Origin of the sequence: Escherichia sp. KTE96 (genome assembly GCF_000408525.1) — a bacterium.
In the GTDB taxonomy this organism is placed as follows: Bacteria; Pseudomonadota; Gammaproteobacteria; order Enterobacterales; family Enterobacteriaceae; genus Escherichia; species Escherichia marmotae.
Window position 1 is genome coordinate 647092 of sequence record NZ_KE137147.1, and the last position, 42879, is coordinate 689970.

Annotated in this window: 38 protein-coding genes and 1 rRNA gene (1 of these 39 only partly in view); 24 read left to right on the forward strand and 15 right to left on the reverse strand. The window is 50.5% G+C overall.

The genetic code is table 11. The annotated features are described in order from the left end of the window. A protein-coding gene (degQ, locus tag A1WG_RS15170; RefSeq protein ID WP_000745037.1) for a serine endoprotease DegQ crosses the window boundary here: on the forward strand, positions 1-704 show its 3' portion. 664 nt of this gene lie to the left of the window's left edge; the window shows 704 of its 1368 coding nt (coding positions 665-1368); the start codon falls outside the window, past its left edge; it ends in the stop codon at positions 702-704. A gap of 89 nt (positions 705-793) precedes the next feature. Then, on the forward strand, positions 794-1861 hold the full coding sequence (gene degS, locus A1WG_RS15165) for an outer membrane-stress sensor serine endopeptidase DegS (protein WP_000497718.1): 1068 nt from the start codon (positions 794-796) through the stop codon (positions 1859-1861). A gap of 62 nt (positions 1862-1923) precedes the next feature. Here the strand turns inward: degS and mdh are convergent, their stop codons facing one another. Next, a complete protein-coding gene (gene mdh, locus A1WG_RS15160; RefSeq protein WP_001517183.1) occupies positions 1924-2862 on the reverse strand; it encodes a malate dehydrogenase in 939 nt (312 codons plus the stop codon). 434 nt (positions 2863-3296) lie between these two features. On the opposite strand from mdh, the gene argR reads away from it, so the two are divergent. Both argR and yhcN read left to right on the forward strand, forming a co-directional pair. After that, the gene (gene argR / locus A1WG_RS15155; RefSeq protein ID WP_001257843.1) at positions 3297-3767 is read left to right on the forward strand and encodes a transcriptional regulator ArgR; all 471 of its coding nucleotides are present in this window, start codon (positions 3297-3299) and stop codon (positions 3765-3767) included. A gap of 362 nt (positions 3768-4129) precedes the next feature. Next, the gene (yhcN, locus tag A1WG_RS15150; RefSeq protein ID WP_000695690.1) at positions 4130-4393 is read left to right on the forward strand and encodes a peroxide/acid stress response protein YhcN; all 264 of its coding nucleotides are present in this window, start codon (positions 4130-4132) and stop codon (positions 4391-4393) included. A 55-nt stretch (positions 4394-4448) separates the two neighbouring features. On the opposite strand, the gene A1WG_RS15145 is transcribed toward yhcN, so the two are convergent. The 4 genes from A1WG_RS15145 to aaeX form a co-directional block, all read right to left on the reverse strand. Beyond that, the gene (locus A1WG_RS15145; protein WP_001028998.1) at positions 4449-4721 is read right to left on the reverse strand and encodes a barstar family protein; all 273 of its coding nucleotides are present in this window, start codon (positions 4719-4721) and stop codon (positions 4449-4451) included. A 264-nt stretch (positions 4722-4985) separates the two neighbouring features. Continuing rightward, entirely contained in the window at positions 4986-6953 is a 1968-nt protein-coding gene (gene aaeB, locus A1WG_RS15140; RefSeq protein ID WP_001517184.1) for a p-hydroxybenzoic acid efflux pump subunit AaeB, read from the reverse strand. A gap of 5 nt (positions 6954-6958) precedes the next feature. Next, positions 6959-7891 carry a p-hydroxybenzoic acid efflux pump subunit AaeA gene (gene aaeA / locus A1WG_RS15135; protein WP_000854025.1) on the reverse strand — a complete coding sequence of 311 codons (933 nt, stop codon included), beginning with the start codon at positions 7889-7891 and terminating at the stop codon, positions 6959-6961. A gap of 7 nt (positions 7892-7898) precedes the next feature. After that, the gene (gene aaeX, locus A1WG_RS15130; RefSeq protein ID WP_000051841.1) at positions 7899-8102 is read right to left on the reverse strand and encodes a p-hydroxybenzoic acid efflux pump operon protein AaeX; all 204 of its coding nucleotides are present in this window, start codon (positions 8100-8102) and stop codon (positions 7899-7901) included. A 182-nt stretch (positions 8103-8284) separates the two neighbouring features. Here aaeX and aaeR point away from each other — a divergent pair, with 182 nt between their 5' ends. Continuing rightward, the gene (aaeR, locus tag A1WG_RS15125) at positions 8285-9214 is read left to right on the forward strand and encodes an HTH-type transcriptional activator AaeR (protein ID WP_000440306.1); all 930 of its coding nucleotides are present in this window, start codon (positions 8285-8287) and stop codon (positions 9212-9214) included. A gap of 81 nt (positions 9215-9295) precedes the next feature. On the opposite strand, the gene tldD is transcribed toward aaeR, so the two are convergent. From tldD to csrD, 8 genes are all read right to left on the reverse strand, one after another. Then, complete coding sequence (gene tldD / locus A1WG_RS15120) at positions 9296-10741, reverse strand: metalloprotease TldD (protein ID WP_001517185.1); 1446 nt, start codon at positions 10739-10741, stop codon at positions 9296-9298. 155 nt (positions 10742-10896) lie between these two features. Next, the gene (yhdP, locus tag A1WG_RS15115) at positions 10897-14697 is read right to left on the reverse strand and encodes an AsmA2 domain-containing protein YhdP (protein ID WP_016242549.1); all 3801 of its coding nucleotides are present in this window, start codon (positions 14695-14697) and stop codon (positions 10897-10899) included. 67 nt (positions 14698-14764) lie between these two features. Beyond that, positions 14765-16234: a ribonuclease G gene (gene rng / locus A1WG_RS15110; RefSeq protein WP_000123205.1), complete on the reverse strand. Its 1470-nt coding sequence runs from the start codon at positions 16232-16234 to the stop codon at positions 14765-14767. Next, positions 16224-16817 carry a nucleoside triphosphate pyrophosphatase YhdE gene (gene yhdE, locus A1WG_RS15105; RefSeq protein ID WP_001517187.1) on the reverse strand — a complete coding sequence of 198 codons (594 nt, stop codon included), beginning with the start codon at positions 16815-16817 and terminating at the stop codon, positions 16224-16226. Before yhdE ends, rng begins: the two co-directional genes overlap by 11 nt. Before the next feature lie 8 nt (positions 16818-16825). Beyond that, positions 16826-17314 carry a rod shape-determining protein MreD gene (gene mreD, locus A1WG_RS15100; RefSeq protein ID WP_000135266.1) on the reverse strand — a complete coding sequence of 163 codons (489 nt, stop codon included), beginning with the start codon at positions 17312-17314 and terminating at the stop codon, positions 16826-16828. Then, a complete protein-coding gene (gene mreC, locus A1WG_RS15095; RefSeq protein ID WP_000802529.1) occupies positions 17314-18384 on the reverse strand; it encodes a rod shape-determining protein MreC in 1071 nt (356 codons plus the stop codon). The genes mreD and mreC overlap by 1 nt, the downstream gene beginning before the upstream one ends. Before the next feature lie 65 nt (positions 18385-18449). Further along, positions 18450-19493, reverse strand: coding sequence for a rod shape-determining protein MreB (gene mreB, locus A1WG_RS15090; RefSeq protein WP_000913396.1), 1044 nt, complete (start codon positions 19491-19493; stop codon positions 18450-18452). 304 nt (positions 19494-19797) lie between these two features. Further along, on the reverse strand, positions 19798-21738 hold the full coding sequence (gene csrD / locus A1WG_RS15085) for an RNase E specificity factor CsrD (RefSeq protein ID WP_001517189.1): 1941 nt from the start codon (positions 21736-21738) through the stop codon (positions 19798-19800). Between the two features lie 151 nt (positions 21739-21889). Here csrD and A1WG_RS15080 point away from each other — a divergent pair, with 151 nt between their 5' ends. From A1WG_RS15080 to A1WG_RS15025, 12 genes are all read left to right on the forward strand, one after another. After that, positions 21890-22864, forward strand: a complete 975-nt coding sequence (locus A1WG_RS15080; protein ID WP_001148445.1) for an acrylyl-CoA reductase (NADPH) — start codon at positions 21890-21892, stop codon at positions 22862-22864. Between the two features lie 97 nt (positions 22865-22961). Then, positions 22962-23966 carry a protein-methionine-sulfoxide reductase catalytic subunit MsrP gene (gene msrP / locus A1WG_RS15075; protein WP_000723884.1) on the forward strand — a complete coding sequence of 335 codons (1005 nt, stop codon included), beginning with the start codon at positions 22962-22964 and terminating at the stop codon, positions 23964-23966. Next, positions 23967-24566, forward strand: coding sequence for a protein-methionine-sulfoxide reductase heme-binding subunit MsrQ (gene msrQ / locus A1WG_RS15070; RefSeq protein WP_001240070.1), 600 nt, complete (start codon positions 23967-23969; stop codon positions 24564-24566). It abuts the gene before it with no gap. Between the two features lie 398 nt (positions 24567-24964). Then, positions 24965-25435 carry an acetyl-CoA carboxylase biotin carboxyl carrier protein gene (gene accB, locus A1WG_RS15065; protein ID WP_000354618.1) on the forward strand — a complete coding sequence of 157 codons (471 nt, stop codon included), beginning with the start codon at positions 24965-24967 and terminating at the stop codon, positions 25433-25435. Between the two features lie 10 nt (positions 25436-25445). Further along, positions 25446-26795, forward strand: coding sequence for an acetyl-CoA carboxylase biotin carboxylase subunit (gene accC / locus A1WG_RS15060; protein ID WP_000884623.1), 1350 nt, complete (start codon positions 25446-25448; stop codon positions 26793-26795). A gap of 108 nt (positions 26796-26903) precedes the next feature. Beyond that, entirely contained in the window at positions 26904-27146 is a 243-nt protein-coding gene (locus tag A1WG_RS15055) for a YhdT family protein (RefSeq protein WP_000381177.1), read from the forward strand. Next, positions 27136-28587: a sodium/pantothenate symporter gene (gene panF / locus A1WG_RS15050; RefSeq protein ID WP_001175693.1), complete on the forward strand. Its 1452-nt coding sequence runs from the start codon at positions 27136-27138 to the stop codon at positions 28585-28587. Before A1WG_RS15055 ends, panF begins: the two co-directional genes overlap by 11 nt. An 11-nt stretch (positions 28588-28598) precedes the next feature. Further along, positions 28599-29480 carry a 50S ribosomal protein L11 methyltransferase gene (gene prmA / locus A1WG_RS15045; protein ID WP_001517191.1) on the forward strand — a complete coding sequence of 294 codons (882 nt, stop codon included), beginning with the start codon at positions 28599-28601 and terminating at the stop codon, positions 29478-29480. Positions 29481-29808: 328 nt separating this feature from the next. Then, positions 29809-30774, forward strand: a complete 966-nt coding sequence (gene dusB / locus A1WG_RS15040) for a tRNA dihydrouridine synthase DusB (protein WP_024191912.1) — start codon at positions 29809-29811, stop codon at positions 30772-30774. A 25-nt stretch (positions 30775-30799) separates the two neighbouring features. Beyond that, positions 30800-31096: a DNA-binding transcriptional regulator Fis gene (gene fis, locus A1WG_RS15035; protein WP_000462905.1), complete on the forward strand. Its 297-nt coding sequence runs from the start codon at positions 30800-30802 to the stop codon at positions 31094-31096. An 85-nt stretch (positions 31097-31181) separates the two neighbouring features. Then, a complete protein-coding gene (gene yhdJ / locus A1WG_RS15030; RefSeq protein WP_001258882.1) occupies positions 31182-32066 on the forward strand; it encodes an adenine-specific DNA-methyltransferase in 885 nt (294 codons plus the stop codon). An 83-nt stretch (positions 32067-32149) separates the two neighbouring features. Continuing rightward, positions 32150-32329, forward strand: a complete 180-nt coding sequence (locus A1WG_RS15025) for a DUF2556 family protein (RefSeq protein WP_001517193.1) — start codon at positions 32150-32152, stop codon at positions 32327-32329. Positions 32330-32331: 2 nt separating this feature from the next. Here A1WG_RS15025 and envR read toward each other — a convergent pair whose 3' ends face one another. Then, positions 32332-32994 carry an acrEF/envCD operon transcriptional regulator gene (gene envR, locus A1WG_RS15020; protein WP_001129527.1) on the reverse strand — a complete coding sequence of 221 codons (663 nt, stop codon included), beginning with the start codon at positions 32992-32994 and terminating at the stop codon, positions 32332-32334. A 395-nt stretch (positions 32995-33389) separates the two neighbouring features. Here envR and acrE point away from each other — a divergent pair, with 395 nt between their 5' ends. The 7 genes from acrE to A1WG_RS14985 all read left to right on the forward strand — a co-directional run bounded on the left by acrE (position 33390) and on the right by A1WG_RS14985 (position 42719). Then, positions 33390-34547 carry a multidrug efflux RND transporter periplasmic adaptor subunit AcrE gene (gene acrE / locus A1WG_RS15015; protein WP_001517194.1) on the forward strand — a complete coding sequence of 386 codons (1158 nt, stop codon included), beginning with the start codon at positions 33390-33392 and terminating at the stop codon, positions 34545-34547. An 11-nt stretch (positions 34548-34558) separates the two neighbouring features. Then, positions 34559-37663: a multidrug efflux RND transporter permease subunit AcrF gene (gene acrF / locus A1WG_RS15010; RefSeq protein WP_001273298.1), complete on the forward strand. Its 3105-nt coding sequence runs from the start codon at positions 34559-34561 to the stop codon at positions 37661-37663. 251 nt (positions 37664-37914) lie between these two features. Then, entirely contained in the window at positions 37915-38136 is a 222-nt protein-coding gene (locus A1WG_RS15005) for a lipoprotein (RefSeq protein ID WP_000825670.1), read from the forward strand. Between the two features lie 429 nt (positions 38137-38565). Then, complete coding sequence (locus tag A1WG_RS15000; RefSeq protein ID WP_000738562.1) at positions 38566-39591, forward strand: amino acid ABC transporter substrate-binding protein; 1026 nt, start codon at positions 38566-38568, stop codon at positions 39589-39591. A gap of 67 nt (positions 39592-39658) precedes the next feature. Then, positions 39659-40840 (forward strand): amino acid ABC transporter permease, encoded by a 1182-nt coding sequence (locus tag A1WG_RS14995; RefSeq protein ID WP_000019641.1) that lies wholly within the window; start codon positions 39659-39661, stop codon positions 40838-40840. A 9-nt stretch (positions 40841-40849) separates the two neighbouring features. Next, a complete protein-coding gene (locus A1WG_RS14990) occupies positions 40850-41953 on the forward strand; it encodes an amino acid ABC transporter permease (protein ID WP_001517195.1) in 1104 nt (367 codons plus the stop codon). A gap of 7 nt (positions 41954-41960) precedes the next feature. Beyond that, positions 41961-42719, forward strand: coding sequence for an amino acid ABC transporter ATP-binding protein (locus A1WG_RS14985; protein WP_001517196.1), 759 nt, complete (start codon positions 41961-41963; stop codon positions 42717-42719). Between the two features lie 63 nt (positions 42720-42782). Here the strand turns inward: A1WG_RS14985 and rrf are convergent. Next, positions 42783-42879: ribosomal RNA gene (rrf, locus tag A1WG_RS22645) — 5S ribosomal RNA — on the reverse strand; the annotation flags it as partial.

Consider the following 42879-nt stretch of genomic DNA (forward strand, 5'->3'; position numbering starts at 1 on the left):
ACGGTGAATTAATTGGTATCAACACAGCAATCCTTGCTCCTGGCGGTGGTAGCGTCGGGATTGGTTTTGCCATTCCGAGTAATATGGCCCGCACCCTGGCACAGCAACTTATCGACTTCGGTGAAATCAAACGCGGCCTGCTAGGTATCAAAGGTACAGAGATGAGTGCCGATATCGCTAAAGCCTTCAACCTTGACGTACAACGCGGAGCATTTGTCAGCGAAGTGCTACCAGGTTCTGGCTCAGCAAAAGCGGGCGTGAAAGCGGGTGATATTATTACCAGCCTCAATGGCAAACCACTTAATAGCTTTGCCGAGTTGCGTTCGCGCATCGCGACCACCGAGCCGGGCACGAAAGTGAAGCTCGGTCTGCTGCGTAACGGCAAGCCGCTGGAAGTGGAAGTGACCCTCGATACCAGCACGTCATCATCCGCCAGTGCTGAGATGATCACACCAGCGCTGGAAGGCGCAACATTGAGCGATGGTCAGCTAAAAGATGGCAGCAAAGGCATTAAGATCGATGAAGTAGTTAAGGGTAGCCCTGCCGCCCAGGCTGGTTTGCAAAAAGACGATGTGATCATTGGCGTAAACCGCGATCGGGTGAACTCAATTGCTGAAATGCGCAAAGTGCTGGCAACCAAACCGGCCATCATCGCCCTGCAGATTGTACGCGGCAATGAAAGCATCTACTTACTAATGCGTTAATGTCGCAAACCGGGCATCAGGCTGACGTGTGATGTCCGGTTAACTCGTGGTATGCTGCTGCCGTTCCCTTTATTAACGACGCCTCCATCATGTTTGTGAAGCTCTTACGTTCCGTTGCGATTGGATTAATTGTCGGCGCTATTCTGCTGGTTGCCATGCCTTCGCTGCGCAGCATTAACCCGCTTTCCACGCCGCAATTCGACAGTACCGATGAGACGCCTGCCAGCTATAATCTGGCGGTTCGCCGCGCTGCGCCAGCAGTAGTCAACGTCTATAACCGTGGTTTAAATACGACCTCACACAATCAGCTTGAGATCCGCACGCTGGGATCTGGTGTGATCATGGATCAACGCGGTTATATCATCACCAACAAACACGTGATCAACGACGCCGATCAGATCATCGTCGCCTTACAGGATGGTCGTGTTTTTGAAGCGTTACTGGTGGGATCTGACTCTCTGACCGATCTGGCAGTGCTTAAAATTAATGCCACTGGCGGTTTACCCACTATCCCAATTAATGCTCGTCGCGTACCGCACATTGGCGATGTGGTGCTGGCGATCGGTAACCCGTACAACCTCGGACAAACCATTACTCAGGGGATTATCAGCGCCACGGGTCGAATCGGCCTGAACCCAACCGGACGGCAAAACTTCCTGCAAACCGATGCCTCCATTAACCACGGTAACTCCGGCGGCGCGCTGGTTAACTCGCTGGGCGAATTGATGGGCATCAACACGCTGTCGTTTGATAAGAGTAACGATGGCGAAACGCCGGAAGGTATCGGCTTTGCAATTCCCTTCCAGTTAGCGACCAAAATTATGGATAAGTTGATCCGCGATGGTCGCGTGATCCGTGGCTACATTGGTATCGGTGGACGCGAGATTGCTCCTCTGCACGCCCAGGGTGGCGGCATCGATCAACTGCAAGGGATCGTGGTTAATGAAGTGTCACCTGATGGCCCGGCAGCTAACGCGGGTATCCAGGTCAACGATCTGATTATCTCTGTGGATAACAAACCGGCTATCTCTGCTCTGGAGACGATGGATCAGGTAGCAGAAATTCGCCCTGGTTCGGTGATCCCGGTTGTAGTGATGCGTGACGATAAGCAGTTAACGTTGCAGGTTACGATTCAGGAATATCCGGCGACCAATTAAGGCCGGAGTTAAGCACAAAAAACCGGAGACATTGCTCCGGTTTTTTATTATCTACTAATCAATTATTTATTAACGAACTCTTCGCCCAGAGCGATATCTTTCTTCAGCGTATCGAGCATACCTTCCAGCGCGTTCTGTTCAAATGCACTCAGAGTGCCGATAGATTTACGCTCTTCCACGCCGTTTTTACCCAGCAGCAGCGGTTGAGAGAAGAAACGTGCGTACTGACCGTCACCTTCAACATAGGCACACTCTACTACGCCTTTTTCGCCCTGCAGCGCACGAACCAGAGACAGACCAAAACGTGCAGCCGCCTGGCCCATAGACAGAGTTGCAGACCCGCCACCGGCTTTCGCTTCAACCACTTCAGTACCCGCGTTCTGGATACGTTTGGTCAGATCAGCCACTTCTTGCTCGGTAAAGCTGACGCCAGGAACCTGCGACAGCAACGGCAGAATGGTAACGCCAGAGTGACCGCCAATAACCGGCACTTCTACATCACCCGGTTGTTTGCCTTTCAGTTCCGCAACAAAGGTGTTGGAACGAATGATATCCAGCGTAGTGACGCCAAACAGCTTGTTTTTGTCATAAACACCGGCTTTTTTCAGCACTTCTGCAGCGATAGCCACAGTGGTATTAACCGGGTTAGTGATAATACCAATGCACGCTTTCGGGCAGGTTTTCGCGACTTGCTGTACCAGGTTTTTCACGATCCCAGCGTTAACGTTAAACAGGTCGGAACGATCCATACCCGGTTTACGCGCTACGCCAGCGGAAATAAGAACAACATCCGCACCTTCCAGCGCCGGAGTCGCATCTTCACCAGAAAAACCTTTGATTTTCACAGCAGTAGGGATATGGCTCAGATCGACGGCCACACCGGGAGTGACTGGAGCGATATCATACAGGGAGAGTTCTGAACCTGAAGGCAGTTGGGTTTTTAACAGTAATGCAAGCGCCTGGCCGATACCACCAGCAGCGCCGAGGACTGCGACTTTCATCCTAAACTCCTTATTATATTGATAAACTAAGATATGTTGCTCCGCTGCCGCGACCTTAATCCACAAATTCACAGTTTACAATGACCACTTCTCAAGAATGTGTAGTCACGCAAATTTGGCGTTTATGCATTTAATTGACGTAATCAGGGAGCTAACTTACGTAATTAACAGCCGCTTATGCATCAGAGCTACATTCCAACAGGTGGTGACAATATACCCTACCGTTCAGCCAAAACAATATCAATTTGATAACAATTAATTTACTTTTAAGCGAAATTTACGCGCCGTGACACAGGCATGTTTCTCAATAACGAAATTTGATAAAATCCCGCTCTTTCATAACATTATTTCAGCCTTCTCCAGGGCAGACTGTTTGCATAAAAATTCATCTGTATGCACAATAATGTTGTATCAACCACCATATCGGGTGACTTATGCGAAGCTCGGCTAAGCAAGAAGAATTAGTTAAAGCGTTTAAAGCGTTACTTAAAGAAGAGAAATTTAGCTCCCAAGGCGAAATCGTCGCCGCATTGCAGGAGCAAGGCTTTGACAATATTAATCAGTCTAAAGTCTCGCGGATGTTGACCAAGTTTGGTGCTGTACGTACCCGCAATGCCAAAATGGAAATGGTTTACTGCCTACCTGCTGAACTGGGCGTACCAACCACGTCCAGCCCGCTGAAAAATCTGGTGCTGGATATCGACTACAACGACGCTGTTGTGGTGATTCATACCAGCCCCGGCGCGGCACAGTTAATTGCGCGTCTGCTGGACTCGTTGGGCAAAGCAGAAGGTATTCTTGGCACCATTGCTGGTGATGACACCATCTTTACCACCCCTGCCAAAGGTTTCACCGTCAAAGACCTGTATGAAGCGATCTTAGAGCTGTTCGATCAGGAGCTTTAATCTCTTGCCCCGTCGCTTCTGGCGGCGGGGAAAATGTTGCAATCCCCTGTCCCCCTTGTTTTCCCTGCCATTTATTTAACGAATAGTGCGTTTCTTGAGACAAAAAATTCACACATCGAATACATAAAGTAAAAAACGCACATTATGCAAAAAAGCATATCTTATTGAAATTAATGCCATTTACTATAAATCACCCTATTTTTAATTCCAATTTGTTATAAAGGTTAAAATTTTTAACAATTTACATTCAATAGAAACAGTTAGCGTGGTATTAATTAGCTCAATAATTAGTGTATACTTGATTTTGTGATATGGGTCACGAAACAAAGACCCAACTAAAAGATTATGTCGAGGTAAAAATCATGAAAATCAAAACCACTGTTGCTGCATTAAGCGTACTTTCTGTTCTCTCTTTCGGTGCATTCGCTGCCGATTCCATTGATGCTGCACAAGCACAAAATCGTGAAGCTATCGGTACTGTATCCGTAAGTGGCGTTGCCTCTTCACCGATGGATATGCGTGAAATGCTGAACAAAAAAGCGGAAGAGAAGGGCGCAACGGCCTACCAGATTACTGAAGCTCGTAGCGGTGATACCTGGCATGCCACGGCTGAACTGTACAAATAAACCCTCATCGTCTTGTCCGACGAGATTGCCTCCGGTTCGGAGGCTTTTTTTTGCGCTAATGGCGAACATTAAAACGCAAATGTCCTTCCAGCTCTTCTTCTGCCTCATCAAACAACAGTATTAACGCGCCAAAACGGCGACGCGTTTTCTCTCCCAGATGAACAAACTCAATCTCCAGCGGTAGTGGCAGGACATCGTTCATTAACACATCCCACAGAGAGTCGAGATCGCGTACCTTATCTTTCGCCAGACCAAAGGTTTGGCGAAAGTCGCGATAAAAGTCCTCCTGACTCTCAATCTCATCAAAATCAAAGCTATAGATATTCATCTGTTGCCACCATCACGTTTCGCGGCGAGTTCTGCCGATCATCGCTAAGTATAGCCATGAAAAAACCGACGCTTTTGGCGTCGGCTCAGATGATTGACAAAGTGCGCGTTGTTGATGTCGGATGCGGCGTGAACGCTTTATCCGGCCTACCAGGGTGTGCAAATTCAATATAATGCAATTTTGTAGGCCTGATAAGCGTAGCGCATCAGGCAATTTGGAGTATATCAGCAATATCAACTGACACCTTTTGCCGTCGGTTTTGACTTAACTATCGGTCAGCGCATGTTGATACTTATGGAGCATACTGGTAAGCCGATACACCGGTTCTGTAACCTGCGGCGGTGCTTGCCAGATGCGTAACTTTTCCTGGTAAATCTCCAGTTCTTCCAGCAACTGCCCGAAGTAACGACGGCGTTTGTCATCGCTACGAGCAGAAATAACGTGGTCCGCGGTACGTCGCATTTGTCGGTGGAATGCCGATAAATCATCGTTAACCGGGATCGGCGCATCGCGCAGGCGCTGGTGTGCGATAATCATCGTCAACGCCAGGCGAAATTTCGGTAAATCGCCGGGAAATTTATTCATCAGCAAAAACAACTGCTGATAAAGCGCTGGCAGATGGTTCTCTTTACGACGCGCAACATTGGTGGTCATTGCGGAAACAGCAGCAGAAACAAACTGATTAAGCAGTACGCGTCCGGTTCGATCACGCGATTTATCCCGCACTAAAAGAATGACAATAAACGCCAGCACACAGCCGACAATTTGCCCCAACGCGCTGTCGAGAAACTGGCTGAACTGAAAGGTCATCGGGTTATCCAGCACAATAATGTTAATGGTACTGGCTAACGCCCCCATCGATCCCAGCCGCCGTTTCTGCACTTCGATACCGAGGAAGAATCCCAGCACCGCCAGACTAAGGCAAAGCAGCAACATACTCTGTTGGGTATTGGGGATAATCACCAAAAAGTAGAGTAGCCCTAACGGCAGCGCCGCCAGCGTCCCGTAGATAAAGTCGATCGCTACCATGCGTGGATTAGGCAAACGCATTGCCAGCGAGGTCACTACTGCGATCATTACCATTGCACCACTGCCAGAGGTCCATCCGGTCCACAGCCAGAACAGCGTCCCCAGAATGCAGGAAAGTGTTGTGCGCCAGAAATTGACCATCGCATGATGACGCTCGGCTGACTCTACTTTTACTTCCGGCTCGCCTTGCAGGATCTCTTCTTCGGTCGCGTTGATTTTGGTGTTGCTGATGACGCCTCGCTTGAGCAACTGATAGCGCGTTGCCGCCGCGACCCAGCTATAAATGGTGATGGGCGTTTCGCGCTCCCCGGTCCAGGCAATAACTCTCCGCAGGCGCTTTAGCTGCTTACGGACGTCCTGCGCAGTTTCTACCGGCGTGTCAAAAAATTCGCGGAAAGTATCTGTGATCAATTCCGGGCGCGAATTCTGAATCAGCCAGGTTTCGCAAGACTGAGTGATCAGCGTCAGCGACAGCGTATTGATCGCTTTTAAACGTCGATTGGCGCGTGCCCAGCGGGAAGATTCCATATTCAGGTTGCTGCGCATTCCTTGCAGCGCCGTGGTGCGTCGAACCAGGTCACCCCAGGCTTTATCGACGACTTCACCATCGCCATGTTTGATACACAGTTGCATTAACTGATATTGCGCCACCAGCAAACTTTCCAGTTCACGATCCACCTCTTGCTTAATCGATCGCGGAGAAAAGAGCAGATCCGCCACAATAGCGCACACAATACCCATGACGATTTCGCTGCAACGTTCAACAGCAAACTGCGGCGTAAGTAGCGGTTCCGGCTGAATGGTGATCACAATGATCAGCGCGGTGTAACCCGCCAGCCCCCACGCATAGGAGTTTTCTACTCGTACCAGCGAAGAAATCCAGGTACAAAAACCGGCCCAGATACAGCACACCAGAATCATCAACAATGGCGCGCGGATCATCGCAATAATGATCACCAACCCGGCAATACAGCCTATAAATGTGCCGATGATGCGCAAAAAGCCGCGATAGCGAATAGCGCCCGAGTACGGTTCTCCACCGGCTGCAAAGGCCGGACCTGCGGCAACAATCGCCGCTGTCAGTACCGCCCAGCGTGGCGTTTCAAGCTGAAAATGAAAACCAACAAACAGCGCCAGCACAATGGCGGTCGCCAGTTTTACCGCGAAGCGAATATGTTGGTTAGCAATGGAGAAAATACCCATCGTGATTAACCAAACTCGCGCAGGCGATGAGCCATTTTTCGGAAGAACGAATCCTGACTTTCGTCGCGATCTTGTTTACCCGTAACCACCACAGTGGCGGTAGTCCCGGCAGGCCAGATGTTATCTTGCTGGTTGTCGAGACGAATACGTACCGGAACACGCTGCGCCAGACGCACCCACTCCAGGTTAGAGTCGATTGTCGCCATACCTTTGTCATCACGCGTGCTGCTGGCGTTAGTGACTCCGGCAGCAACGCTATCGACCGTACCTTTCAGCACTTTATTGCTACCAAGCGGCGTGATCTCTGCGCGATATCCTGGATGTACACCTTCCAGTTTGGTTTCTTCCATATAGGCCAACACATAGAAGGAGTTCTGTTTCACCAGTGCAACGGCCGTTGATCCCCGCGTAATAAATTCACCGGTATAGACGTTGAGGTTGGTCACCCAGCCATCTGCTGGCGCGCGGATCACCGTGCGTTCAAGATCCAGTTTTGCCAGATCGCGGGTCGCCTGCGCTTTCGCTAACTGATGCAGGACCGTTTGCAGCACGTTGTTGGCCTGGTCGATCTCTTCGCGAGACATCGCCTGTATGCCGAGACGGTTACGACGTCCGGCCTCCTGGCGCTTTTCCTGTGCCAGCACCTGATAATAAGCAACGTCGGCTTGTGCTTCCTCGAGCGCCTTTTGATAGCGCGGCTGGTCGATGGTGAACAGTACCTGCCCTTTTTTCACCAACTGGTTATCATGAACATTCACTTGGGTAATGAGACCGGATACATCCGGCGCAATTGCCACCACGTCGGCGCTAAAGCGCGCGTCACGCGTCCACGGAGATTCGGTGTAATAGACCCAGGCATTAAAAATTGCGATGAAGGCCAGAATGACTAATACGACCGTAATGGCCGTACGGGAGAATTTTCTTATTAGTGTTTTCACTTCAACCTCAAACGAACAGTCGCGATATCAAATAAAACAAACAGCAATAGAGCGCGGTGTTGAACAACGCCGGATGCCAGACAAAGTCGTAGATACCTGTTGGCACAAGTACCCGGCGCACTAGCCAAAAAATCGCCAGTGATAAAAGCAATTCGAAAAATATCGGTGGGAAGGACAGCCCAAACACCACGATAACGGGAAACAGACTCATGTTGACCTTGGTTGTATAGAGAGAGCAGGCGTCATTATTTTCAGCATCTGTCGCCGCAGAGAAGGGCATGGAAAGCCGGGCGAGAGCAACATTGCTGTAGATTAATATTTAATATATTAGCGTAACTGTTATGCTGTTATCTATATTATGTGATCTAAATCACTTTTAAGTCAGAGTGAATAATGGAACGACTAAAACGCATGTCGGTTTTTGCCAAAGTAGTTGAATTTGGCTCTTTTACCGCCGCCGCCAGGCAGTTACAGATGAGCGTATCATCCATCAGTCAGACGGTATCTAAACTGGAAGATGAGTTGCAGGTTAAGCTACTAAACCGCAGCACGCGTAGCATTGGCCTGACCGAAGCGGGTAAAATTTACTATCAAGGCTGTCGCCGGATGCTCCATGAAGTGCAGGATGTTCATGAGCAACTGTATGCTTTCAATAACACGCCCATCGGCACGCTACGTATTGGCTGTTCTTCAACTATGGCACAAAATGTTCTCGCGGGGCTGACGGCAAAAATGCTGAAAGAGTACCCGGGCTTAAGCGTAAATCTGGTCACGGGCATTCCGGCACCTGACCTGATTGCCGATGGCCTTGACGTGGTGATCCGCGTTGGCGCATTACAAGATTCCAGCCTGTTTTCCCGCCGCCTGGGCGCGATGCCAATGGTGGTGTGCGCCGCCAAAAGCTATCTCACACAGTATGGCGTACCGGAAAAACCAGCCGATTTAAGTAGTCATTCATGGCTTGAATACAGTGTGCGCCCGGACAATGAATTTGAACTGATCGCTCCGGAAGGGATCTCAACGCGCCTCATCCCACAAGGGCGATTTGTCACTAACGATCCGATGACGCTGGTTCGCTGGCTAACTGCTGGGGCGGGGATCGCCTACGTGCCGCTGATGTGGGTGATCAATGAGATCAATCGCGGGGACCTGGAGATCCTGCTGCCGCGTTACCAGTCAGATCCTCGCCCGGTTTATGCGCTATATACCGAAAAAGATAAGTTGCCGTTAAAGGTGCAGGTAGTGATCAACTCATTAACGGATTATTTTGTCGAGGTAGGAAAACTTTTTCAGGAGATGCACGGGCGTGGGAAAGAGAAGTAATTCCTTAGCGCAGGTCGAATAAGGCATTCACGCCGCATCCGGCAACCGATGCCTGATGCGACGCTTACCGTCCTGGACAGATTACGCTGTACCACCAACAGTCAGGTTATCGACTTTCAGCGTCGGCTGACCTACGCCAACCGGCAGGCTCTGCCCTTCTTTACCGCAGACACCCACGCCGTTATCCAGTTTCAGGTCGTTGCCCACCATCGAAATCTGCTGCATGGTTTCGATACCGGAACCAATCAACGTTGCGCCTTTCACCGGCTTCGTCACTTTACCGTTTTCAATCAGATACGCTTCTGAGGTGGAGAAGACAAATTTACCAGAGGTGATATCTACCTGACCGCCGCCAAAGTTCGGCGCATAGATACCATACTCAACGGATTCAATGATTTCCTGCGGTGTCGATTTACCCGGCAGCATGTAGGTGTTGGTCATACGCGGCATTGGCAGGTGAGCGTAAGATTCACGGCGACCATTGCCGGTCGGCGTCATACCCATTAAACGCGCATTGAGTTTATCCTGCATGTAACCTTTCAGGATCCCGTTCTCAATCAACACGTTGTATTGACCTGGTGTGCCTTCGTCATCAATCGCCACCGAACCACGGCGATCAACCATCGTACCGTCATCAACCACGGTACACAGTTCAGAAGCCACCAGCTCACCGAGCTGGCCACTAAAGACCGATGTACCACGGCGGTTGAAGTCGCCTTCCAGGCCGTGACCGACCGCTTCATGCAACAACACGCCCGGCCAGCCAGCGCCGAGAACAACCGGCATAGTCCCCGCAGGCGCGGCAACGGCGGAAAGATTGACCAGTGCCATACGCACTGCTTCTTTCGCCCATGCATCAGCGCGAACTTCACCATCGAGGTCAGCAAGGAAGAACTCATAACCGAAACGACCGCCGCCGCCGCTGGCACCACGTTCGCGTTTACCATCTTCTTCGACCAGAACGCTCACGGAAAGACGCACCAGAGGGCGGACATCCGCCGCCAGGGTTCCGTCAGTCGCTGCGACCAAAATTAATTCATAGACGCCGCTCAGGCTGGCAGTCACTTCCTGTACGCGCTTGTCCGCTTCGCGGGCAACTTTATCGACGCGGCGCAGGATATCCAGCTTCTCTTCGCGGCTCATGCTTTGCAGCGGATCAAGCGAGGTATACAGCGGGCTATGCTCTACCGCGCCCAGTGTTTGTACTTTGCCATCGCCACTATCACGGACGATGGTGCGCGCCGCTTGCGCGCTCTGCTCCAGCGCCAGCAGGCTGATTTGGTCTGCGTAAGCAAACCCGGTTTTTTCACCGCTGATTGCACGCACGCCAACACCCTGATCGATGTTGTAAGAACCATCTTTGATAATGCGGTCTTCTAAAACCCAGGACTCGTGATAGCTCGACTGAAAATAGAGATCGCCATAATCAAGGCGACGTTCGGCCAGTTGACCGAGGATCGCGAACAAGTCCTGATGTTTCAGGCCGTTCGCCGCTAGCAATTGTTCACTTACCAGGTTCAGACTCATCGTTTTTGCTACTCGTTAGTTACTGCGGTAGAGGATTTTTTACGGCTGCCGGGTGCGGCGTAAACGCCTTATCCGGCCTGCGGTTTGTTCCGGTTCGTTGGTTTTATGACAACGATTATCTTATGAGATTGGGGCAATTACATGCCCTCGTCAAATCATTGCGCTTTTTCTTTACGCGGCTGACGCAACACTTCGTTGATTTGCGGAGCATCCAGCGGACCAGAAATGCGATAGCGCAAAATGGAGACCTTACTCCACAGCGGCCCCAGCACTTTACTGGCGGCAAACACTGCCGCGCCGACAATCGGGTTAACCGCAAAGGCCGCAGCCACGCCCACTGTCGCAGAAATCTCTGGCGCGACAACCGCTTCCATATTGAGATCGCGACGCACCAGATTTACCGATCCTTTCATGGCGATATCCGCTTCCAGGCCATCCACCAGCGTGTCGTCAGTGTGCATAACGCCGTCTTTAATCCACGCGGTGCTGCGAATGGAGTCAAAATAGAACCCTTCGCCAAAGGTATCCCTGAAATCAAAGCGCAGCTTACGCATCAGGGCATCAACACTCAATAAGCGCAGCAACTGTCCGGCATGTCCGGTGCTAATTTCGGTAATTTCACCTTTGCCCAGTTGTGTATGAATGATGCCGTTCAATGTCGCCTCGTCTGGCTGCCACGGCGATTTACGCCAGTGCAAATCGTAATCCACATTAAATGATGACTGGCGTATTGGCGTCGTAACACCAAAAAATTCTGCGGCAGCATCAATTTTCTGTCCGCGCAGTTTTCCTTTCAGCGATGTCCGTTGATTTCCGGGATTATTAACCCATTCACCATCAGCAGTGAGCCGCGAGAAACCGGTATCAATCAGCCCGTTGGTCAGGGTTAACGTATCGCCGGAAATGGTGATATCACTGTCGATGCGGCCGAATTTTTGCCCCCATAACCAACATTCTGCGCAACGTATTTGCGCATCCGGCCAGCCACGGAAGCTGATACGCTCCGTTGTCGGGAAAGGTGATGACGGCGTTGAATCACCACGAGTTTTTGCCACGCTCGGGTTGTAATAGAGATATTTGATATTCGCTAACCACGGTGCGTTATTACGCATCGCCAGCGTAGCGTTGATTTCACGCCCTTGCGCCTCGACCTGCGTACCATTTGCCATCGGTTGCGAAACAATGCTCAGGTTATTCCATTGCTGATTTCCCAGCGACAACATCGGTGTACGTAGCGTAATGTGCTGAGGGAAACTCGCTGCGCTGCCAACTTTTTCCGTTGCGCCTTTCTGGAACAAGGCCAGCCACTCGGCACCGTTCATCGGCGGCATATTGAGTTCAACACCACTTTGCTCCGGTAACGGAGGGAGCGTTTTGCTGTCTGCCGCCCAGATGGCGCGATCGAGCGTCAGCTTTTGACCGAGCAACCAGCGGCTATTGAAATGGTTATCCGCGCCTGCCTGTCCGGTTAATTCAAAGCTGTTGAGATTGCCGTTGACCTTAACGTTAATTGGCAACGGTTCGCCAGCAGGTTTGGCTAACGGTGAAGGTAAGTGACTGCTCACATTCTTCAGATCGCCGTTCAGTTCAACGTTATACGTTGCGCCAGCTTGATAAGGTAGCTCAATGCCCACTTTACCATCCCATGCCATACTGCCGCTTAACGCTTCATTCAGCGCTTCAGGCAGAACGCCAGTTTTCGCTGGTTGCCAGTTGCCGTTGAGATTCACCGCAACCTGGTAGGCTTTCGCCCCTTCTTTGGTGGAAAAATCCACGTTCAGTGGCTGGTTAAACCAGTTTGCGGTTAGTGATTCACTTTGTAGATCGCCATTGATAAAGCTGAATTTGCCGCTCAAATTTTTCAGAGTGCTATCAAGCGGTTTGATAAACAGACTGTTGTTACGCAGCGTCACTTCGCCTTTCGCTGTAACCAGCTCGCCGTCCAGCGGGATATCGAGATGTAAGCGAGCATTCACATCGCCGTCGAGCTGGAGTTCTTGCAGGGTCGCCCCCAGCGAATCCTTCAGCGGCGTCTCATCAAAATAAGGGCCAACAGCTTTGCCCGGACCTTTTATGTCAGCATCAATCAGCAACTTTTCTTTCGAGTAGTCAGGGATCACTGCGGTGAGATTGCTGGCACGCACGCCACCCAGATTAACGCCATCGGTTTTCATCCATAAACCGTCGTTAATAAAGTCCAGTTCAATATCGAGATTAGTTAATGCTGGCCAGTCCGGCTGGAAAGCAAACTTCGCATTACGCAGCGGCACCAACACCTCAAACTGACCTTCGTTGTGTTTGTATGGAAAAAGATGCGGATTGCCGCCATAAACCAGCGTCGCGTTCTCCGCCTCACCACCCTGAATCGCCCCACTTAAGTAATCAACCAGGTTTTTACCCATCAGGTTTTCCGGGAAATAGCGCCAGGCTTGCGAACCATCATCGGTACTGATGCCAGCCAGAATGCCAAGCCAGGGTTCATCATTAGCCGGTTGCAGGTAGCGGAAACCACCACGCGCATGGACGGCTTTGGCTTTGACATCAATATTGCGGCCATCGAGCTGAAAACCCTTATCGTTATTCAGCCAGCTTAAGGCCGCCTTGCCGTCGACAATTTCCAGCGGCGCACGAAATACCGTTTCGTAAGGCATTTTCGCCTGCTTCATGGAAGCGGTAAGCAAACCATTTTCTACGCTACCGGAAAGCGTCCCGGAGAAATGTTCCGCCCCCGGTAGTAATTTCCATTGCTTCCAGGCCAGATCGCTCCACGATGCCTGAAAGCGGGTCTTTTCTGCAGCCTGAAGCGGGATATCCAGCGCCAACGTGTTGATCTTGCCGCTCGATTGCGTGGAACGCCAGATATCCCCCAAAGCAGGTGAAAGTTTCGCTGCCAACGGGCGTATGCCTTCCAGCCCAGCCAGTTCCAGATTGCTGGCGCGAATACGTAGTTCGTCACTGCGTTTATTATTTTTCCCACCAACGTCCTGTTCCGGTATCCAGGCCAGCGTCAATGCCCCGCTTGGCCAGGGTTTGCCGTCCATAGTGATACGAGTATCAGGAATAGAAAACTGCCAGCCCGGATTTTCACGCGTAATATGTGCGGTCAGATTATCCACCGACAGCGAATGCGTTTTCTTCTCACCCAACCAGCTTGCGCCGCCCTGTTTCAGCCAGACGTCGCCACCGGTCACATCGCCTTTGTCGATCGTCATCCAGCCTTCCAGCGAGAACTGCGCCGTTTCCAGCGCAATGTTGTCCTGCATCCATTTACCCAGCCACGGTTTCAGGTCGATATCATCAGCCTGTAGCCATACGCGACCGTTGCTTAACAACCCCTCGTCATCACGCAGATCCATCCGCACCTGCATCACGCCGTGCTGTCCGGTAAGGCTGGAGAGACTTACCTGGCCTTCCGCACGGTGCCGACGCGGATCGTTAAGCCAGGTAAGTTGCGGGATCGCCAGTTCAGCACGCTGGCCTGATGGCGTCAGAAAGCTGACTTCGCTATCGCGGAGATCGAAGTGATCGAACTGGCGTAGAAAAAGATCGCTGATGTGGCTGGCTTCCAGGCTGTCATTACCGCTGTCGCTGGAAATTGGTGTATTGGTGCGAAAGCGCAGTTGCCAGAAAGTGAGATCGCGAAACTGCCAGCGCATATGCAGCAGGCTCTGCCAGACATCCAGCGCCAGGGTGACGCGTTTAACCGAAAACTCACCGCCATCTTTTAGCTCTGCACTAATGTCGCGTGCTTCAAGCGTCGGACCAAAATTCTGCCAACTGGCAGAGAGTTGACTGGCAGCCACCGGCATTCCGGTAGCAGATTCTATTTTGTTGAGGATTTCCGGACGCCAGGCATCGAGGTACGGTAAAGCAATACGCAGGCCGCTGACCAGCAGCGCAGCGATCACAACGAGCGCGGCTCCAGTAAGCAGTAAAATCCCCGGCAATCGCCTCACCCGTCACTCCTTGTCTGCTAAAAATGTGACTCAAAAACCCTTTGCCGGATGGCGACCCAGCATCTGTTTACATCATAACGACATCAAACTGCTCCTGGTTATAGAGCGGTTCAATTTGTACTTTAACCTGTTTGCCAACGAAAATTTCCACTTCCGCCAGTGAGTGCGACTCTTCGCCTTTCAAGGCTTCGGCTACTGCCGGAGAAGCATAGACCAGGAAACGGTCAGAGTCGTAAGCATGGTGCACACGAACGATTTCTCGCATGATTTCATAACATACGGTTTCCACCGTTTTCACCGTTCCGCGACCGTGGCAGGTTGGGCATTCATTACACAGTACGTGCTCAATACTTTCGCGGGTTCGCTTACGCGTCATCTCCACCAGTCCCAGCGCCGAGAAACCGTTAACGCTGGTTTTTACCCGGTCTTTGCTCAACGCCTGTTCCAGTGAATGAAGCACGCGACGACGGTGATCTTCATTATTCATGTCAATGAAATCAATGATGATAATCCCGCCCAGGTTACGCAACCGTAACTGGCGAGCAATAGCCTGCGTCGCTTCAATATTGGTATTGAAAATGGTGTCGTCCAGATTGCGATGACCGACAAACGCCCCGGTATTAATATCCACAGTAGTCATTGCTTCGGTCTGATCGATAATCAGATAGCCACCGGACTTCAGCTCAACTTTGCGCTCCAGCGCCCGCTGAATTTCATTTTCTACATCAAAGAGATCGAAAATCGGCTGGCGGCCCGTGTAATGCTCCAGCTTGCTGGTCATCTCAGGAATGTATTCCGAGGTAAACTCCAGCAATGCTTCGTAAGTCAGACGCGAGTCAACGCGAATACGGTCCAGTTCGGCATCAGCAAAATCACGCAGGACACGCTGTGCCAGCGCCAGTTCGCCATACAGTTGATAACGAGTCTGTGGGCGCTTTTTACGCTCCATCACTTTAGTCCACACGCGCTTCAAATAAGCGGCATCGGAAGCCAGTTCTGCTTCGCCAACACCTTCCGCTGCGGTACGGATGATAAACCCACCCTGCTCGTCACAATACTCTGCGACCACTTTTTTCAGGCGTTCACGTTCGGATTCACTTTCAATGCGTTGGGAAACCCCAACGTGGGATGCGCCAGGCATAAACACCAGATAGCGAGACGGCAGCGTGATATCCGTGGTCAGGCGCGCGCCTTTGGTGCCCAGAGGGTCTTTCACCACCTGTACCATCAGATCTTGCCCCTGGCGGACCAGTTCCGAAATGTCGCGTACCGTGAACTGCTTTTGTTCCTCGCCCGCCACACATTCGGTGTGCGGCATAATGTCAGAAGCGTGTAGAAACGCGGCTTTCTCCAGCCCAATATCTACAAAAGCCGCCTGCATACCCGGAAGTACACGACTTACACGACCCTTGTAGATATTGCCTACGATTCCGCGTCGCGCCTCACGTTCAATATGAATTTCCTGCAGAATGCCGCCATCAATATACGCCACTCGCGTTTCCGAAGGCGTTACGTTTACCAACAATTCAGCCGTCATGTTTATCCCTTTTCTCACGCAGTGCGTTAAAATTACTTAATAATTCATACGTTTCAACCAGCGGTAAGCCGACTACGGCGTGATAGCTGCCATTTATCTTCCTGACAAAACAACCACCCAGCCCCTGAATACCGTATGCACCTGCTTTATCTAACGGTTCACCGCTGGCGACATAGCCCGCGATGTCTTCACCTGTTAACATTCTGAAAGTCACATCGGTAACCACCAGGCAATCGAGAATGTGCTGGCTGTCGGCCAGCGCCACTGCTGTCATTACCTGATGGGTCTGTCCCGATAATTTGCGTAACATCTGCGCCGCATGTTCTGCGTCGCGCGGTTTCTCTAACACTTCTCCGTTCAGGATCACGATAGTATCCGCCCCCAGCACCGGCAAATCCTGCGCTGCTTGCTCTACGCCCGCTTGCGCTTTTTCGCGCGCCAGACGCACAACATACTGCTGCGCGCTCTCCTGCGGATGACGCTGCTCCTCAATGCCCGTAACAATACGTTCGAAAGTGAGGCCAAGTTGCGCAAGTAACTCCTGACGACGTGGAGAACCGGAAGCTAAATACAGAGAAGTCATAGAAACCTTTATTGCACTGCAAACTGCTGACGGATTTTGCGCATCAGCAAGAAAATCCACGGCCAGAGCACACCATTGACTACACTACTCCAGAACACTTCGGGTCTGAAAGAGACGTTGATCACCAAAAACTCTGACCAGAAAACAATAATATCCACTACCAGCGAAAGCAACATGACGACCAGCGCCTGCTGCCATAATGCCAGGTTGCGGAAAAGCTGGAATTTCAGCGCTACCAGATAAGCAATGATACTCATCGACAACGCCCGTACACCGAGCGTAGAACCGCTGATCAGATCCAGTATGGCACCCATCACAAAACCTGTGCCCACATTTACGCGATGGGGCAAGGCCAGGATCCAATACAATAAAATGAGTAATACCCAGTTTGGCCGGAAAACGATGAGGTTATCCGGCCAGGGCATAATTTGTAGTAACAACGCGATGAGGAAAGAGAGCCAGATAACCCAGCGTCCCTGGCTACGATATCTCGCCACTATTGCCCTCCCGGCGCACGTGCAGGCGGTTGAGCACCACTTTGCGGCGGCGTAACCCCTTGTGGAGAGCGGTTAGTGGCAGTACCCGTTGCTGGTTGCTGCGGATCTGGCTGGGTAATTCCCGTTGCCGGTTCCGGAAGTTTTGGTCCCATTGCATCTGGCGAAGGCAACACCTGCGGCATCATTTGCATCAGGCGTTCATTAGCAACGCGATGCACTTCTTCCGGCGTCATTGGATTAGCGCCGTTACGATCCGCGCCCCACAGCAGCAACAGATAACGCAAACGTTGCAGACCCGCAGTCGGACGAGCCTGAATCACGGTATAAGCGCGCTGGGTATCGAGCTTCACGGAAGAGACGACCGCCACCGGATAACCTTCCGGGAAACGACCACCAAGACCAGATGTCACCAATACATCACCAACACGAATATCAGTATTCGCTGGCAGATGCTCAAGTTGTAAATCATCAGTACAACCGTTACCCGCTGCAATTACGCGGATATCGTTACGAAGTACCTGAATTGGCAGCGCATGGGTCGCGTCACAGATCAGCAGCACGCGGCTGGTCAGTTTTGCGACCGCTACCACCTGACCAACAACACCTTTATCGCTGATGACCGGCTGACCTTCATAAACCCCGTTAACGCTGCCTTTGTCGATAACAACCTGATCGCTGTACGGATCGTTAACCGTAGAGATAACCTGGGTCACCATCTTCTGCTCATCCTGACGCAGCGGAGAACCCAGCAGCTCGCGCAGACGCGCGTTCTCCTGTTTGTATTGTCCAAGCATCAGCAGCTCGCTGTTTTTCAACAGCAGTTCTTGACGTAACGCCCGGTTTTCAAGTTCTAGTTGATCGCGCGAGGCCAGCGTCTGCGATACGCCATCCAGCAATTCTCGAGGAGCATTAGAAATAAAGTAGAAAGGACTGACGGCGGTATCCATATAAGTACGGATTTGACTAAACGTCCCCAGGCGACTGTCGGCAATAATAACGCCGAGCGCCACCAGCACCGCCAGAATAAGGCGAATCTGTAGCGACGGGCCACGGCTAAAAATTGGCTTCATAAGTTATGCGTATTCTCGTATCAGATCAGGCAGGGTAAACAGACGCTTCCCCTGCCTGCATCCGATTACTCTTCGCTGAACAGGTCGCCGCCGTGCATGTCGATCATTTCCAGCGCCTTGCCGCCACCACGCGCCACACAGGTCAGCGGGTCTTCAGCAACAACAACTGGAATGCCGGTTTCTTCCATTAACAAACGGTCAAGGTTACGCAGCAACGCACCACCGCCAGTGAGCACCATTCCGCGCTCGGAGATGTCGGAAGCGAGTTCCGGCGGACACTGTTCCAGCGCAACCATCACCGCGCTAACGATGCCGGTCAGCGGCTCTTGCAGCGCTTCAAGGATTTCGTTGGAGTTCAGCGTAAAGCCGCGTGGCACACCTTCTGCCAGGTTACGGCCACGAACTTCGATTTCACGGACTTCATCGCCCGGATAAGCAGAACCGATTTCGTGTTTGATACGTTCTGCGGTCGCTTCACCGATCAAAGAGCCATAGTTACGGCGAACGTAGTTGATGATCGCTTCGTCGAAGCGGTCACCACCGATACGTACAGAAGAGGAGTAAACCACGCCGTTCAGAGAAATAACGGCAACTTCAGTAGTACCGCCACCGATATCAACCACCATTGAACCGGTTGCTTCAGATACCGGCAAGCCTGCACCGATTGCTGCGGCCATCGGTTCTTCAATCAGGAAGACTTCGCGGGCACCTGCGCCCTGCGCGGATTCACGAATAGCACGGCGCTCAACCTGGGTAGCACCAACCGGCACACAAACCAGAACACGCGGGCTTGGACGCATAAAGCTGTTGCTGTGCACTTGTTTGATAAAGTGCTGGAGCATCTTTTCAGTCACAAAGAAGTCAGCGATAACGCCATCTTTCATTGGGCGAATGGCAGCGATATTGCCCGGCGTGCGGCCCAGCATCTGCTTCGCGTCATGACCTACTGCAGCTACGCTTTTCGGTGAACCGGCACGATCCTGACGAATGGCCACCACGGAAGGCTCATTCAATACGATGCCTTGTCCTTTTACATAAATAAGGGTATTCGCAGTACCCAGGTCAATGGACAAGTCATTGGAAAACATGCCACGAAATTTTTTCAACATACTAAGGGATAATCCTGAAAGCTGGGGCGGAAAAGAAAATCCGCTTACTTTACCAACCACACGCAGCAGCGACAAGGCGCAAAAATCATCTGCTGCGGTGAAAATTAGTGCAGTTTGTTTCCTTTGTTACAAATCTCTACCTGAGTCCAGAGAGGCTAAATGCATCAGTAGCATTCCTCGCCTGTTTGCAACTGCGTAAGGTCATTCATCTGCATATGTGCTGCAACAATCTGGCGAACAGACAAGCACGCTCCCGTGAAACGCAGCGCGCATTATTCTACGTGAAAACGGATCAAACGGCAGGTTAAACCGAGTATCTTTGTGAATATTTTTTCACGTTAGTATCAAGTGGCTGTGAGGACGCGAAAAAATCCCCCTGTCCACCTAAAACCCCGCGCTGAATCAGGGTCTGCCACTCGCTTCGCGAACGTACGCCCGTAGCGTAAACCTGAGTGTTGGTCCCGGAACACGCTTCTACCATGCTCTGAACCAACAATTGATTCTCTGTTCGCTTCTCAATGTTTCTTACCAGCCCCGCATGGAGCTTGAGTAATTCAACATTAAGTTCTTTGATCCAACGGGTACTTACCAGCGTCAATCCGGCCTGGTTGACGGCGACCCGAACCCCTAAAGCATTCACTAAACGAATAACAGGTTGCAAGCGACCGATATGTTGACCAACATCAGCCTCTGCAAGTTCAATAATTATGCGTTTTCGTTGCGATTTTTCACATTGCATCAACGTATCGCGTAGCCAACGCTGGAAACGTGGACGAATCAACGACTCAACGGTGACCTGAATCGCCAGATTTTCTTGCGGCCAATAGCGTAGCAGCGGGATGAGGCGACTGACTTGCAGGCGGTCATACTCTTCCGATAAGCCAAACTGCAACACCATCGGCATATATTCCGCCGAGCTGACCTCTTCATTACCATCAAAGATGCGGCACATCAGCTCGCGGTGATGAACCTGCCCCTCACGGGTAACCGCCGGTTTCTGATAAAGACGCGGGCCGCCGCGGCTAAGCATTTGCTCAATGAGCGTACGCCAACGAACGTTACCGCGCCCTTTTTCAGGTAACGAGTCATCGTAAATGGCCCAACTGTTGCCGCCTTGTAATCCCGCATTGCGCGTAGCGGATTCAGCATGTTCCATCACCTGTTCGGTATCCTGCCCACTACGCCAGGCACAGATGCCGATGTGAATCATATCATCACGATCGAGCATTTTATTACTCGGTAAGGTATCAACCGCCTTGATCAATTGCCCGGCAATGCTCTCCGCCTCTTTTAATGTCCGGTGTGGCAACAGCACGGCAAAATCGCTACGGTGATAACGTGCCAGCAGCGACCCCGGATAGCGCATCATAAATGTCGATAACAAATTTGTCAGGGTAAAGAGTTGTTCTTCAACCTGACTGTGCCCCCAGGTGTCGCTCAACATATTGAAATCCGGCAGGCGGATCATCATCACGATCCCGTGAGTCCCTACTTTCTCCTGATCTTCCAGTAACGTTGCCAGTTGGTTGTCGAAAAAGAGGCGGTTATTGAGGCCAGTTTTAATATCCTGCGCAGCATAGGAACGAATCAGCGTATCGAGACGACTGTGCTGTTCGCGCGCATTCTGAATTTCGCAAAGCAGCGTATCCAGTGCACTGCTGGCCCCTGGCGGCCATTCATAGATTGTGCCCAGCACATTCGTGCCGCGCTCACCGTTTAAGATACGAGTGGCGCGGGTTTCCAGCAGTTCTTGCCCGGCAAGTTGCCGTTGCAACCAGCGTACAGCCAGGAAGAGCATAATAATGATAAATCCAATCGCACCAGTGAGCGGTGCAGTGGTCATCAGCGAGTGGAAATAGTTGCCCATCGGGTCCTGATACACCAAATGCAGAGACATCCCCGGATGTTTAATCAACGGTACAGTCAGCTCGCGAAACAGATCGCTAGTACCAACCGGACGGTAGCTGCCATTGCGGGACTGGGTATAAACCTGTTTTTTATCGTGCAAAAGATCCACGCGAACGATATCCGCCGACATCATCAGTTCGCTGATTTGTGGCCTCAATGTGCTGAAGTCATTCGACACAAGATGGGTATCGATCGCCGTCGCCACTGCCTGAACACGATGACTAAACTTATACTGAATGGCGTTGTAGAAACTAAGCGAGCAGCCCAGCAGAGTCACAAAAATTGTTAACCCGGTGAGCAGCGTGACAAAGGCCGAAAATTTCGTCGTTAATCTCATCCTTGTGTTAACTCCGATAGTGAGGACGCGGGCATACCAGCAAATCAGATTTATCTCGCAATTTATTGCGCTTCATCGGCTTTGCTTTTCCATTAGCGAGTATAGTCTTCAGAAATTATTTTCCAATCCATCATGCACATGAGGACCTCTTATGCAGGCGTTACTTTTAGAACAGCAGGACGGCAAAACCCTCGCATCTGTACAGACTCTGGACGCAAGTCGCCTGCCGGAAGGCGATGTGACGGTCGATGTCCACTGGTCGAGCCTGAATTATAAAGATGCGCTGGCGATTACCGGTAAAGGAAAAATCATCCGCAATTTTCCGATGATTCCTGGCATAGACTTCGCAGGAATCGTACGCGCCAGTGAAGATCCTCGTTTTCATGCCGGTCAGGAAGTGTTACTCACCGGTTGGGGCGTTGGTGAAAACCACTGGGGCGGGCTGGCACAGCAGGCGCGCGTGAAAGGTGACTGGCTGGTTGCCATGCCGCAAGGTCTGGACGCGCGTAAAGCAATGGTTATCGGTACTGCCGGGTTTACCGCCATGCTGTGCGTAATGGCGCTGGAAGATGCCGGTATTCATCCGCAGGATGGCGAAATTGTCGTTACGGGCGCCAGCGGCGGCGTCGGCAGTACGGCCGTAGCACTGTTGCATAAGTTGGGTTATCAGGTCGTTGCCGTTTCTGGTCGTGAAAGTACCCATGAATACCTGAAAAGGTTAGGTGCCAGCCGTATTTTGCCGCGCGATGAGTTTGCTGAATCCCGTCCACTGGAAAAACAGCTTTGGGCTGGCGCGATTGATACTGTTGGCGACAAAGTGCTGGCGAAAGTACTGGCACAAATGAACTACGGTGGCTGTGTGGCAGCCTGTGGTCTGGCGGGTGGCTTTGCCCTGCCAACCACGGTAATGCCGTTCATTCTGCGTAATGTCCGTTTACAAGGGGTGGATTCAGTCATGACGCCACCAGAACGCCGCGCGCAAGCCTGGCAGCGTCTGGTCGCAGATCTACCGGAATCATTCTATTCGCAGGCAGCAAAAGAAATTTCGCTGGCAGATGCTCCGAAGTTTGCTGAAGCCATTATTAATAACCAGGTGCAAGGGCGCACATTGGTAAAAATAAGCTAAGATTTCGCACAAAATAATTTACATATCGTTAACGAATTTTAGCAGCACTTTGACATTCTCCCTGCCATAGTAATCAGGAGCATACCGGGAGTCTGTTATGAAAAAAATTCGTCAACTTACAGAAGCCGATGTCACTGCCGAATCGGCTTTTTTTATGCAACGTCGGCAGATTCTGAAAACGTTAGGCATCAGCGCTGCTGCACTTTCTCTACCAACCACTACTCATGCCGACCTGCTTAGCTGGTTTAAGGGTAACGATCGCCCGCCCGCACCAGCCGGAAAGCCATTAGAATTCAGCAGGCCTGCCGCCTGGCAAAATAACCTGCCACTGACGCCGGAAGATAAAGTTTCCGGCTATAACAACTTCTATGAGTTCGGACTGGATAAAGCCGATCCAGCGGCAAATGCCGGCAGTCTGAAAACTGATCCGTGGACGTTGAAAATCAGCGGTGAAGTCGCTAAACCGTTAACCCTCGATCATGATGCACTGACCCGTCGTTTCCCGCTGGAAGAGCGGATTTATCGTATGCGTTGCGTAGAAGCATGGTCGATGGTGGTGCCGTGGATTGGTTTTCCGCTGCACAAATTGCTGGCACTGGCAGAACCGACCAGTAACGCGAAATACGTCGCCTTCGAAACCATTTATGCGCCGGAACAGATGCCAGGCCAGCAGGACCGGTTTATTGGCGGCGGCCTGAAATATCCTTATATAGAAGGATTACGTCTCGACGAAGCGATGCATCCGCTCACACTGATGACCGTTGGTGTTTATGGCAAGGCGTTACCGCCGCAAAATGGCGCACCGGTACGGCTGATTGTGCCGTGGAAATATGGCTTTAAAGGGATTAAATCGATTGTCAGTATTAAGCTGACCCGGGAGCGTCCGCCAACCACCTGGAATCTGGCTGCGCCCGATGAATACGGCTTTTATGCCAACGTCAATCCGCATGTTGATCATCCCCGTTGGTCGCAGGCTACCGAACGGTTTATCGGTTCAGGTGGCATTCTTGATGTACAACGTCAGCCAACGCTGTTGTTTAACGGATACGCCGATCAAGTGGCGTCGCTTTATCGTGGACTGGATTTACGGGAGAATTTCTAAGTGCGACTGACAGCAAAACAAGTGACATGGCTGAAAGTTTGCCTGCATCTTGCCGGATTTTTGCCGTTTGTCTGGCTGATGTGGGCAATTAACCACGGTGGATTAAGTGCCGATCCGGTGAAAGATATTCAGCATTTTACCGGTCGGACTGCGCTGAAATTCTTGCTGGCGACCTTGTTGGTTACGCCGCTGGCGCGCTACGCTAAACAACCATTATTGATTCGCACTCGCCGCCTGTTGGGTTTATGGTGTTTCGCCTGGGCAACGCTGCACTTAACCAGTTATGCCTTGCTGGAGCTGGGAGTGAATAATCTGACGTTATTGGGTCAGGAATTAGTCACCCGACCTTATTTAACGCTCGGAATTATCAGTTGGCTGATTTTACTGGCTTTAACATTCACTTCCACGCAGGCGATGCAGCGAAACTTAGGCAAACGCTGGCAACAATTGCATAACTTCGTCTATCTTGTCGCGATCCTGGCCCCCATACATTATCTGTGGTCAGTAAAGATTATCTCACCACAGCCAATCATCTACGCTGGGCTGGCTTTACTGCTTTTAGCCTTACGTTATAAGAAGTTCCGTCAATGGTGGCGCTAATTTCATGAACTGTGCGGCTTGTTGCAAAATACGCGGCGTTGAAAGTTATTTACATGTTAGCTGTTGATTATCTTCCCTGATAAGACCAGTATTTAGCTGCCATTTGCTACGAAATCGTTATAATGTGCGACCTCGTTCTCCCTGACGCAGTTTTTGAGCTGCGGAAAAGGTGACAATGGCGAAACGAAGGTATATTTTGTTTTTTGCCGGAGAATGGCAGCAGATCGCTGCACAATGTCCGTCAAGTCTCACATTGACACTCTGGGGCAAAATAGACCGGCGTCCCGGCTGGCTGGAATTTATCGCTATGCATACAGCTACTGTCGGGGCATACGCTTTACAGACGGCGGTGAAACGCCTGTCACAATCACACTAAACAAAGAGTACGGAACCCACTCATGGATATTCGTAAGATTAAAAAACTGATCGAGCTGGTTGAAGAATCAGGCATCTCTGAACTGGAAATTTCTGAAGGCGAAGAGTCAGTACGCATCAGCCGTGCAGCACCTGCCGCAAGTTTCCCGATGATGCAACAAGCTTACGCTGCACCAATGATGCAGCAGCCAGCTCAGTCTAACGCAGCCGCTCCGGCGACCGTTCCTTCCATGGAAGCGCCAGCAGCAGCGGAAATCAGTGGTCACATCGTACGTTCCCCAATGGTTGGTACTTTCTACCGCACCCCAAGCCCGGACGCGAAAGCGTTCATCGAAGTGGGTCAGAAAGTGAACGTGGGCGATACCCTGTGCATCGTTGAAGCCATGAAAATGATGAACCAGATCGAAGCAGACAAATCCGGTACTGTGAAAGCAATTCTGGTCGAAAGTGGACAACCGGTAGAATTTGACGAGCCGCTGGTCGTCATCGAGTAACGAGGCGAACATGCTGGATAAAATTGTTATTGCCAACCGTGGCGAGATTGCATTGCGTATTCTTCGTGCCTGTAAAGAACTGGGCATCAAGACTGTCGCAGTGCACTCCAGCGCGGATCGCGACCTAAAACACGTATTACTGGCAGATGAAACGGTCTGTATTGGCCCTGCTCCGTCAGTAAAAAGCTATCTGAACATCCCGGCAATCATCAGCGCCGCTGAAATCACTGGCGCAGTAGCAATCCATCCGGGTTACGGCTTCCTTTCCGAAAACGCCAATTTTGCTGAGCAGGTTGAACGCTCTGGCTTTATCTTCATCGGCCCGAAAGCAGACACCATTCGCCTGATGGGTGACAAAGTGTCGGCAATTGCCGCGATGAAAAAAGCTGGCGTCCCTTGTGTACCGGGGTCTGACGGCCCGCTGGGCGACGATATGGATAAAAACCGCGCCATTGCTAAACGCATTGGTTACCCGGTAATTATCAAAGCTTCCGGCGGCGGCGGCGGTCGCGGTATGCGCGTAGTGCGCAGCGACGCTGAACTGGCGCAATCCATCTCCATGACGCGTGCGGAAGCGAAAGCTGCTTTCAGCAACGATATGGTTTACATGGAGAAATACCTGGAAAATCCTCGCCACGTCGAGATTCAGGTACTGGCGGACGGCCAGGGCAACGCTATCTATCTGGCTGAACGTGACTGCTCCATGCAGCGCCGTCACCAGAAAGTGGTCGAAGAAGCGCCAGCACCGGGCATTACCCCGGAACTGCGTCGCTACATTGGCGAACGTTGTGCCAAAGCGTGTGTTGATATCGGCTATCGCGGAGCAGGTACTTTCGAATTCCTGTTTGAAAACGGCGAATTCTATTTCATCGAAATGAACACCCGTATTCAGGTAGAACACCCGGTTACTGAAATGATCACCGGCGTTGACCTGATCAAAGAGCAGTTGCGTATCGCTGCCGGTCAACCGCTGTCGATCAAGCAAGAAGAAGTTCATGTTCGCGGCCATGCGGTGGAATGCCGTATCAATGCCGAAGATCCAAACACCTTCCTGCCAAGCCCGGGCAAAATCACCCGTTTCCACGCACCTGGCGGTTTTGGCGTACGTTGGGAGTCTCATATCTACGCTGGCTACACCGTGCCGCCGTACTATGACTCAATGATCGGCAAACTGATTTGCTACGGTGAAAACCGTGATGTGGCGATTGCACGCATGAAGAATGCGCTGCAGGAGCTAATCATCGACGGTATCAAAACCAACGTTGATCTGCAGATCCGCATCATGAACGACGAGAACTTCCAGCATGGTGGCACTAACATCCACTATCTGGAGAAAAAACTCGGTCTTCAGGAAAAATAAGACTGCAACAGCGTCAAAAGGCCGGATTTTCCGGCCTTTTTTATTTCTGGGGATCGGCAAGCCCCATAAGGTACAATCCCCGCTTTCTTCACCCATCAGGGACAAAAAATGGACACTCGTTTTGTTCAGGCCCATAAAGAGGCGCGCTGGGCGCTGGGGCTGACCCTTTTGTATCTGCTTGTTTGGTTAGTGGCTGCTTACTTACCTGGCGTTGCCCCCGGTTTTACCGGTTTTCCGCGCTGGTTTGAGATGGCCTGCATCCTGACGCCGCTGCTGTTTATTGGACTGTGCTGGGCGATGGTGAAATTTATCTATCGCGATATTCCGCTGGAGGATGACGATGCAGCTTGAAGTGATTCTACCGCTGGTCGCCTATCTGGTGGTGGTGTTCGGGATTTCGGTTTATGCGATGCGTAAACGGAACACGGGCACTTTCCTGAATGAGTATTTCCTCGGCAGCCGCTCTATGGGCGGTATTGTGCTGGCGATGACGCTCACCGCAACCTATATCAGCGCCAGTTCGTTTATCGGCGGACCCGGCGCTGCTTATAAATACGGGCTGGGCTGGGTATTGCTGGCGATGATTCAGCTACCTGCTGTCTGGCTTTCGCTCGGTATTCTCGGCAAGAAGTTCGCTATTCTCGCGCGCCGCTACAATGCGGTAACGCTGAACGATATGCTGTTTGCCCGCTACCAGAGCCGTTTGCTGGTGTGGCTGGCGAGTTTGAGTTTGCTGGTAGCATTCGTTGGTGCAATGACCGTGCAGTTTATCGGCGGTGCGCGTCTACTGGAAACCGCTGCTGGCATTCCTTATGAAACCGGCCTGCTGATTTTCGGCATCAGTATTGCGTTGTATACCGCCTTTGGTGGCTTTCGCGCCAGTGTGCTGAACGACACTATGCAAGGGCTGGTGATGCTGATTGGCACCATTGTGCTACTGGTCGGCGTGGTCCATGCTGCTGGCGGCTTAAGCAACGCAGTAGAGACGCTACAATCCATTGATCCGCAACTGGTAACACCACAAGGCGCTGATGATATTCTGTCGCCTGCCTTCATGACTTCGTTCTGGGTTCTGGTGTGCTTTGGGGTGATTGGCCTGCCGCATACCGCGGTGCGCTGTATCTCTTATAAAGACAGCAAAGCGGTACATCGGGGGATCATCATCGGTACAATTGTGGTGGCGATCCTGATGTTTGGTATGCATCTGGCTGGCGCGTTAGGCCGCGCGGTGATCCCTGATCTCACCGTGCCGGATCTGGTGATCCCAACGTTGATGGTAAAAGTGTTGCCGCCGTTTGCTGCCGGGATCTTCCTTGCCGCCCCAATGGCCGCGATTATGTCGACGATCAATGCCCAATTGCTGCAAAGTTCCGCTACGATCATTAAAGATCTCTATCTGAATATCCGTCCGGAACAAATGCAAAACGAGACGCGTCTGAAGCGGATGTCGGCGGTGATTACGTTGGTTCTCGGCGCGTTGCTGCTGCTTGCCGCCTGGAAGCCGCCAGAAATGATCATCTGGTTAAATTTGCTGGCCTTCGGTGGTCTTGAAGCCGTCTTCCTGTGGCCATTGGTGCTGGGCCTTTACTGGGAACGCGCTAACGCCAAAGGCGCGCTAAGCGCGATGATCGTCGGCGGCGTGCTGTATGCCGTACTTGCAACCCTAAATATTCAGTACCTGGGCTTCCACCCTATCGTGCCCTCGTTACTGCTAAGTTTGCTGGCTTTCCTGGTCGGAAACCGTTTCGGTACATCCGTCCCGCAAGCTACCGTTTTGACTACTGATAAATAAAGAGTTTTGCCATGCCTTGGATCCAACTGAAACTGAACACCACCGGCGCGAATGCAGAAGATCTTAGCGATGCGCTGATGGAAGCCGGTGCCGTTTCTATCACTTTTCAGGATACCCACGATACGCCAGTGTTTGAGCCACTGCCGGGCGAAACTCGCCTGTGGGGCGACACCGATGTGATTGGTCTGTTTGACGCAGAAACAGACATGAATGAAGTTGTGGCGATTCTGGAAAACCATCCGCTACTCGGCGCGGGCTTCGCGCATAAAATCGAGCAACTGGAGGATAAAGACTGGGAACGCGAGTGGATGGATAATTTCCACCCGATGCGCTTTGGCGAACGTCTGTGGATCTGTCCAAGCTGGCGCGATGTACCAGACGAAAATGCTGTCAACGTGATGTTAGATCCGGGTCTGGCGTTTGGTACGGGCACTCATCCAACCACCTCTCTGTGCCTGCAATGGCTCGACAGCCTCGATTTAACCGGTAAAACGGTCATCGACTTTGGCTGTGGTTCCGGCATTCTGGCTATCGCGGCGCTGAAGTTGGGCGCAGCAAAAGCTATTGGTATTGATATCGACCCACAGGCCATTCAGGCCAGCCGCGACAATGCTGAACGTAATGGTGTTTCTGATCGACTGGAACTCTATCTCCCGAAAGATCAGCCTGAAGCAATGAAGGCCGACGTGGTGGTCGCTAACATTCTCGCAGGCCCGTTACGTGAACTGGCGCCGTTAATCAGCGTCCTGCCGGTTTCAGGCGGTTTACTGGGCCTTTCCGGTATCCTGGCAAGCCAGGCAGAGAGCGTTTGTGACGCGTATGCCGATAGCTTCACGCTCGACCCGGTTGTGGAAAAAGAAGAGTGGTGTCGCATTACCGGTCGTAAGAATTAACCTTCACAATGCGGCATAGTGGTGTAGCGCGAAGTGCGAGCAACATCACAAAAGGCACGTGAATTTGCTGATTATTTGAGCAAATTCACGTGCCTGAATTTTCATTCATAAAGAAAAATTGAGAACTTACTCAAATTTCTTTGAGTGCAAATTTTAGTCACTTGTTTCTAATGTGATGATTTTTATGACTAATTATTCCGCGGCGTTCATTTTAAATGCAATTCTTTGATCCATCTCAGAGGATTGGTCAAAGTTTGGCCTTTCATCTCGTGCAAAAAATGCGTAATATACGCCGCCTTGCAGTCACAGTATGGTCATTTCTTAACTCATGCGCATCGGACAATATCAGCTCAGAAATCGCCTGATCGCAGCGCCCATGGCTGGCATTACAGACAGACCTTTTCGGACGTTGTGCTACGAGATGGGAGCCGGATTGACAGTATCCGAGATGATGTCTTCTAACCCTCAGGTTTGGGAAAGCGACAAATCTCGTTTACGGATGGTGCACATTGATGAACCCGGTATTCGCACCGTGCAAATTGCCGGTAGCGATCCGAAAGAAATGGCGGATGCTGCACGTATTAACGTGGAAAGCGGTGCCCAAATTATTGATATCAATATGGGTTGCCCGGCTAAAAAAGTGAATCGCAAGCTCGCAGGCTCAGCCCTCTTGCAGTACCCGGATGTCGTTAAATCGATCCTTACCGAGGTCGTCAATGCAGTGGACGTTCCTGTCACTCTGAAGATTCGCAGCGGTTGGGCGCCGGAACACCGTAACTGCGAAGAGATTGCCCAACTGGCTGAAGACTGTGGCATTCAGGCTCTGACCATTCATGGTCGTACACGCGCCTGTTTGTTCAATGGAGAAGCTGAATACGACAGTATTCGGGCAGTTAAGCAGAAAGTTTCCATTCCGGTTATCGCGAATGGCGACATTACTGACCCGCTTAAAGCCAGAGCTGTGCTCGACTATACAGGGGCGGATGCCCTGATGATAGGCCGCGCAGCTCAGGGAAGACCCTGGATCTTTCGGGAAATCCAGCATTATCTGGACACTGGGGAGTTGCTGCCCCCGCTGCCTTTGGCAGAGGTTAAGCGCTTGCTTTGCGCGCATGTTCGGGAACTGCATGACTTTTATGGTCCGGCGAAAGGTTACCGAATTGCACGTAAACACGTTTCCTGGTATCTCCAGGAACACGCTCCAAATGACCAGTTTCGGCGCACATTCAACGCCATTGAGGATGCCAGCGAACAGCTGGAGGCGTTGGAGGCATACTTCGAAAATTTTGCGTAAACAGAAATAAAGAGCTGACAGAACTATGTTCGAACAACGCGTAAATTCTGACGTACTGACCGTTTCTACCGTTAACTCTCAGGATCAGGTAACCCAAAAACCCCTGCGTGACTCGGTTAAACAGGCACTGAAGAACTATTTTGCTCAACTGAATGGTCAGGATGTTAATGACCTCTATGAGCTGGTACTGGCTGAAGTAGAACAGCCCCTGTTGGACATGGTGATGCAATACACCCGTGGTAATCAGACCCGTGCTGCGCTGATGATGGGCATCAACCGTGGTACACTGCGTAAAAAACTGAAAAAGTACGGCATGAACTAATTCAGGTTAGCTAAATGCTTGATTAAAAAGGCGCTACTCGGCATGGGGAAGCGCCTTTTTTATAGGCGTCACAAAGGGAGTGACCATGAGAACAGGATGTGAACCCACCCGGTTTGGCGATGAAACAAAAACGATCATTCAGGGTGATGCATTAGCCGAGCTAAAAAAAATCCCCACCGGGAGCATCGATCTGATCTTTGCCGACCCGCCTTATAACATCGGCAAAAATTTTGATGGTCTGATCGAAGCATGGAAAGAAGATCTGTTTATTAACTGGCTATTTGAAGTGATTGCAGAGTGCCACCGCATCCTTAAAAAACAGGGCTGCATGTACATCATGAACAGCACCGAAAACATGCCCTTTATCGATATCCAGTGTCGCAAACTTTTTACCATCAAAAGTCGCATCGTCTGGTCATATGACAGTTCTGGGGTACAGGCGAAGAAACACTACGGCTCCATGTACGAACCTATCCTGATGATGGTGAAAGACGCAAAGAACTACACATTTAACAGCGATGCTATTCTGGTAGAAGCCAAAACCGGATCGCAGCGCGCGTTGATCGATTATCGTAAAAATCCTCCGCAGCCTTACAATAATCAAAAAGTACCGGGCAACGTCTGGGATTTTCCGCGCGTGCGTTATTTGATGGATGAATATGAAAACCATCCGACGCAAAAGCCGGAAGCATTGCTGAAACGCATTATTCTCGCCTCTTCAAACCCTGGAGATATCGTTCTCGACCCGTTTGCGGGCAGTTTTACCACCGGCGCGGTCGCCGTCACAACCGGGCGAAAATTCATTGGTATTGAGATTAACAGCGAGTACATCAAGATGGGGCTCCGACGACTGGGTATCGCGTCACATTACTCCGTGGAAGAGCTGGCGAAAGTAAAAAAAAGAAAGACCGGCAACCTGTCAAAACGATGCCGGGTCAGCGAAGTTGACCCCGATCTCATTGCAAAGTAAAGGAAGTGTAAGCCTGGTTTTCAGATTATTCATTTCGTGTATATTTCCTGCCAGACTTGGTTAAACATGCACAGGCTCAGGTAATGATTCGCAAGTATTGGTGGCTCGTCGTTTTCGCTGTCTCCGTTTTTCTGTTTGATACTTTACTGATGCAATGGATTGAGCTGTTGGCTACAGAAACAGACAAATGCCGCAATATGAATTCGGTTAATCCACTTAAACTGGTTAACTGTGACGAACTGGATTTCTACAACAGAATGTAAGCTTATACGATATCTAATTCATTTGTTTTATGAATTAGTTTTGCTACATTTTTATCTGGTATGAACATTCTTAATACGTTATCGACTAAGGCGGGTGCGTGTTTATAAAGATCGTAACCCGCCATATTCATTAACCAGTTTTTGACAATTCCGCAGAAAGCACCCTCAATAATAATCATCACTACATCTAAATCGAGATTATTTTCCACACAGCCTTGTTGCTGACATGCCTGCAATATTTCGCGCAGAATCTGCGGATTAAACCCCATCTTCTCGCGTATTACGGCCTCTGCCAGCATCTCATCATTAAATTCACATTTGTGATATAAAATTTGCAGTAATGCTTGTTGGCGTGGAATTTCGGCAATATATTGCAAGCCAACAATCAGTTTTTCACGCAATTGCTGAAACGGGTTATGCTCTGCCCCTGCCGTCAACCGCTCCTGAATTAACTCCCGCAATGAAGGCTGTTGCAGCCACATCTCATTAAACAGTTGGGTCTTGTTTTCGAAATGCCAGTAGATAGCGCCACGCGTGACGTTGGCAGCATCAGCGATATCATTGAGCGTCGTCTTGCTTACACCATGCTGCGCAAACTGGGCGATGGCGGTTTCAATCAGTTCTTGCCGGGTCTTCAGAGCTTCAGCTTTGGTTCTTTTTGCCATGATTAATTATTCAGGAAATAAATACATTAGACATAAAGGAAATAATGAAAGGTAATGTATCACCCAATATTTATTTATACGAGAGGCTAAAATTCACCTGCTATAAATCGTCAAATAAACAAAATCCATTATTGACGTAGAATACATTTATTTAATGAATGTACGTTTCAATTTGCGTCAAAACAATTCCTCTCCCTTCAATTCACATCAAAACAAAACATTAGAACACGAATCTATTTTTGTGTTTATGTGCCTTGAGAGGCCAGTATTCATAACTATTTATTACATCGCCGGACGATAATTTGTAGGATAGCGAACTGTATTTTTATTTCTGCGAGTTAACGCGTTGCCTTTTTCTGGCAAATAACGCGCTTTTGTTTTTTTGAGGAATAGTAATGACGAAATATGCCAGGTTTTTCCTCCTGCCCCCCTTTATCATGATCTCCGCAGCGTTAATCGCGGGTTGCAACGATAAGGGAGAAGAGAAAGTTCACGTCGGTGAACCGCAGGTTACCGTTCATGTTGTGAAAACTGCCCCGTTAGAAGTTAAAACTGAATTACCTGGCCGTACCAACGCTTTCCGTATTGCCGAAGTTCGCCCACAGGTTAACGGGATCGTACTAAATCGTAATTTCACTGAAGGCAGCGATGTGCAAGCAGGTCAGTCCCTGTACCAGATTGATCCAGCGACCTATCAGGCAAGTTATGACAGTGCGAAAGGTGAACTGGCGAAAAGTGAAGCCGCCGCTTCCATCGCGCATTTGACGGTAAAACGTTACGTTCCGCTCGTGGGCACAAAATACATCAGTCAGCAGGAGTACGATCAGGCCATTGCTGATGCCCGCCAGGCCGATGCCGCCGTGATTGCCGCAAAAGCCACGGTCGAAAGCGCCCGCATCAATCTCGCTTATACCAAAGTAACCGCGCCAATTAGCGGACGTATCGGCAAATCGACTGTGACCGAAGGTGCTCTCGTCACTAACGGGCAAACGACTGAACTGGCGACTGTCCAGCAACTCGATCCTATCTACGTCGATGTGACCCAATCAAGCAACGATTTCATGAGACTGAAGCAGTCCGTAGAGCAAGGAAATTTACATAAGGAAAACACCACCAGCAACGTAGAGCTGGTCATGGAAAACGGTCAAACTTATCCCCTGAAAGGCACACTGCAATTCTCCGATGTGACCGTGGATGAAAGCACTGGTTCCATAACCCTACGTGCGGTTTTCCCTAACCCACAGCATACGCTTCTGCCGGGTATGTTTGTGCGCGCCCGGATTGATGAAGGTGTACAACCTGATGCCATTCTTATTCCGCAACAAGGCGTCAGCCGCACACCGCGTGGCGATGCAACCGTGCTGATTGTGAATGAGAAAAGTCAGGTTGAAGCGCGTCCAGTCGTTGCCAGCCAGGCGATTGGCGATAAATGGTTAATTAGCGAAGGGCTGAAATCTGGCGATCAAGTCATTGTCAGCGGTCTGCAAAAAGCGCGTCCGGGAGAACAGGTTAAAGCCACGACCGATACCCCCGCAGATACTGCGTCGAAGTAAGGCAATCAGACATGGCAAACTTTTTTATTCGACGACCGATATTTGCATGGGTGCTGGCCATTATTCTGATGATGGCAGGCGTACTGGCGATCCTACAATTACCTATCGCCCAATACCCAACCATTGCGCCGCCTGCGGTTTCTGTTTCGGCAAACTATCCGGGTGCTGATGCACAGACCGTACAGGATACGGTGACGCAGGTTATCGAACAGAATATGAATGGTATCGATAACCTGATGTATATGTCCTCCACCAGCGATTCCGCCGGTAGCGTAACAATTACCCTCACTTTCCAGTCAGGGACAGATCCAGATATCGCGCAAGTCCAGGTGCAGAACAAACTCCAACTTGCCACGCCGTTGCTGCCGCAGGAAGTTCAACAACAGGGGATTAGCGTTGAAAAGTCCAGTAGCAGTTATTTGATGGTGGCAGGTTTTGTCTCTGATAATCCCAGTACCACTCAGGACGATATCTCGGACTATGTGGCCTCTAACGTTAAAGATACGCTTAGCCGCCTGAATGGCGTTGGTGACGTGCAACTCTTTGGCGCACAGTATGCGATGCGTATCTGGCTGGACGCCGACCTGCTAAACAAATATAAACTGACACCGGTTGATGTGATTAACCAGTTGAAAGTGCAGAACGATCAGATAGCTGCCGGGCAACTGGGCGGAACACCAGCGTTGCCTGGGCAACAGTTGAACGCCTCGATTATTGCTCAGACCCGGTTAAAAAATCCGGAAGAGTTCAGCAAAGTCACCCTGCGCGTGAACAGCGACGGTTCAGTGGTTCGCCTGAAAGATGTCGCCCGTGTTGAGCTTGGTGGTGAAAACTATAACGTCATCGCCCGTATCAACGGTAAACCGGCAGCGGGTCTGGGTATTAAACTAGCCACTGGCGCGAACGCCCTCGATACGGCGAAAGCCATTAAGGCGAAACTGGCAGAATTACAGCCATTCTTCCCGCAGGGAATGAAGGTTCTCTACCCTTATGACACCACGCCATTCGTCCAGCTTTCTATTCACGAAGTGGTAAAAACGCTGGTTGAAGCCATTATCCTGGTGTTTCTGGTGATGTATCTGTTCTTGCAGAATATGCGAGCAACGCTGATCCCCACCATTGCTGTGCCCGTAGTGCTGTTAGGGACGTTTGCCATCCTCGCCGCTTTTGGTTACTCCATCAACACACTAACAATGTTTGGAATGGTGCTTGCCATCGGGCTGCTCGTCGATGATGCGATAGTGGTGGTAGAGAACGTCGAGCGCGTGATGATGGAGGATAATCTCCCGCCAAAAGAAGCGACGGAAAAATCGATGTCGCAAATTCAGGGCGCACTGGTGGGTATTGCGATGGTGCTGTCAGCGGTTTTTATTCCGATGGCATTCTTCGGCGGTTCCACAGGGGCAATTTATCGCCAGTTTTCTATCACCATTGTTTCGGCAATGGCGCTTTCCGTACTGGTGGCATTGATTCTCACCCCTGCATTATGCGCAACGCTACTCAAACCAGTCTCTGCCGAACATCACGATAAAAAGAGCGGTTTCTTCGGCTGGTTTAATACCACTTTCGATCATAGCGTTAACCACTATACCAATAGCGTTGGCAAAATCCTCGGTTCCACAGGGCGATATTTACTGATCTATGCGCTGATAGTTGCCGGAATGGTAGTGTTGTTTTTACGTCTCCCTTCTTCCTTTTTGCCGGAAGAAGATCAGGGGGTCTTTCTGACCATGATTCAACTTCCTGCTGGCGCGACGCAAGAGCGGACGCAAAAAGTGTTGGATCAAGTGACGGATTACTATCTGAAGAACGAGAAAGCGAACGTTGAAAGCGTCTTTACGGTTAACGGATTTAGCTTCAGCGGCCAGGCACAAAACGCCGGGATGGCCTTCGTCAGCCTGAAACCGTGGGAAAAGCGTGGTGGCGATGAAAACAGCGCGGAAGCAGTTATCCACCGTGCCAAAATGGAGCTGGGCAAGATCCGCGACGGTTTTGTCATTCCGTTCAATATGCCAGCCATTGTTGAACTGGGCACAGCAACGGGATTCGACTTTGAGTTAATCGATCAGGCCGGTCTGGGGCACGATGCCCTAACCCAGGCCCGCAACCAGTTGCTTGGTATGGCGGCGCAACATCCTGACAGCTTAGTCAGTGTACGTCCCAATGGTCTGGAAGATACCGCGCAGTTCAAACTTGAAGTTGACCAGGAAAAGGCACAGGCATTAGGCGTTTCGCTTTCTGATATCAATCAGACCATTTCTACGGCGTTGGGCGGAACTTACGTTAACGACTTCATCGACCGTGGACGGGTAAAAAAAGTGTACGTTCAGGCTGATGCAAAATTCCGTATGCTGCCAGAAGATGTCGATAAACTTTATGTCCGCAGCGCCAACGGTGAAATGGTGCCATTCTCTGCCTTTACCACTGCACATTGGGTGTATGGTTCTCCGCGACTGGAACGCTACAACGGCCTGCCTTCAATGGAGATTCAGGGGGAAGCCGCGCCAGGAACCAGTTCCGGTGATGCGATGGCGCTGATGGAAAATCTTGCGTCAAAATTACCTGCCGGCATTGGTTATGACTGGACGGGGATGTCGTATCAGGAACGCTTATCGGGTAACCAGGCTCCTGCCCTGGTAGCAATCTCCTTCCTGGTGGTTTTCCTGTGCCTTGCGGCGCTCTATGAAAGCTGGTCAATTCCCGTCTCGGTTATGCTGGTCGTGCCATTAGGGATTGTCGGTGTACTGCTGGCTGCAACACTCTTTAATCAGAAAAATGACGTTTATTTTATGGTGGGCTTGTTAACGACAATTGGCTTATCAGCCAAAAACGCCATTTTGATTGTTGAGTTCGCCAAAGACCTGATGGAGAAAGAAAGTAAAGGCGTTATCGAAGCAACGCTAATGGCGGTGCGCATGCGTCTGCGACCTATCCTGATGACATCCCTCGCATTTATACTCGGCGTGTTGCCGCTGGCTATCAGTAACGGTGCCGGGAGCGGCGCTCAGAACGCAGTGGGTATCGGTGTAATGGGTGGCATGGTCTCTGCAACATTGCTGGCTATTTTCTTCGTGCCGGTGTTCTTTGTCGTGATCCGCCGTTGCTTCAAAGGGTAAATCAGAAACATAAAGGCGTCTTCGACGCCTTTTAAATTTTCTGGAAAAATGAGAATAATTAATAGGATAAGCATTATTTTTTCTATAACCAGCAACTCATTTGCACCTTCTCCCTTCACTATTTTTACAATTCACATAATTTGTCATTATTCATCCTAAAAGAATTATAACTACCAATGATAAAATAATATCCAGATCGTTAATAAGAGAATTCACTTATTAAGCGATAGCGTTATTATTGAGGTAACATCATGAAAAGATTAATTTCTGTGGCATTGCTCACCGCATTGCTGGCGGGTTGTGCTCACGATTCCCCTTGCGTTCCGGTTTATGACGATCAGGGCCGTCTGGTTCACACCAATACCTGTATGAAAGGTACGACGCAGGATAACTGGGAAACTGCCGGAGCTATTGCTGGCGGGGCAGCGGCTGTCGCTGGCCTGACAATGGGGATTATTGCTCTGTCAAAATAACTGAACAGAGCGCGGACTTCCGCGCTCTGTTTAACGATACAGAATCTTTCTATACGTTAAACATTGCTATATTCCGCTGGCTAATTCCCTTTTAATTAAGCATTTTATCTCGTCGCTTGCCTTTCTATCGAAATAACGCATGAATTTATTTTTCAATAACATCATCCCTTCTGATACTCACGCTAATAATCATTATTCTGCTTAGTAAAATACGCGTAAATATTTTGCGCCAAAATGTGGCGCATGTTTCATTTTCGCACCATTGCGGGGCGCTGTTTCTATTATTTCCTGTCTACACTCTGCTTATTGCGTCGCGGAATCGTGCGCAAAAACTGGCACTACTTTTGCTTATAAGAGGATGGCCACAGACAGGTAAAAAACGTTTCCCAAACGTTCTATAACGATAATTTTCGCCTTACAGGAAGCATTATGAAAAAGATGATGATAGCCACACTGGCTGCCGCCAGCGTGCTGCTTGCCGTTGCAAATCAGGCGCATGCTGGCGCGACGCTCGATGCTGTAAAGAAAAAAGGTTTTGTGCAATGCGGGATCAGCGACGGATTACCGGGGTTCTCTTATGCTGATGCAGACGGTAAGTTTTCTGGTATTGATGTTGATGTTTGTCGTGGTGTTGCCGCTGCTGTATTTGGCGACGACACGAAAGTGAAATATACGCCGCTCACCGCAAAAGAACGCTTTACTGCATTGCAATCCGGAGAAGTGGACTTACTCTCCCGTAATACGACCTGGACTTCATCTCGCGACGCAGGCATGGGAATGGTATTTACTGGCGTCACTTATTACGACGGCATTGGTTTCCTGACACATGACAAAGCAGGGTTAAAAAGCGCGAAGGAACTTGATGGCGCAACTGTCTGTATTCAGGCGGGTACGGATACCGAACTCAACGTTGCCGATTACTTCAAGGCAAACAATATGAAGTACACGCCAGTGACTTTCGATCGCTCTGACGAATCCGCGAAGGCACTGGAGTCTGGTCGCTGCGATACTCTGGCTTCGGATCAATCACAACTGTATGCCTTGCGTATCAAATTAAGTAACCCTGCCGAATGGATTGTTCTGCCGGAAGTTATCTCTAAAGAACCGCTTGGCCCGGTGGTTCGTCGTGGCGATGACGAATGGTTTTCTATTGTGCGCTGGACCCTGTTCGCCATGCTGAATGCTGAAGAGATGGGCGTTAATTCACAGAACGTCGATGAAAAAGCAGCAAATCCGGCAACACCAGATATGGCGCACCTACTGGGTAAAGAAGGCGATTACGGTAAGGATCTGAAACTGGATAACAAGTGGGCCTACAACATCATCAAACAGGTAGGTAATTACTCGGAAATTTTTGAGCGCAACGTCGGCTCCGAAAGTCCGCTGAAAATTAAACGGGGTCAAAATAACCTCTGGAATAACGGTGGCATCCAATATGCACCGCCCGTGCGTTAAGTAAGTGTGAGGTAACGAGCGTCGCTACAGCGGCGCTCTCTTTAGCGTTATGGTTTTCGAGGTTTCTATGTCTCATCGCCGCCCAACTGTTAAAGGCTCACTCTCCTTTGCCAACCCTGTGGTTCGCGCCTGGTTATTCCAAATCCTTGCCGTTGTTGCCGTCGTCGGCATTGTTAGTTGGCTATTTCACAATACCGTGACGAATCTAAGCAATCGTGGCATTACATCAGGGTTTGCCTTTCTTGATCGTGGCGCTGGCTTCGGTATCGTCCAGCATTTGATCGATTACCAGCAGGGCGATACCTACGGACGCGTTTTTATTGTCGGTTTGCTCAATACGCTACTGGTTTCAGCATTGTGTATTGTGTTCGCTTCTGTTCTGGGCTTCTTTATTGGATTAGCGCGACTTTCAGAGAACTGGTTACTGCGAAAGTTATCCACAATTTATATTGAGATCTTCCGTAATATTCCGCCGCTGTTGCAAATCTTCTTCTGGTACTTTGCCGTGTTGCGCAATTTGCCCGGACCGCGACAGGCAGTGAGTGCGTTTGATCTGGCCTTTTTGAGCAATCGCGGGCTTTACATTCCCTCACCGCAACTGGGAGATGGATTTCTTGCGTTTATCGTGACCGTTGTGATGGCTATAGCCATTTCTGTTGGGCTATTTCGCTTCAACAAAACGTACCAGATAAAAACCGGTCAACTACGTCGCACATGGCCTGTCGCCGCTGTGATGATCATTGGTTTACCTTTGCTGGCGCAATGGCTTTTTGGCACAGCACTTCACTGGAACATTCCAGCCCTACAAGGGTTTAACTTCCGCGGTGGTATGGTGCTGATCCCTGAACTGGCTGCCTTAACGTTGGCGCTTTCGGTCTATACCTCTGCATTTATCGCTGAGATTATCCGCGCAGGGATTCAGGCTGTGCCTTATGGCCAACACGAAGCAGCCCGATCGCTGGGATTACCCAATACTGTCACACTACGTCAGGTGATTATTCCGCAGGCGCTGCGGGTGATTATTCCTCCGTTAACCAGCCAGTATCTCAACATCGTCAAAAACTCTTCTCTTGCCGCCGCTATTGGCTATCCGGATATGGTTTCACTGTTTGCCGGCACCGTGCTTAACCAGACCGGGCAGGCCATCGAGACGATAGCCATGACCATGTCGGTCTATCTGATTATCAGCCTGACTATCTCACTGCTGATGAATATCTATAACCGCCGTATCGCAATCGTTGAACGCTAAGGAGTCATGATGACGAAAGTATTGCTGTCTCATCCCCCGCGCCCGGCGAACCATAACCCAAGCCGCGTTATAGTTTGGGCGCGCAAAAATCTGTTCTCAAGCTGGAGTAATAGTCTGCTGACCATTGGTTGCCTGTGGCTGATGTGGGAATTGATTCCACCGTTGCTGAACTGGGCTTTTTTGCAGGCTAACTGGGTTGGGTCAACCCGCGCAGACTGTACAAAAGCAGGTGCCTGCTGGGTCTTCATCCACGAGCGATTTGGCCAGTTTATGTATGGGCTTTACCCACACGACCAACGCTGGCGAATTAATCTGGCATTACTGATTGGCCTGATTTCGATTGCACCAATGTTCTGGAAAATACTCCCCCATCGCGGTCGCTATATTGCGGTATGGGCGGTGATTTACCCGCTTATTGTCTGGTGGCTAATGTATGGTGGTTTTCTTGGTCTTGAGCGAGTTGAAACCCGGCAATGGGGTGGGCTAACACTTACTTTGATTATTGCATCAGTTGGGATTGCAGGGGCGCTGCCGTGGGGGATTTTATTGGCGTTAGGCCGCCGTTCTCATATGCCGATTGTGCGTATCTTATCCGTCATTTTTATCGAGTTCTGGCGTGGCGTACCGCTGATCACCGTGTTGTTTATGTCGTCAGTGATGCTGCCGTTATTTATGGCAGAAGGCACCAGCATCGACAAACTGATCCGTGCATTAGTCGGAGTGATCCTGTTCCAGTCCGCTTATGTTGCGGAAGTGGTGCGAGGTGGATTGCAGGCGCTCCCCAAAGGTCAATATGAAGCTGCAGAGTCGCTGGCGTTGGGTTACTGGAAAACCCAGGGACTGGTTATTCTGCCACAGGCACTAAAACTGGTTATTCCAGGGCTGGTAAACACCATCATCGCACTATTCAAAGATACTAGTCTGGTGATCATTATCGGGTTGTTCGATCTTTTCAGTAGCGTTCAGCAGGCAACCGTTGATCCCGCCTGGTTGGGCATGTCGACCGAAGGGTACGTCTTCGCTGCACTGATCTATTGGATCTTCTGTTTCAGTATGTCGCGTTATAGCCAACATCTGGAAAAACGTTTTAACACCGAGCGTACACCGCATTGAGGACACTATGAGCCAAATTTTACTGCAACCTGCTAACGCGATGATTACGCTGGAAAATGTTAACAAATGGTATGGGCAATTCCATGTCCTGAAGAATATAAATTTAATCGTGCAACCGGGGGAACGAATCGTTCTGTGTGGCCCTTCTGGTTCCGGGAAATCGACAACCATCCGTTGTATTAATCACCTGGAAGAACATCAACAGGGAAGAATCATAGTGGATGGCATCGAACTTAACGAAGATATCCGCAATATTGAGCGTGTCAGGCAAGAAGTAGGAATGGTCTTTCAACATTTCAATCTCTTCCCACATCTGACCGTTTTACAGAACTGTACCCTGGCGCCGATTTGGGTACGCAAGATGCCGAAGAAAGAGGCTGAAGCTCTGGCGATGCATTACCTTGAGAGAGTACGAATTGCCGAACATGCACAGAAGTTTCCCGGACAGATATCCGGTGGTCAGCAGCAACGCGTTGCCATAGCTCGTTCACTCTGCATGAAACCCAAGATCATGTTGTTTGATGAACCCACGTCGGCGCTCGATCCGGAGATGGTGAAAGAAGTGCTGGATACGATGATTGGACTGGCACAGTCAGGTATGACAATGCTGTGTGTAACGCATGAGATGGGATTTGCCCGCACTGTTGCTGACAAGGTCATTTTTATGGATCGCGGAGAGATTGTTGAGCAGGCCGCGCCGGATGAGTTTTTTGCACATCCGAAATCGGAACGCACGCAGGCGTTTTTATCGCAGGTAATCCATTAAATTGGATATGGTTTCAAAATGCAAAAAGGCCATCCTTTCGGATGGCCTTCTGCTTTATTTGATGTCTGGCAGTTCCCTACTCTCGCATGGGGAGACCCCACACTACCATCGGCGCTACGGCGTTTCACTTCTGAGTTCGGCATGGGGTCAGGTGGGACCA

What these genes read in the sequence shown, in the direction of transcription:
- degS (WP_000497718.1), top strand. Translation starts at nt 794, where the DNA reads ATGTTTGTGAAGCTCTTACGTTCCGTTGCGATTGGATTAATTGTCGGC.
- mdh (WP_001517183.1), bottom strand. Translation starts at nt 2,862, where the DNA reads ATGAAAGTCGCAGTCCTCGGCGCTGCTGGTGGTATCGGCCAGGCGCTT.
- argR (WP_001257843.1), top strand. Translation starts at nt 3,297, where the DNA reads ATGCGAAGCTCGGCTAAGCAAGAAGAATTAGTTAAAGCGTTTAAAGCG.
- yhcN (WP_000695690.1), top strand. Translation starts at nt 4,130, where the DNA reads ATGAAAATCAAAACCACTGTTGCTGCATTAAGCGTACTTTCTGTTCTC.
- A1WG_RS15145 (WP_001028998.1), bottom strand. Translation starts at nt 4,721, where the DNA reads ATGAATATCTATAGCTTTGATTTTGATGAGATTGAGAGTCAGGAGGAC.
- aaeB (WP_001517184.1), bottom strand. Translation starts at nt 6,953, where the DNA reads ATGGGTATTTTCTCCATTGCTAACCAACATATTCGCTTCGCGGTAAAA.
- aaeX (WP_000051841.1), bottom strand. Translation starts at nt 8,102, where the DNA reads ATGAGTCTGTTTCCCGTTATCGTGGTGTTTGGGCTGTCCTTCCCACCG.
- aaeR (WP_000440306.1), top strand. Translation starts at nt 8,285, where the DNA reads ATGGAACGACTAAAACGCATGTCGGTTTTTGCCAAAGTAGTTGAATTT.
- tldD (WP_001517185.1), bottom strand. Translation starts at nt 10,741, where the DNA reads ATGAGTCTGAACCTGGTAAGTGAACAATTGCTAGCGGCGAACGGCCTG.
- rng (WP_000123205.1), bottom strand. Translation starts at nt 16,234, where the DNA reads ATGACGGCTGAATTGTTGGTAAACGTAACGCCTTCGGAAACGCGAGTG.
- yhdE (WP_001517187.1), bottom strand. Translation starts at nt 16,817, where the DNA reads ATGACTTCTCTGTATTTAGCTTCCGGTTCTCCACGTCGTCAGGAGTTA.
- mreC (WP_000802529.1), bottom strand. Translation starts at nt 18,384, where the DNA reads ATGAAGCCAATTTTTAGCCGTGGCCCGTCGCTACAGATTCGCCTTATT.
- mreB (WP_000913396.1), bottom strand. Translation starts at nt 19,493, where the DNA reads ATGTTGAAAAAATTTCGTGGCATGTTTTCCAATGACTTGTCCATTGAC.
- csrD (WP_001517189.1), bottom strand. Translation starts at nt 21,738, where the DNA reads ATGAGATTAACGACGAAATTTTCGGCCTTTGTCACGCTGCTCACCGGG.
- A1WG_RS15080 (WP_001148445.1), top strand. Translation starts at nt 21,890, where the DNA reads ATGCAGGCGTTACTTTTAGAACAGCAGGACGGCAAAACCCTCGCATCT.
- msrP (WP_000723884.1), top strand. Translation starts at nt 22,962, where the DNA reads ATGAAAAAAATTCGTCAACTTACAGAAGCCGATGTCACTGCCGAATCG.
- accB (WP_000354618.1), top strand. Translation starts at nt 24,965, where the DNA reads ATGGATATTCGTAAGATTAAAAAACTGATCGAGCTGGTTGAAGAATCA.
- accC (WP_000884623.1), top strand. Translation starts at nt 25,446, where the DNA reads ATGCTGGATAAAATTGTTATTGCCAACCGTGGCGAGATTGCATTGCGT.
- A1WG_RS15055 (WP_000381177.1), top strand. Translation starts at nt 26,904, where the DNA reads ATGGACACTCGTTTTGTTCAGGCCCATAAAGAGGCGCGCTGGGCGCTG.
- panF (WP_001175693.1), top strand. Translation starts at nt 27,136, where the DNA reads ATGCAGCTTGAAGTGATTCTACCGCTGGTCGCCTATCTGGTGGTGGTG.
- prmA (WP_001517191.1), top strand. Translation starts at nt 28,599, where the DNA reads ATGCCTTGGATCCAACTGAAACTGAACACCACCGGCGCGAATGCAGAA.
- dusB (WP_024191912.1), top strand. Translation starts at nt 29,809, where the DNA reads ATGCGCATCGGACAATATCAGCTCAGAAATCGCCTGATCGCAGCGCCC.
- fis (WP_000462905.1), top strand. Translation starts at nt 30,800, where the DNA reads ATGTTCGAACAACGCGTAAATTCTGACGTACTGACCGTTTCTACCGTT.
- yhdJ (WP_001258882.1), top strand. Translation starts at nt 31,182, where the DNA reads ATGAGAACAGGATGTGAACCCACCCGGTTTGGCGATGAAACAAAAACG.
- A1WG_RS15025 (WP_001517193.1), top strand. Translation starts at nt 32,150, where the DNA reads ATGATTCGCAAGTATTGGTGGCTCGTCGTTTTCGCTGTCTCCGTTTTT.
- envR (WP_001129527.1), bottom strand. Translation starts at nt 32,994, where the DNA reads ATGGCAAAAAGAACCAAAGCTGAAGCTCTGAAGACCCGGCAAGAACTG.
- acrE (WP_001517194.1), top strand. Translation starts at nt 33,390, where the DNA reads ATGACGAAATATGCCAGGTTTTTCCTCCTGCCCCCCTTTATCATGATC.
- acrF (WP_001273298.1), top strand. Translation starts at nt 34,559, where the DNA reads ATGGCAAACTTTTTTATTCGACGACCGATATTTGCATGGGTGCTGGCC.
- A1WG_RS15005 (WP_000825670.1), top strand. Translation starts at nt 37,915, where the DNA reads ATGAAAAGATTAATTTCTGTGGCATTGCTCACCGCATTGCTGGCGGGT.
- A1WG_RS15000 (WP_000738562.1), top strand. Translation starts at nt 38,566, where the DNA reads ATGAAAAAGATGATGATAGCCACACTGGCTGCCGCCAGCGTGCTGCTT.
- A1WG_RS14995 (WP_000019641.1), top strand. Translation starts at nt 39,659, where the DNA reads ATGTCTCATCGCCGCCCAACTGTTAAAGGCTCACTCTCCTTTGCCAAC.
- A1WG_RS14990 (WP_001517195.1), top strand. Translation starts at nt 40,850, where the DNA reads ATGACGAAAGTATTGCTGTCTCATCCCCCGCGCCCGGCGAACCATAAC.
- A1WG_RS14985 (WP_001517196.1), top strand. Translation starts at nt 41,961, where the DNA reads ATGAGCCAAATTTTACTGCAACCTGCTAACGCGATGATTACGCTGGAA.